Source organism: Massilia sp. DD77, from assembly GCF_036961685.1.
Lineage (GTDB): Bacteria > Pseudomonadota > Gammaproteobacteria > Burkholderiales > Burkholderiaceae_D > Telluria.
This window is the reverse complement of sequence record NZ_JBAMDH010000015.1, coordinates 57,672-113,316: the sequence shown is the minus strand read 5'-3', so window position 1 is coordinate 113,316 and position 55,645 is coordinate 57,672. Positions and strand designations below refer to the sequence as shown.

Below are 55,645 nucleotides of genomic sequence, written 5' to 3'. Positions count from 1 at the left end.
AGGCCGTGTCGAGGTCGAAAGCGACACCACCCCCGGCCTGGCCTGGGACGGTCCGATGGGCGTCCTGATCAACCGCGGTTCGGCCTCGGCGTCCGAGATCTTCGCGGCCGCGATCCAGGACTACGGCCGCGGCCTGGTGATCGGCGAGCCGAGCTTCGGCAAGGGCACCGTCCAGACCCTGATCGACCTGGACCGCTTCTCGCAGAGCGAGAAGGTGCGCTACGGCGAGCTCAAGATGACGATCGCGCAATTCTTCCGCATCAATGGCGGCACCACCCAGCTGCGCGGCGTGACCCCGGACATCAAGCTGCCGGTGCTGTCCGACCTGGAGAACTTCGGCGAGTCCTCGTACGACAACGCGCTGCCCTGGGTGGCGATCAAGCCGGCCGCCTACCTGCCGGCGGGTGACCTGAAGGAGCTGATCGGCCCGCTGCAGAAGCGCCACGAGGCACGCATCGCCAAGGACAAGGAGTTCCAGTTCCTGCAGGAAGACATTTCCGAAGTGCTGAAGCTGCGCAAGGAAAACGCGATCTCGCTGAACGAGGCCGTGCGCCGCAAGGAGCGCGACGCCCAGGATACCCGCGCCAAGCTGCGTGAAGCGCGCCTGGCCGGCGCCACCGGCACCGCGAGCGACGAACCGGCCCGTGCTCCGGGCGGCAAGGAAGCCCGCGGCAAGGTGCCGGAGGCAACCAAGCCGGCCAAGTCGGTGGTGGCCCTGCGCGGCCAGCCGCGCCAGGACGACGGCCTGCAGGCCGACGAACGCAATCTCCAGGCCGAGCTGGCGGCCGAGAAGGCGGCCAAGGATGCCAAGGACGTGCTGCTGCAGGAGGCGGCCAACATCCTGGCCGACGAGGTTGGCATGCTGAAGACCGATACCCGCATGGCGTCGCGCGCCATGCCCTACATGGCTTCGACGCGCGGCAACTGATCCCGGCCGGCGCGCCGCCACAGTTCAAAAACAACGGCCGCGTCCCTCGGGACGCGGCCGTTTTTCATTCGTACGGGTGCTTTAGAGACGCGTTGGTTCCCCTGCGGATGTGTAACTCACGCATATTATTTCTATAACGAAATTTCCTGAGAGGGATATATGTGCGACAAGCATTTTTATATCTCCGTATGTTAAATCCCTAACAGACGCTCCCACCTCTATCGGCTAAAGAACGTCCGTGATCAATAGTGGGTATTGCTCAGAATTAATGTTCTTTTGTAGAGCGATAGCAAAACATAGACCAGTTTCTCATGTGCCGTTATGAGCAGTAGCTTTATGCTTTCTTCTAGCTCTACAGAGCACATTCGCACTACAACTCAACAGTAAAGCGCTGCGCACAATTTATTCCTTGCAAAGATTGATCTTTTTTTATTTATGCTACGATGACTTCATAGTTGCAATAAAAATAACCGATCAACCTCAAAGGAGTTAATGCCATGTCAATCCGCCGCCTTGTTGTAGCTGCACTGCTTGCCAGCGCGGGTGTTGCCCACGCGGAAGTCGTTGCGACCCCCAGCTTCCTGACCAATTGGACTGCCGGCAATGGAACCGATGTGATCGCTTCCGGCGCCCTGGGTAGCAACGTCAACCTGATCGGCGGCATTTCGCACACCAGCGGCGGAGCAAGCGCCAGCCTGGAAGATGTGCTGTTCGGCAAGGCCAGCGCCAACCTGGCCAGCGGCACTCAACTGCGCTACGAGAACGGCGTGCAGGGCAGCTACCTGGTCGGCACTGACAACGCTGCGCTCGCGGCCCGCCTAGGCAATAGCAAGTCGGTGGTTAATACCAACGACGGCGTGACCATCATCGGCGGCAACGCGCCGGTCCAGGGCGGTGTCGGCGGCGATGTGGGCGGCGGCGCGTCCGGCAGCACCCCGCCGGCTGGCGGCGGCATGCCGGGCCTCGGCAATGGCAACGGCAACGGCAACGGCAGCGCGCCGGGTGTCGGCCCCATCCCGGGTGCCGGCGCTGGCCAGGACACCAGCCCGGGCCAGGGTTCGGACATCGGCCAGGGCGCCGACGAGGTTGGACAACCGGCAGAGGTGCCTGAACCGTCGACCGTGGCGCTGATGTTGGCGGGTATCGCCGGCGTCTTCTCGCTGGCCGGCCGCCGCAAGCAGTAAGGACTGCTGGAGCGCAGGCGCCGCCCTGCGTTCCGGATAGTGCGCCCAGTGCGCAATCCCCTTGGCGGCAATCTTTATTCATGTACAATTCTTGTGAACGATCGTGCTTTTCGGGCGACGATAACAAGGAGACGACATGGATCTGCATTACACGGACGAGGACCTGGCCTTTCGCGACCAGGTCCGCGCCTTCCTCGATTCCCATCTGCCGAAGGACCTGCAGGAGAAGGTGCGCCAGCATCGCCGCCTGAGCAAGGACGACTACGTCCGCTGGCACAAGATCCTGGCCGCCCAGGGCTGGGTTGCCCCCGGCTGGCCGAAGGAATACGGCGGTCCCGGATGGACTCCCGTGCAGCGCCATCTGTTCGACGAAGAGTGCGCGCTGGCGGGCACGCCGCCCATCCTGCCCTTCGGCGTCAACATGGTCGCTCCCGTGATCATGGCTTTCGGCAGCCAGGCGCAGAAAGACCACTACCTGCCACGCATCCTGTCCTGCGAGGACTGGTGGTGCCAGGGTTATTCCGAGCCTGGCGCCGGGTCCGACCTGGCCTCGCTCAAGACCACCGCCGTGCGCGACGGCGACCACTATATCGTCAACGGCCAGAAGACCTGGACCACCCTGGCCCAGCACGCCGACATGATTTTCTGCCTGGTGCGTACCGATCCGGGCGTGCGCAAGCAGGAAGGCATCTCCTTCCTCCTGATCGACATGCATGCGCCCGGCGTCACGGTGCGTCCGATCATCATGCTCGACGAGGACCACGAGGTGAACGAAGTCTTCTTCGACAATGTGCGGGTGCCGGTGGCCAACCTGGTGGGCCAGGAGAACCGTGGCTGGACCTATGCCAAGTACCTGCTCGGTCACGAACGGACCGGCATTGCCGCCGTCGGCCGTTCCAAGCGCGAGCTGGCCTTCGTCAAGCGCCTGGCCGCGCGCGAGCAAAAGAACGGCCGCCCGCTGATCGAGGATCCGCTGTTCGCGGCCAAGGTGGCCGGGGTGGAGATCGAGCTGATGGCGCTGGAAATGACGGTGCTGCGCGTGCTGGCGCGCGCGGAACAGGCGCCGGGGCCGGAGGCCTCGGTGCTGAAGGTGAAGGGAACCGACATCCAGCAGGCCCTGACCGAGCTGATGCTGGAGGCGGCGGGCCCCATGGCCCTGCCTTTCGACCCGGACTACCTCGAGGGCGAGCGCGCGCACAGCATCGCGGGCGACGACGCGGCCGCGCCGCTGGCGCCGTACTACTTCAACTACCGCAAGACCTCGATCTACGGCGGGTCGAACGAAATCCAACGCAACATCATCACCCAGATGATCCTGGGGCTGTAAGGGGACACGATGCACTTCGATTTCAAGGAAGAACAGCTCCAGTTCGCGGATGCGCTGCGGCGCTGGGTGGAGCGCGGCTACGGCTTCGAGACGCGCCGCGCCATCGTGCGCTCCGCCAGCGGCGTCGACGACGGCGCCTGGGCCACCCTGGCCGAGCTCGGGATGACGGCGCTGCCGGTGCCCGAGGAGCATGGCGGCTTCGGCGGCGATGCGGTGGACATGTTCGTGGTGATGCAGGAGCTGGGCCGCGGCCTGGTGGTCGAGCCCTACCTGGCCACCGTGCTGGGCGCCGAGTTCCTGCGCCTGGGCGGCGTGCACGGCGAACTGCTTGCCGAGGTGGCAGCCGGCGAACTGAAACTGGCCTGCGCGCTGGGCGAACGCCAGTCGCGCCACGACCTGAACGATATCGCCACCCGCGCGGAACGCAGCACCGGCGGGGCGGACGGCGGCTGGCGCCTGGACGGCGAAAAGAAGGCGGTCCTGCACGGCGCCGCGGCGGGCGTGCTGGTGGTCTCGGCGCGCAGCGGCGGCGGCCAGCGCGACGCGGCGGGCATCAGCCTGTTCGCGGTCCCGGCCGACACGCCCGGTGTGAGCATCACCGGCTACCGTACGCTGGACGGCATGCGCGCGGCCGATGTGCGCTTCGAGGGTGCGGTGGTGCCGGAGTCCGCCCTGATCGGCTCGGCGGGCGAGGGCGGGGCCATCCTGGAGGCGGCGGCCGACTATGGCGCCGGCCTGCTGTGCGCGGAGGCGCTGGGTGCGATGCAGGCCTTGTTCGACTCCACCCTCGACTATCTCAAGACGCGCCAGCAGTTCGGCGTGCCGATCGCGAAGTTCCAGGCCCTGCAGCACCGTATGGCCGACATGTATATCCACCTGGAGCAGGCGCGTTCGATGGCGCTGCTGGCGGCTGTGCGCCTGGCCGAAGGCAAGCCCGCCGAGCGCCGCCGCACGGTGTCGGCCGCCAAGTACCGCGTGGGCCAGGCGGCACGCTTCATCGGCCAGCAGGCGATCCAGCTCCACGGCGGCATGGGGGTGACGGACGAGCTCCCGGCATCGCACTACTTCAAGCGCCTGGCCATGATCGAGCTGACCCTGGGCGACAGCGACCACCACCTGGCGCGTTTCGCGGCGCTGCCGGGGTTCACCGGGGAAGCCGCATGAGCGCGCAATGGTATTTCGAGGACTTTTACCCGGGCCAGGAGATCGACCTGGGGGAGCGCATCGTCACCGAGGAGGAGATCGTCGCCTTTGCGCGCGATTTCGATCCCCAGCCTTTCCATGTCGACCATGAGGCCGGGGCGGCCTCGATCTACGGCAGTGTCATCGCCAGCGGCTGGCACACCTGCTCCATGATGATGCGCATGGTGGTCGACGGCATGATGCGCGCCGCCTCGAGCTTGGGTTCGCCGGGGCTGGAAAAGGTGCGCTGGATCCGTCCGCTGCGCCCCGGCGACACGCTGCGCGTGCGCTATGTCACGCAGCAGGTGAAGGCATCCGCCTCCAGGCCGGACCGCGGCGTGGTGTGGTCGACCTGGATCGCCACCAACCAGCACGGCGAGGAAGTCTGCACCGTCGAGGGGATGGGCATGTTCGGCCGGCGGCCGCGGGAAGGCGCTCATGGCTAGGGCGCTCCGCTTCGACGAACTGCCCGGGCTGGCCGGCCAGGAAGTCGCCGTATCAAGCTGGTTCGAGGTGGGACAGGCCCGTATCGATGCCTTTGCCGAGGCAACCGACGACCGCCAGTGGATCCACGTCGACCCCGAGCGCTGCCGGCGCGAGTCGCCGTTCGGCGCTCCGGTGGCCCACGGTTTCCTGACCCTGTCGCTGCTGCCTGCGATGCTCGAGAGCGCGCTCGTCATCGGCGGCATGCGCATGGGCCTCAACTATGGCCTGAACAAGGTGCGTTTTCCGGCGCCGCTGCCGGCCGGCAGCCGGGTGCGGGCGCGCTGGACCCTGGCCCAGGCCGAGCCGATCGAGGGTGGCCTGCAGCTGCGCTGGGATGCGCTGGTCGAGTCGGAAGCCGGCGGCCGGCCCGTGTGCGCGGCCGAATTTCTCGTGCGCTGCTACGCCTGAACGCCTGACAAGCCCCTCATTGCTGCGCTGTATCGTCTTGCCGTACAGGCGTACTGTCTTCGACGATACGCCTTGCCCTGAGGGGCTTGTTGGGCGCTTCGAGACAGATGTCAGTCCTGCACGGCCACCCGATACTGGTTACGGCCGTCGCCCTTGGCCTCATAGAGCTGGGCGTCGGCCGCGGCCAGCAGCGCGGCGGCGGCCTGGCCTTCGCCCGGAACCTGGGTCGCCAGGCCCATGCTGACCGTCAGGCGCGGCGCCGTGGGCGATGCCGCGTGCGGCAGGTCGAGCTGGGCCAGTTCCTTTTGCAGGCGGCGCGCCACGCATTCGGCGCCGGCCGGGTCGAGCTGGGGCAGCAGGATGGCGAATTCCTCGCCGCCATAGCGCGTCACCAGGTCGTGGGTGCGGCCCGCGGCGCGACGCAGCCCCGCCGCCACCTGCACCAGGCAGGCATCGCCGGCCTGGTGGCCGTAATGGTCGTTATAGAGCTTGAAGTGATCGACGTCGACCAGGATCAGCGACACCGGCAGGCCGGCGCGCGCGCAGCGCCGCCATTCCGCCTCCAGGCGCTCATCGAAAGCGCGCCGGTTGGCCACCCCGGTCAGCGGATCGGTCAGGGTCAGGGCGCGCAGGGCGTCGGCCTGGCGCTTGACGGTCAGCTGGGTACGCACCCGGGCCCGCACCACGGCGGCGTTCACCGGCTTGGTGATGAAGTCGACCGCGCCGGCGCCCAGGGCCCGGGTCTCGTCCTCGGGGCTGGTGAGGGCGGTGACGAACATGACCGGGATGTCGCTGGTGTCGGACGCGGCGCGCAGGGCGGCGCACACGGCGTAGCCATCCATGCCCGGCATGACGGCGTCGAGCAGGATCAGGTCCGGGTGCTGGCTGCGCGCCAGTTCCAGGGCGCGCGGGCCGTCGAGCGCGAACAGCACTTCCTGCTCGTCCTGCAGGGCCCCGTGCAGGATCTGGATGTTCTCCATGGCGTCGTCGACGATCAGGATGCGCCCGTTCAAGGCCATTTCGGTCCAGCTCATAACGGCGCCTTCCGCTGCAGCAGTTCGCGCACCTGGGTGGCCGCCTCGCCGAAGCGCAGGGTGCCGACGGCGTCGGCCAGGCGGGCGGCGGCATCCTGGCCGGCGTGCGCGGCCAGCGCCGGATGCAGCGCATCGAACTGGGTGAGAGCCTTCATGTTGTTATTCTCCAGGAGTTGCAGCAGGCGCGCCAGCGAATCCTGCAGGGCCGGGCCGTCGCCCGCGAGCGGCGCCGCGAGAAGGCGCTGGCGCTCGGGGTCGTCGAGTTCGCGGGCGCCGGCAGCCGCGACCTCCAGCGCGGCGCCCAGCTCCGCCAGGCGCAGCACCACGGTCGGCTGGTCCTCGTTGCGCAGCGCCAGTTCCAGGTCATGGGCGGTGCGCGCGACGTCGACCGCGCCCAGGTTGGCGGCCACGCCGCGCAGGCGGTGGGTGACGCCCTGGGCCGCATGGCGGTCGCCGGCGTCCGCCAGCATCCGCAGTTCGGCCAGGGTGGCGGCGCGGCTGTCGATGAAGCGCGCGAACACGGCGGCGAAGCGCTCGAAGCTGCCGCCGAAGCGGGGCAGGGTAGCTTGCAGGTCGATGCCGGGCAGGTGCATCGGCACCGGGCTGGGCGCCTCCCCCTGGGCGGCGGGCGTCGCGGCCGTGCCGGCCCCATCCTGGGCGGCGGACGGGCGCGGCGCGATGCGCTCGAGGGTGGCCACCAGCTCGTCGACATCGATCGGCTTCGGCAAATGGGCCTGCATCCCGGCCTGCAGCGAGCGTTCACGGTCTTCGTCCATGGCGTTGGCCGTCATCGCCACGATGGGAGTCGAGAGGCCGGCCTGGCGGATCGCCGCCGCCGCTTCGTAGCCGTTCATGACCGGCATCTGCACGTCCATCAGGATCACGTCGTAGTCGGCGCGCTCGCCCAGCATGCTGACCGCCACCCGGCCGTTGCCGGCGATGTCGACGCTGGCGCCGGCGTGGGTGAGGATGAAACCGGCCACTTCCTGGTTGATCGGGTTGTCTTCCACCAGCAGCACGCGCAAGCCCTGCAGGCGCGCGACCAGGGGCGCGCCATGTCCCGCCGGGGCGGTGGCCGTCGCCGAAGCTGCCCCGAGCAGACGGTCGGCCGCTTCGCGCAAGCCACCCAGGGTGAAGGGTTTGCCGAGCACGGCGCCCAGCTGCAGCTCGCCGGCCAGCTCGGACAGGCGCTCGGCCTCGGGGTCGGCCACCAGCAGGCAGGTGGGCGGCAAGGCCAGTTGTTCGGCGCGCGCGGCCGCCAGCACGGCGACGCCGTCCATGTCCGGCATCGCGCCGTCCACGAAGGCCAGGTCGTAGCTGTGCCCCGCGCGCAGGCGCGCCAGGGCCGCCTGGCCGCCGGCGGCGCCGTCCACCTTCCAGCCGAAGGCGGCGCAAGCCGACGCCAGGGCCGCGCGGGCGCTGTCGTTGTCGTCCGCGACCAGCACCCGCAAGGGGCGGCCCGCTCCCTGCGGCAGGGGCCGCTCGTCCTCCACCACCAGGAAGGGCAGGGTGAAGTGGAAGTCGGCGCCGGCGCCGGCGGCGCTGGCCACCCCCAGGCGGCCGCCGGCCAGCTCGACCAGGCGGCGCGCGATCGCCAGGCCCAGGCCGGCCCCGCCGTACTTGCGGCTGGTCGAGCTGTCGCCCTGCGAGAAAGCATCGAACATGCGCGCCTGCTGCTCCGGCGCGATGCCGATGCCGGTGTCGCGCACCGAAAAGCCCAGCTCCACCTGCGCATGCTCGCGCCGCACCACGCGGATGGCGAGCACGATCTCGCCGCGCTCGGTGAACTTGACCGCGTTGCCCACCAGGTTGAGCAGCACCTGCTCGAGCCGCATCGGGTCGCCCAGCAGGGTGGACGGGACCTCCGGCGCCACGGCGAACACCGGCTCCACGCCCTTGGCCCAGGCATTGGGGGCGGTCAGCACGGCGATGCTGGACAGCAGGCCGTCGACGGCGAAGGGCGTGCGCTCAAGCACCAGCTGGCCGGATTCGATGCGCGAGAAATTGAGCAGGTCGCTGAGCATGCCCAGCAGCGAGCGGGCCGCGGTCTGCATGCGCGACACGTAGCCGCGTTCGCGCCGTCCCAGCTGGCCTTCCTCGAGCAGGCGCGCCAGGCCGACGATGGCGTTCATCGGCGTGCGCAGCTCGTGGCTCATGTTGGCCAGGAACTCGCCCTTGGCGCGGCTGGCGGCCTCGGCCTGGTGCAGGGCCTCGACCAGCTGCGACTGGGTCTGCTTGAGGTCGGTCACGTCGGCGTGCAGCATGTAGAAGCCGCGCACTGCGCCGTGCTCGTCGATGTCGGGAATGAAGTTGCTGAGGGCATGGATCGAGGCGCCGCCCGGCCGTGAGAGGGTGCGTTCGAAGGTCTGGGGCGCGCCCGCCAGGACGCCTTCGAAGAAGGGGCTTAGCTGGGCCAGCTGTTCGGCCGGCAGCAGTTCGGCCGCGGTGCGCCCGAGCGCGTCGTCCTCGCTGCGCCCCAGCCAGTCGAGATAGGGGCGGTTGGCGAAGCGGCAGCGCCGTCCGGCGTCCCAGTAGCCCACCAGGGCCGGCAGGTTGTCGGTCACGGTGCGCAGGAAGCGTTCGCGCTGGGCCAGCTGCTCGCTGGCGGCGCGCAGCGCGTTCTCGGAGGCCACGCGCGCGCTGATGTCGCGGATCGTGGCGGCCATCATGCCGTCGCCGCCGATGTCGACCCGGCTGAGGAGCACATCGGCATGGAACACGGTCCCGTCCACGCGCTGGTGCAGCCACTCGAACTGGCAGCGCCCGGTGTCGATGGCGCGCCGCATGTAGTCCATGGCCACCTCCGCGCTGGGACGGCCATCCAGCTGGACCGGCGGCGAGGTGCTGACCGGCGACTCGTTGAGCAGCTCCGCCGGGCTGGAAAAACCGAACAGCGCCGCCGCCGCCGGGTTGGCGCTGACGAAGCCGGCGCCGAAGGCGAGCAGCACCTGGGCGTCGCTGGACCCCTCGAACAGCACCCGGAACATCTCCTCGTTGTCGCGGTTGCGCTGTTCCTGGCGCTTGCGCTCGGTGATGTCGAGGACCACCGCGTTGACGCCCATCAGCTGGTGCTCGGGACCCCATACCGGGTAGTAGCTCGAGATCCAGTGACGCGGCTGGCCCGGCGTGGAGGGCACTTCGCCGGTGTCCTCGACTTCCAGCAGCGGCCGGCCCGTTGCCAGCACCTGGCGGTAGCCCGACTCGAAGGTATTGCCGACGGGGCCCAAAAGCTCCGGCAGGGTGCGCCCGATGTGCGCACGCGCAGGTTGGGCGTTGATCTCGGCCAGGTAGTCGTTGATCATCACCACGCGCATGCCGGTATCCATGAAGCACAGGCCGACCGGGGCCGAGGCATACACGATCTCGAGCTGGGCCTTGGAGCGTTCCAGCTCGGCGGTGCGTTCGGCAACCAGGGTTTCCAGGCGGGTGCGGTAGGCCTGCAGTTCGGCGTCGACCCGGCGCAGCGCGCGCGCCACCTTGTCGACTTCCTTGATCTCGGGCGGGGGCAGGGCCAGCGGTTCGCCGCGGCCCAGGCTTTCGGCGGGGCCGGCCAGGGCCTGCACCGCACGCGCGATGGCGCCGCCCAGGGCCCGTGCGAGTCCCAGGCTGATGACAAGCAGGACGCAGATGGCGATCACCGTCGTGGCCAGGGAGTGGCCCAGCAGCTCGCGCGCGGCATTCGGCGGATAGCGGATCGTCACCACCCAGCCATGCTTGGGCGAGCGGGCATAGGCGGCGAAGCCGGCCTCGTTGCCGGCGCCCAGCAGGATGATGCCGCGGTCCTGCCTGGCGACTTCGGCCGCCAGCGCCGGGGCCATGGGCGAGCCCACGTGCGCGCTGGGGTCGCTGCTGCGCGACACCATCAGCAGGCGCTTGTCGTAGATTTCGGCCACCCAGCCGTCCGGCAGGTGCTGGCTCTCGAGCAGGTCGGTCAGGCGGCGCGGGCGCAGCAGTACCGACAGCACATAGCGCACCTTGCCCTCGATCCAGACCGGCACATCGACCGAGAGCGCATAGGGCTGGTCGCCCTCGGCTTCGTGCAGCCCGGAGGCGATGGTGTCGCCGGTGGCGAACACGCGCCGGATGTCGTCCGGATTGCCCAGCGGCGGCAGCGGCGCGCCGTAGGCGAAGCGGGTGTGCAGCAGGGGCAGGGCGTCCGGGCCGCTGAGCATGAAGCCCTGGGCCGGGAATTCGGGGCGCAGCAGCTGGCGCGCCCCGGCGTGGAAGGCTTGCAGCTCGCCGCTGGCCAGCATGGCCGAATTGGCCAGCACCCGGGCCGCGGTTTCTCCGCCGTCGAGGTCGCGGTCGACCGCCGCGGCCAGCACCTCGGCCACGGTCTGCGCATCCTCGGACACGTGTGAGCGCTCGCGCACCGCGGCGTCGCGCGCCAGGGCGATGTAGCCGATCAGGATCGGCAGCGCGCAGGCCAGGACCAGGGTGTAGAGCTTGGAACGGATCGTCGGCAGCGATGGGCGGTTGAACGGCAACGGGCCTCCCTCTGGCAATGCGGCGCGGGGCGCCGCGATGCCCCATGGTAGCTGAGCTCAGTCACCATGCATAGCGGCGTCCCGGCTCGCGTGCGCCCCCTCCGCTGCCGCTCCGCTGCCACTCCGCTTGCCGCTTAGCCGTGGCGCCCAAGTTCCAGCTTGGCAATAGCGTTGCGGTGTACCTCGTCCGGCCCGTCGGCCAGGCGCAGCGTGCGGTTGGCCGCCCACTGGTAAGCTAGCGGGAATTCCTCCGACACCCCGGCCGCGCCATGGGCCTGGATCGCCCAGTCCAGCACGTCCTGGGCCACGGTGGGCGCAAGCACCTTGATCATGGCGATTTCCATTTGCGCCACCTTGTTGCCCACCGTGTCCATCATATAGGCCGCCTTCAGGGTCAGCAGGCGCGCGGTGTCGATGCGGATGCGGCTTTCGGCGATGCGTTCGCGCCATACGCCCTGGTCGGACAGCTTGCGGCCGAAGGCGACGCGGCTCTCCAGGCGCCGGCACATCAGCTCCAGGGCGCGCTCGGCGACGCCGATGGCGCGCATGCAGTGGTGAATGCGGCCGGGGCCCAGGCGGCCCTGGGCGATCTCGAAGCCGCGCCCCTCGCCCAGCAGCAGGTTCGTGGCCGGCACGCGCACGTTCTCGAACAGGATCTCGCAATGGCCGTGGGGCGCGTCGTCGTAGCCGAACACCGGCAGCGGACGGACCACGGTGATGCCGGGCGTATCGGCGGGGACCACGATCATCGACTGCTGGCGGTGGCGCTCGGCGCCGGGATCGGTCTTGCCCATCACGATATAGACCCGGCAACGCGGGTCCCCGGCGCCCGAGATCCACCATTTGCGCCCGTTGATCACGTAGTCGTCGCCGTCGCGGGCGATGCGGGTGGCGATGTTGGTCGCGTCCGAGGACGCCACCTCGGGCTCGGTCATGGCGAAGGCCGAGCGGAGCTCGCCGCGCAGCAGGGGCTCGAGCCAGGCTTCCTTGAGCTCCTCGCCCGCGTAGCGCTCCAGGGTTTCCATGTTGCCGGTGTCGGGCGCGGAACAGTTGAAGACCTCGGGCGCCCAGGGCACCCGGCCCATGATCTCGCACAGGGGCGCATAGTCCAGGTTCGACAGGCCTTCGGGCGCGCGGCTGGACCGGGGCAGGAACAAGTTCCACAAGCCGGCCTGGCGCGCCAGCGGCTTGAGGCGCTCGATCAGCTGTACCGGCTGCCAGCGGTTGCCGGCTGCGCCATTGCGGGCGACTTCCTCGGCGAAAGCGCGTTCGTTCGGATAAATGTGCTCGTCCATGAAGGCGAGCAGGCGGGTGCGCAGTTCCTCGCAGCGGCTTGAGTAGGCAAAATCCATGGGGTCTCCGTTCGTCGTTCTCTATGCCGCGCCGCGCGAGGCGAAGCGCCAGGCCATCTCGGCCATCGGCCGCGCGGCCTTGCCGTTTTCCAGGGCCGCGCTGCTGGACGCGGTGCCGTCGACATAGCGCTTCATGATGCCCTGCATGATGCCGGCCAGCCGGAACATGTTGTAGGCCAGGTAGAAGTCGAAATCCTCCTCGCGGATGGTCTTGCCGGTGCGTTCGCAGTAGCGCGCCACGTAGTCCTGCAGCGAGGGGATGCCGAGGGCGGGCAGGTCCAGCCCGGCGATGCCGCGGAACTGGCCGGGCGGGATGTGCCAGCTCATGCAGTGGTAGGAAAAATCGGCCAGCGGATGCCCCAGGGTCGACAGTTCCCAGTCCAGCACCGCCAGGATGCGCGGCTCGCTCGGGTGGAAGATCAGGTTGTCGAGGCGGTAGTCGCCATGCACGATGCTGGTGTCGTCGCCCGGCGGGATGTGGGCCGGCAGCCAGTCGATGAGGCGGTCCATGGCCTCGATCGGCTCGGTGATCGAGGCCTGGTATTGCCTGGTCCAGCGTTCGATCTGGCGCGCGAAGTAGTTGCCCGGCTTGCCATAGTCGTGCAGGCCTATGGCGGCGTAGTCGATGGTATGGAGGCGCGCAATCACGCGGTTCTGCTCGTCGTAGATGGCGGCGCGCTCTCCAGGCGTCATGCCGGGCAGGGACTGGTCCCACAGCACCCGGCCTTCGATGTGTTCCATCACGAAGAAGGCGCGCCCGATCACCGCTTCGTCGGTACATAGCGCATATTGGCGCGGGGCGGGGAAGCCGGCGCCGTGCAGGGCCTTCATCACGCGGAATTCGCGCTCGATCGCGTGCGCCGAGGGCAGCAGCTTGGCTGCCGGGCCGGGCTTGGTGCGCAGCACATAGCGCTTGCCGCCAGCTGCGCGCAGCAGGAAGGTCGGGTTGGACTGGCCGCCCTTGAACTGCTCGGCGTCCAAGGGACCGCCGGGGTAGTCCTCGACGTGCGTGCGCATCCAGGCGTCGAGCGCGCCGGTATCGAAGCGCTGGCGCTCCGAGACCGGTTTGGTTCCCATCATGTCTTCGAACATCGTGTCTCCAGGTCGTGGAAGGTTCGTCCGCAAAAGGCACGGACGTTCTATTTTCAGGCGCAAGAAGTCCAGCAAATAAGTCAGCGCCCCTTGCGGTACTGCTCGAACAACTGTTCCATCGTGGTGGTGCGGGCGCCCGGCTGCAGCGGTGCGGGCGGTACGTGGTTGACGAAGCGGATCACCCAGTCGTGCGGGTCTGCGCCGACGTCGAGGGCATTGATGCAGCCGGCCGCCTGGGCCAGGCCGCCCAGGAACAGGCGCTGGCCGGTCAGGGCCAGCGACAGGATGGCGCAGTTCACGCCGCCGTGCAACACCAGGAGGGCGGTGTCCCAGTCGCTCGCGGCGCGCAGCTTGGCGACGGCCGGGTGGACCCGGTCCATCATCTCGCCCACCGACTCGCCGCCCAGGAAGCGCTGCTCCTCGTCGACCAGGCCTTCGAAGGCGCCGGTGAAGGCGCGCCGCAGCGCATCGGCCGGGATATCGGCAAGGCGTCCGCCGCGGATTTCGTGCAGTTCGGGCCACACTTCGATCTCGAGCGGCTGGCCGGTCGCGGCCAGCACCCGCTGCGCCGTCTGGACCGTCCGCGGCAGCCCGGACACGATCACCCGGTCGAAGCGCACCCCGGCGTCGAAGAAGGCATGGCCGGCAGCGTCGGCCTGGGCGATGCCGGCCTCGTTCAGGTCCACGGTTTCCGGCAGAAAGGGTTTGCCGCTGTCATCGAAATAAGTGACGCTGCCATGGCGCATCAGGTAGATGCGGCGGCGCTCGCCCGCCAGCTTGTCGTGCATCGAAACTCCCGTCGTGAGTGAAAAGGACACGGATGTTGGCCATCTTACACCGCCTATATGGATGAGCGAGGCGTATTCGAGACAGAATATGGATGCAATCGTGATGCCACCCGTCAATTTGCGTTCTTTCTGGAATAAAATTGTGCCCGCGAAACACAACACTCAAGGGATGGTATGGCGAGGCCAGAAAAAGTGCGACTTGGCGAAGTGCTGATGCAGCAAAAGCTGTTGAGCGAAGAACAGCTCAACCAGGCGCTGGCCGACCAGAAGCGCACCGGCCGCAAGCTGGGCCGCGTGTTCGTCGAAAGCGGCTACGTGACCGAGGAACAGATCTCGGGCGCACTCGCACGCCAGCTGAACATCCCTTATATCAATCTCAAGTTCTACAACATCAACGACGAGCTGGTGCGCCTGCTTCCGGAAACGGCCGCGCGCCGCTTCCGCGCCCTGGTGCTGGAAGACCGCCGCGAGACGATGCTGGTCGGCGTGTCCGACCCGACCGACCTGTTCGCCTATGACGAGATCGCGCGCCTGCTGAAAAAGGGCGTGGAGCTGGCCGTGGTCAATGAGACCGAGATCCTGGCCGCGATCGACCGCATCTATCGCCGCACCGGCGAGATCACCGGCCTGGCGCGCGAGGTCGAGGCCGACCTGGGCGACACCTCGATCGACTTCGGCGCCCTGGCCGCCAACCCGGGCCTGGAAGAAGCGCCCATTGTCAAGCTGCTGCAGTCGGTGTTCGACGACGCGGTGCAGGTGCGGGCTTCGGACATCCACATCGAGCCCCAGGACGGGCGCCTGGCGATCCGCTTCCGTATCGACGGCGTGCTGCACCTGCAGACCGAGGCCGACCTCAAGGTGGCCACCCCGCTGGCGCTGCGCCTCAAGCTGATGGCCGATCTCGACATCTCGGAAAAGCGCCTGCCGCAGGACGGCCGCTTCGCGGTCAAGGTGCGCAACCAGCGCGTCGACGTCCGTATCTCGACCATGCCGACCCAGTACGGCGAATCGGTGGTCATGCGTCTGCTGAACCAGGGCGGCACCACCCTGCGCCTGGATGCGATCGGCATGCCTTCGCGCATCGTCGAGCGCTTCCGCAACATCGTGGCGCGTCCCAACGGCCTGGTGCTGGTCACCGGCCCCACGGGTAGCGGCAAGACCACCACCCTGTACAGCGCGCTGTCCGAGCTGAACTCGGTGGAGAAGAAGCTGATCACGGTCGAGGACCCGGTCGAATACCGCATGAAGGGCATCAACCAGGTGCAGGTCAACGACAAGATCGAACTGACGTTCGCGCGCGTGCTGCGCTCCGCGCTGCGCCAGGATCCGGACATCGTCCTGGTCGGCGAGATGCGCGACCAGGAAACCGCCCAGATCGGCCTGCGCGCCGCCATGACCGGTCACCTGGTGCTGTCGACCCTGCACACCAACGACGCCGCCTCGACGCCGCTGCGCCTGATGGACATGGGCGTGCCGCGCTACATGGTGGGCGGCTCGCTGCAGGCCGTGCTGGCCCAGCGCCTGGTGCGCGTGATCTGCGAAAGCTGCACCACCGAATACCAGCCGGAGGCGAGCGAGGTCAACTGGCTGCGTTCCGAACTGGGCGAACGCGCCGCCAGTACCCGTTTCTTCCATGGCAAGGGCTGCTCGCATTGCAACGGCACCGGCTACCGCGGCCGTACCGGCGTCTACGAGCTGCTCGAGATGACCCGGGCCGTGACCGAGGCGGTGAACCACCCCGACCCTTCGCACTTCCTGAAAGTGGCCCACGCCGAGATGGGGGGGCAGACCCTGCGCCGCCATGCCGTGGCGCTGGCCGTGGCCGGCCGCAGCACCATCGCCGAGGCGATGCGCGTCAGTAACCAGCAGGACGACTGATGCCGTTCTTCGCGTACAAGGGCCGCGACGCGCGCGGCGAGCTGGCCCAGGGCATCCTGGAAGGCGCCGACAGCTCGGCCGTGGCCGACCTGCTGTTCGCCAACGGCATGACGCCGATCGAGATCACGCCCTCGAAGAAGGGTCCGGGCGAGGCCGCCGGCGGCGCCGCCGGCCTGCTGGCCCGCTTCACCGAGAAGAAAGTCACCTCGATGGACGTGCAGCTGTTCAGCCGCCAGATCTACACCCTGCTCAAGTCGGGCGTGCCGATCATGCGCGGCCTGGCCGGCCTGCAGGAATCGGCGATCAACAAATCCTTCGCCAAGGTCATCAAGGACCTGCGCGAATCGCTCGACGCCGGCCGCGAACTGTCGGCGGCCATGATGCGCCACCCGGAATGCTTCACGCCCTTCTACCTGTCGATGGTGAAGGTGGGCGAGATGACCGGGCGCCTGGAAGAAGTCTTCCTGCGCCTGTTCGACCACCTGGAATTCGACCGCGACATGCGCGAACGGGTCAAGACCGCGATGCGTTATCCGACCTTCGTCGTGATCGCGATGGTGATCGCGATGACGGTGGTGAACGTGTTCGTGATTCCGCAGTTCGCCGCGGTCTTCAAGTCCTTCGGCGCCGAGCTGCCGCTGATGACCCGCATCCTGCTGAACACCTCCGAATTCACCGTCGCCTACTGGCCGGCGCTGGCCGTCCTGGCGGCGGGCGGCATCTTCGGCTTCCGCGCCTGGACCAAAACGCCGTCTGGACGCCTCAAATGGGACCAGAAGAAACTGCGCATCCCGATCGCCGGCAAGATCATCCATAAGGCCACCATGGCCCGTTTCGCGCGCAGCTTCGCGCTGTCGATGCGCAGCGGGGTGCCGATCGTGCAAGCCCTGACCGTGGTGTCGCAGACCGCCGACAACGCCTATTTGAGTTCGCGCATCGAGCAGATGCGCGACGGCGTCGAGCGCGGCGAAAGCATCCTGCGCACCTCGGTGGCGGCCAACGTGTTCACGCCCATCGTGCTGCAGATGATCGCCGTGGGCGAGGAATCCGGCTCGCTGGACGACCTGATGGACGAGATCGCGCAGATGTACGAGCGCGAGGTCGATTACGAACTCAAGACCCTGTCGAGTCAGATCGAGCCGATCCTGATCACCTTCCTGGGCATCATGGTGCTGGTCCTGGCGCTAGGTATCTTCATGCCGATCTGGGACCTGGGCCAGGCGGCGTTGCACGGCAAATGAGGGAGCGGCAGGGCGGGGCGAGCCGGTTCGAATTCGCGGTCTGCATGCTGCTGGTGGCGCTGCTGGCGGGCGGCCTGCTGCTCAAGCTGCTGGAGGTGCGCGAGGAATCGGAGCGCGCCGTCGCCCACCATGTGGCGGGGGCGCTCAGGACGGCGCTAGCGGCGCGCGTGGCGGGCATGGAGGAGGGCGCCGGGCTGGCTGCGCTGGCCGGCGAAAACCCGATGCACTGGCTGAGCCGCTTGCCACCGAACTACCTGGGCGAATACTATTCGCCGGACCTGTCGGGCTTGCGCAAGGGAAGCTGGTACTTCGATCGCACTGATAAGAGCGTCAACTATTTGTTTGGCCGCGACACTTTTTCTCGTGGGACATCAAAATTGCTGAAGTTCAAGGTAGAATTCATGCGTTCACCCCGCTTGCATCGCAATAGCGGTCAGGAGGGGAATGCGCAAGGGCTGGCGCTCCGGGAAGTCGATGGGCCGGGTCTTGATCAGATTACACAGCTAACCAAGTAACACCACCGCGGCCTCGTTGTCGCATCCACTTCACACGGAGAGTACTGAATGAACAAGAGCTTCAACAAAGGCGCGCAAGGCGGTTTCACGCTGATCGAACTGATCGTCGTGATCGTCATCCTCGGCATCCTGGCTGCGACCGCGTTGCCGAAGTTCGCCAACCTGAGCGGCGACGCTCGCAAGGCGAGCCTGCAGGCCGCACGCGGCTCGATGACCTCGGCTGCAGCGATGGCGCACGGTAAGTTTCTGATCGATAGCAGCACCAATAGCATCGAGGGCGTCACCGTCGGTTTCTCTAATGGCTACCCGACCGCCGCCACGATCGGCGATATCTCGGGTTTGATATCGAATGACTATCTGGCTGTACCGGTTGGCACCACGGCTATGAAGTTCCATCCGGTCGGTCTGACCGACGACCAGAAGGTCAAGTGCTACGTGCAGTACACCCAAGCCGCCGCTGGCAACGCGCCGACCTACAGCCAGGACTTCGCGACCTGCGCGTAAGCCAGTTGATCTGACAGGTAGTCCTCCGGGCACGGTCGCATCGCGGCCGTGCCTTTTGATTTTGAAGGAAGCGTCATGCATATGCGTCGTCTTCGGCACCACCAGGGTTTCACGCTGATCGAACTGATCGTCGTGATCGTCGTCCTCGGCATCCTCGCAGCCACGGCCTTGCCGAAGTTCGCGAAGCTGAGCGGCGATGCCCAGGTGGCCAAGCTGAAGGCGGCGCGCGGCGCGCTCGGTTCCTCGGCGGCCATGATCCACGCCCAGTGGCTGCTCAAGCCCGGCGCCACCCTCACTGTCGAAGGGCAGGCGGTGGGCATCGTCAACGGCTATCCGGACGCCACCGTGGCCTTCGCCGCAGCAGCCGGCCTGGACGAAAACGATTACCGCATCGAAGTGAACAAGGACGAGCTGGTGATTTCTCCCGCCGGCATGAAGGACACCGACCCTTCCGCCGCGACCTGCTTCATCGCCTACGCGGCGCCGACCGGCGCCAACCGTCCTCCGGTCTTCACCCAGGCCGCCAACCCGCTCGTCTGCGGTTAAGCCTCGCGAGACCAGGATGGGCGCGATTCCATTCCCTGCAAAGCGGCTGCACCGGTCCGGCTTCACGATGGTCGAGCTGATCGTCGTGCTGGTCCTGATCGGCATCCTGGGCGCCATCGGCGCCGCCCGCTATTTCAACCGTAACAGCTTCGACGCCGCCTTCTTCGCCGAGCAGACCCGCGCCATGCTGCGCTATGCGCAAAAGACCGCGATCGCCCGCAACACGCCCGTGTTCGTCGAACTGGGCGACAACCGCATCGGCCTGTGCCACGTGGCGCCGAACGGCAACTGCCCGGCAGCGAGCCGGGTGGAGTTTCCCTCCGGACGCAGCACGGGCGAAGGCACGGATACCTACTGCCAGTCGTCGACCTGGTATTGCCTGGGCCGTCCGAAAGGCGTCAGCTATTCGTATTCCGTCGTCATGACCCAGTTCTCCTTTGACGCCCTGGGCCGCCCGCTGGCTGTTGCAGGGGAGTTCCCGGGCCTGGCGATCACGGTCGGCGGCGACGGCCAGACCCGTACCGTGTCGGTGACCCCGGAGACCGGCTATGTCCAGTAAGATGGGGCGCCAGCGCGGCCTGACCCTGATCGAGATGATCCTGTTCATCGTGATCGTCGGCATCGCGCTCGCCGCCGTGGTCGGGGTGCTCAACTATACGACGCGCAACAGCGCCGAGCCGCTGCGCCGGAAACAGGCGCTGATGATCGCGGAAGGCCTGCTGGAAGAAGTGCGGCTGGCCCGCTTCACCTGGTGCGATCCCAGCTCCGACGACCCGAACCCGGAAACGGTCACCAGCAGCGCCAACTGCCTGGTGCCCGAGAACTGGGGCTCGGAAAGCGGCACCCGGCCCTTCGACAACGTCAACGATTACGTCCCCGCCGCCAACCAGGCGACCGCCGCCTTCAACGTCAATGGCGTGCTGTCGGACGCCAATGGCGCGCCGCTGGGCGTGCAAGGCTATGCGGCGACCGTGACGATCACGCCGCAGGCGATGAACGGTGTCGGCGCGCCCGGCGCCGCCGCCGATACCGACCTGCTGCGCATCCGTGTCGAGGTGGCCTACGACGGCCAGCGCCTGGTGCTGGACGGCTACCGCGCGCGCTACGCGCCCCTGGTCCAATGACGGCCGGCCGCATGCTCCGCCGCACGCGCGGCTTCACCCTGGTCGAGGCGGTGCTGGTGATCGTCATCGTCGGCATCCTGGGCGCCATCGTCGCCGTCTTCATCCGCGGGCCGGTCGAGGGCTACCGGGATACCGCCGCGCGCGCCGCCGTGACCGACGAGGCCGACCTGGCGCTGCGCCGCGTGGCGCGCGACCTGCGCATGGCGCTGCCCAACAGCGTGCGCGTGAACCCGAACGGCAACGCCATCGAATTCCTGCTCACCAAGACCGGCGGCCGCTACCTGGCGGCAGAAGACTTCGGCCTGACCGGCACGCCGCTCGACTTCAATAATACGGATCCGAATACGAACCGGGACTTCACGGTCGTCGGCGGCACCAGCGTGGCGATCGAGCCCAATGACTACATCGTCGTGTACAACCTCGGCGAAGGCAGCGCGCCTTCGGACGCCTACCTGGCCCGCAGCGGCAGTACCGACCGCAATATCGAGCAGGTGGAGTCGGTCAGCATGGCGGACCCCAACAACCCCGTCGTCCGGCTGAGGTTCAATACCTTCGCCACCCAGGTGACGCCGATGACGTCGCCGGGCCGCCGCTTCCAGGTGGTCGACTTCCCGGTCAGCTATGTCTGCGAGCGCCAGGGCGACGGCAGCGACGCGCTGGTGCGCTACTGGGACTATCCGATCAACGAATTCCAGCTGACGCCGCCCCAAGGCAATCCGCGCCGCGCCGTGATCGCCGCGCGCGTGGCCAATTGCCTCGGCATGTTCAGCTACGGCAGCGCCGCCTCGCGCCGCAGCGCGCTGGTGGTCATGAACCTGCTCCTGCGGGTGCCGCAGGGCGGCAACGCGACCGTCCGCCTGGTGCACCAGGTCCACGTGGACAACACGCCATGAACCGACACGTCCTTTCCGTACGCCGCCTGGCGCGCAGCGCCGGCGTCGGCCTCGTCACCGCGATCTTCCTGCTGGTCGTCCTGGCCGGCATGGGCGTGGCGGCGGTGAGCCTGTTCAATTCGCAGCAGGCCAGCGCCAGCCTGGACCTGGAGGGGGCGCGCGCCTACCAGGCCGCCCGCGCCGGCATCGAATGGGGCCTGTTCCAGCGCCTGCGTCCCCCCGGCAACTGCGTGGCGACGACCTCGTTCCGCTTGCCGGACAGCGTGCTGGCCAGCTACACGGTGACAGTCAGTTGTACCCTTCTGCCCACCCTGCAGGTGGAAGACGATAACGGCGATCCGCAGCCGCTCCAGCGCTGGCGCATCCGCGCCATCGCCTGCAACCAGCCGGTCAACGGCGCCTGCGAACAGCAACCAACCAGCACCAGTCCGGACTACGTCCGGCGCCAGGTCGAGGTCGAGCTATGAAACGATGCATGTCGATGCTGCGGGCGCTGGCGGCGTTCGCGATCCTCTTGTGGGGCGTGTCCGGGGTCGTGCCCGCGCAAGCGCAGACCGCGCTGCGCCTGTACAAGACTTATTCCGGCAACATCAACTTCACCGGCACGCAGGCCACCCTGCGCAAATGGGCCGAGGGGAATCAGTCCTGCCACGTCAGCTCGCCCAACAAGAAAGAAAAGGCGAAGCTCACCCTGCCGTTCCTGTCGAACGTGGTGTCGGCCCAGCTGTACTGGGCCGGTTCGGGCAGTAGTCCCGACAGGACCGTGACGATGAACGGCTATTCGATCACCGCGAGCTCCACGCGCAGCTATACCGCCAGCGTGGCCAACGGCATTCCGTATTTCAGCAGCGCGGCCGACGTGACCAGTATCGTCAGGGAGTACGGCAGCGGCGACTACAGCTTCAGCGGCCTGAGCGTGTCGAACGGCAGCCTGCATTGCGACCGCAACGCCGTGCTGGGCGGCTTCTCGCTGCTGGTGGTGTACTCGAACGGCAGCGAGTCCTACCGCAACCTGAACATCTACGAGGGATTCCAGCCCCTGTACTACGCCGAACTGCGCTTCACGATGACCAACTTCCGCACGCCGGACAACGTGACCACGACCGAGCGCGGCCGCTTTGGCCACATCGTGTGGGAAGGCGACCAGGGCTTGTCGGCCAATGCCGAGGCGGTCTACTTCACGGGGAACAACACCAGCTCGATCCTGACCAATGGCGCCTATGCGCCCGCGGGCAACCAGTTTAATTCGCAGAGCAGCGTCAACAAAGACGCCGCATCGGTCGGCGTCGACTTCGACACCTACGAGATCGGCCCGTTCACGGCCCGGCAGAACGTCGCCAGCGCCACCTTCCGCGCGACCGAGGACATGATCCTGCTGAGCACGGCCGTCCTGGCCGTGCCGAGCGCGCCGGACGCCGACCTGGCGCTCGAGATGGTGCAGAACGGCCCGCTCAAGGAAAACGCCCCGGCCAGCTACAACTTCACGGTGAACAACAAGGGGCCGTCAGCGGACGATGGGCCGATCACCGTGCGCATTACGCTGCCTTCCAGTCAGACCTACACGTCGGCCACCGGCACCGACTGGAGCTGCACGGTCTTCGGCCAGGTGGTGACCTGCAACTACGCGCAGACGCTCGCCATGAACGAGGTGACGCCGCCGCTGGTGCTGAACACCAAGGTCACCAAGGCGGGCGAGATGACGGTCAGCGCGACGGTGACGGGGTCGATGGACCCGGATACCAGCAACAATACCAAGAGCGTCAAATCGACCACGGTGGTGCCTCAGGCGGCAGGCTACAAATTCACCAGCGTCAAATGCGCGGTCGGAGCGGTGGTGGGATCGAGCGCCTGCCCGCTGTATGACGAGACCACCAACGGGATCGTGGCGGGGAACGTGGCGCCGGTATGGGTGACTGCTGTCTCCGAGGGCAAGGCGCTGGCGGTCAGCACCAGCCAGACCGTCACCGCGCCGCTCCAGTTCGCGCTGGGCTGCTACGGTCCGCAATCCTCGACGGCGCAGGCCAGGTACAGCCACACGGTCGGGACGGCGACCACCACGATCAGCCTGGACAAGTGCAGCTCGGCCACCGGCATGCCGACTTGGCAGTCCCTGACCTTGAGCTATCCGGCCAACACCGCATCGGTCGAGACCAGGTTTTCCTACCTCGATGTCGGCATCCTCAAGCTCTTCCTGAAGGACAGCAAGGGCCTGCTCGACGACGCCGACCTTGTTTCGGTGCCGGCCAAGCTCGAACTGGCAATCGTCCGCAATGATGGCAGCTATGCGAACCCCAAGACCAAGGAGCTGACCGAGGTGGGTTTCGCGATGGCCGGCGAGACGTTTACGATGTCCCTGGTCGCGCGTGCCAGCACCGGCGAGGAGCTCAAGGGCTTCGGCAACGAAGGTGTCGCCCTGCGGCCGAAACCGGTACTCGCCATGGCGGGGACGGGGGCGCTGAAGGACGTGTCGGCGCAAGAGCTGACCAAGCTGGAAGGAAGCTTCCCCGATGCTGGCGCCTTCAAGGGCACGGCGTTCAGCTGGAGCCAGGTCGGCAGCTTCGAACTCACGGCCGCGGTCGCAGCCTACCTTGGCACGAGCCGCGACTACACCACCGACCTGCAGACCGTGGGCCGTTTCTACCCGGCGTATTTCTCGACCATCGTCGACGGCAATTTCGATTGCGTGCCCCGCATGAAATGTCCGGCCGAAGGTTTGGCGGCGATCACGACCGCGACGCATTCGACCCAGGGCTTTGCGGTGCAGGTCAAGGCGCATGATGTCGACGGCGGCGAGCTCTCTTTCTTCAACAGCGTTCGCTTCCCGACCCTGGTGCCGGAAATTAACCTGCAGGCCGTGAGCAAGCCGGGTACCGGTACCGCCATTGTCGCACCCGCGAACGGTGGCCTCACTCTGGGAGGCAGCAACAAACGCTTGACTACCCGAGCGGCCGCCTACGGTCTCGGGACCGCGTTCGACGCGAGAGCCACGCGCAGTAAGGCCGGCTGGCCGCCCCCGGCCGCGATCTACCTGCGCGCGACCGCCGCCGAGAGCCGCGGCGGCAAAGGTGCGCTCACCTTGAGCTCTGTACAGACCGACATCGACCAATCGATCGAAGGCGGCATCATGGTCGTGACCGGCCGGGTCGAGGTCGCCAATGTCTTCGGCTCCGAACGGCTGAGCACCCGCATCCCACTGCAGGCACAGTTCTGGACCGGCACCGCCTGGGCGCCAACCTCGACCTTCACCGACCCGGACGAGCTCAACGTCAGCCAGGTACGCTTTTCCAGCTGCACCCGCTCGCTGAAGGTCGCCGGCATGAGCGGCACCGCCAACTGCATCGCCCTGGACTCGGCCAGCGCCGGCGCCTTGCCGCTCACGGATGGCCGCGCGGTGTACGCGATTGCCCCAGTCGGCGCCAACCGGCAGGGCAGTGTATTGGTCAACCTCGACAGCCCGGCCTGGCTGCCCAGCACCTTCGGACAAGTGAGCTTTGGTCAATACCGCAGTCCGGTCATCTACGTGCGCGAAGTCTATTGATAACGAAATCGGGCAAAAACGGCGCGAAACGCACACGTAGCGGGTAATCCGAGAGATTTAGTGATGGTTTTCGGCACTTCTTGAATATAATCAAGAGGTAGCCGAAACCCTTCACTTTTCGTCGATCGACTCCCGGGCGTGCATGCGTTTTTTTAAGAGAGCAAAGAAAAAAGATGGCTGGTTGAGCATCGCCGTCCAGCGCGACGGGATTGCTGCCGCCAGCGTCAAGCGCATCGCCGAGGGCAAGCCCTTCGTGCGCTTTGCGCAATTCCTTCCGGGCCAGGACACCGCGGCCGTGCTCGAAAAGGCCGCGCGCGAAGGCCAGGCCAACAGCTTCCGCTGCGCCACCGTGCTGGCGGGCGGCGAGTACCAGGTCCTGAGCGTCGAGGCGCCGAACGTGCCCAAGGACGAGATGAAGACCGCCATCCGCTGGCGCCTCAAGGACATCCTCGATTTCCCGGTCGACCAGGCCACCATCGACGTGCTCGACATTCCCGTCGACGCCAATGCCGGCGCGCGCGCCCAGCAGTCGGTGTTCGTGGTCGCGGCGCGCAATACCGTGATCGCCCCGCGCCAGAAACTCTTCCTGGACGCCAAGGTCGATCTGGGCGTGATCGACATTCCCGAAATGGCCCAGCGGAATATCTCGGCCATGCTGGCGCCGGAAGGGCGGGGCGTGGCCATGCTCTCGTTCGGCGAGGACGGCGGTCTGCTGACGGTCACCTACAAAGGCGAGCTCTACCTGTCGCGCCGCTTCGACGTCACCATCGAACAGCTGCTCGAACCCGACCACGAGCGCAAGCACGCCAGCTTCGACCGCATCACGCTCGAGTTGCAGCGTTCGCTCGACCACTTCGAGCGCCAGTATTCCTTCATCAGCGTGGCCAAGCTGGTGCTCGGCCCGTCGGATGTGAGCGGCCTCGAGGAGTACCTGTCGAGCAACCTGTACACCCCGGTCGAAAGCCTGGACCTGGCCAGCTTGCTCGACTTCTCGCGTACCCCCGAGCTGGCCGACAAGTCGGTCCAGCAGCGCTTCTTCCTGGCACTGGGCGCCGCCTTGCGCGAGGAGGTGGCGGCATGAGCCAGCAGATCAATCTGTTCAACCCGGCCTTCCTGCCCCAGAAGAAGGTCCTGACCGCCGGCACCATGGCGATCGCCCTGGCCGTGCTGGTGGCCGGCCTCGGGGGGCTGCTCGCCTATGGTAAGGTACGCACCGAAAGTCTGCGCGCCGAAGCCGAGGCCGGCGCGCTGCGCCTGAAGCAGAAGCAGGAGCGCCTGGCGAGCGTCAACACCGATTTCGCGCCGCGCCAGAAGAGCCGCGAGCTCGACGCCGAGATCCTGGAGGCCGAGGCCCACCTGGCCTCGCTGCGCCACATTTCCGGCATCATCGAGCGCGGCGACCTGGGCGACACCAGGGGCTATGCCGGCTACTTCCGCGCGCTGGCGCGCCAGAGCGTGCCGGGCCTGTGGCTGACCGGCGTGACCGTGGCCGGCGCCGGCAAGGACATCGGCATCAAGGGCCGCACCACCGACCCGGCCAAGGTGCCGGGCTACCTGAACCGTCTGACCGGCGAGCCCCTGATGCAGGGCAAGGCCTTCACCAGCCTGCAGATCCGCCAGGCGGCGCCGGTTAACGCCACGGGTGCGGACGGCAAGCCGTCCACCGTTCCGGCGCCCTATGTGGAGTTCAGCCTGCAATCGGTGGCCGAAGAGGTGCGCCAATGAAGGCTGTACCAATGAAGGCGCGCATCAAGGAACTGGCGGCGAAGATCGACGCGCTGAGCCTGCGCGAACGTGGATTGATGTTCGCCGCCGTCGTGGCTGTTATCGTGTTCCTGGCGCACTCGATGGCGCTCGGCCCCTTGCTGCGCGACCAGGATACCCTGCGCGACCAGATCGCCCAGCAGCGCAACAACATGATGGGCCTGGACGGGGAGATCACCGCCAAGGTACAGGCTTACCAGGTCGATCCGGATGCGCCCGCGCGCAAGCGGCTGGCCGCGATCAAGGAAGAAACCGCCCGCCTGAACGAGGCCCTGCTGGCCATGGAACACGGACTGGTGGCGCCGGAGCGCATGGCGCCGCTGGTCGAGTCCATCCTCAAGGCCAACGGCCGCCTGAAGCTGGTGTCGCTGCGCACCCTGCCTTCCGAGCCGCTGTCGGGCGCGGAAGGGGCGGGCAACGCGCCGCCGCCGGCGCCGCCCACGCCGGCGCCACAGCCCGCGCCGGGTACGCTGGGCGCATTGCAGCCGCCCATGGCGCCTGCGCCCGGAGCGGCAGCAGCAGGGGCCGCCCCGGCAGCCGCGGCGCCCAAGCAAGCCGATCTGCTGTACCGCCATGGTGTCGAAGTCACCGTGCGCGGCAATTATCTCGACATGGTCGATTACATGAGCGCGCTCGAAACCATGCCCACCCGGCTGTTCTGGGGCAAGGCGCAGCTCGACGTGGAGGAGTATCCGGCATCCCGCCTGACCCTCACCCTGTACACCCTGAGCCTGGACCGGAAATGGATGAAGCTGTGAAGAACCTGATCCTGACGACCCTGGCGGGCCTCGCGCTCGCCCACCTGCCTGCCGGTGCGCAGGCCCTGACCGACCCGACCCGCCCGCCGGCAGCCCTCGAAGGCGCACGCGCCGACGGCGCCGGCGACAGTTTGCCGCGCCTGCAGTCGGTGCTGATTTCGCCGCGCGCCGGCGGACGCCACGTGGCCGTGATCGACGGTGAAACCGTGCGGCTGGGCGATTCCTTCCGCGGCGCCCGCGTGGTGCGCATGACCCAGACCGAGGTCGAGCTGGCGCGCGGCGCCGAGCGCCAGGTGCTGCGTCTCGACGTCGCCGCCGCGACCGTCGCCGGCATGACCCGGGCGGTCCAATGAAGCGTGGCACCGCGATGGGCAAGCTGCTGCTCCTGGGCGCCGGCGCCGCCGGCGTGCTGCTGCTGTCCGGCTGCGACACCGCCCCGAAGAACGACGCCCCGGACCTGATCGCGAAGGAGATGGCCAAGGCCGCTGCCAAGCCTGCCGCCGCGCCGGTGGTCGACCAGGCAGTCGCCAATGCGCTGCTGCCGCCGGCCAGCGCGCTGGCCAGCCAGCTGCCCAAGGCCCGTCCGGCGCTGGAAGAGCGCTTCAACGTCTCCTTCAATAACGTTCCGGCCCAGCAGTTCTTCCGCTCGATCGTGGCCGGCACCCGCTACAACATGCTGGTGCATCCGGACGTGAGCGGCAGCATCAGCGCCAACCTCAAGGACGTGACCCTGGCCGAGACGCTGGAAGCGATCCGCGAGATGTACGGCTACGACTACCGCATCGACGGCACCCGCATCACCATCCGCCCGCTGACGATGCAGACCCGGATGTTCCAGGTGAACTACCTGACCGCCAAGCGGCGCGGCATGTCGAACCTGCGCGTGACCTCGACCTCGGTGGCCGATGCCGGCACCAGCGGCAGCGGGTCCGGCGGCAGCGGCGGGCAGGGCGCCGGCAACCAGCCGAACAACAACCAGAATAACAACCGGAACGGCACCAGCAACCAGGTGCAGCTCGACAGCACCGACGTCAACACGGTCTCCGAGAACGACTTCTGGGGCGAGCTGAAGGCGGCCATCGACGCCATCGTCGGCTCGCGCGAAGGCGGGCGCAGCGTGGTGGTCAGCCCGCAGTCGGGCGTGGTCGTGATCCGCGCCATGCCGGACGAGCTGCGCAACGTCGACGCCTACCTGAAGGCCACCCAGCTGTCGGTCGACCGCCAGGTGATCCTGGAAGCGAAGATCATCGAGGTCGAGCTGAACGACCGCTTCCAGAGCGGCATCAACTGGGCCTCGTTCGCCTCGATCAGCAGCTCGCACCCGAACCGCGTGGCGACCGGCATGATCGGCCCGGGCGCCAACCTGGCGCCGCTGCCGCGCGACGGCGGCCAGCCGGCCGTGATCGGCAACGGCCAGGGCCTGTCGGCCAGCACCGGCTTCTCGCTGTCGAACGCCGCCACCGCCGCCGGCTCGCTGTTCGGTTTCGCCTTCCAGACCAATAACTTCGCCGCGCTACTGTCCTTCCTGGAGTCGCAGGGCAACGTGCACGTCCTGTCCAGCCCGCGCGTGGCGGCGATGAACAACCAGAAGGCCGTACTCAAGATCGGCACCGACGAGTTCTTCGTCACCGGCATCACCAACACCATCAACAATACCGAGAACGGCACCATCGTCACCCCGAGCGTGACCGTGCAGCCCTTCTTCTCGGGCGTGGTGCTGGACGTGACGCCCCAGATCGACGACAAGGGCAACATCCTGCTGCACGTGCATCCCTCGGTGAGCCAGGTCAGCACGGTCAACAAGGACGTCGACCTGGGTTCGTCGGGCATCTTCCGCCTGCCGCTCGCGGCGTCCAGCACGTCGGAGCTGGACAGCATCGTGCGCGGCCAGAACGGCCAGGTGGTCGCGATCGGCGGCCTGATGCGCCAGGCGACCATCGGCGACGTCGACCAGCTGCCGGGCGCCGACAAGGTGCCGGTGCTGGGCGCGCTGTTCCGCAACAAGAACCGCGTGACCCAGAAGCGCGAGCTGGTGGTCCTGATCAAGCCGACCATCGTCGAAGGCGCGAACGACTGGAGCGCGGACCTGCTGGACGCGGGCCGCAGGATCGAACAACTCGACCCGCGCACAAGGGAGCGCAAGTAATGTATGCGGCCCACTTCGGCCTGCGCGAGCTGCCCTTCGGGATCACCCCCGACACCAGCTATTTCTTCGGCAGCCCGCGCTCGCAGGAAGCCCTGAATACGCTGCTGGTGGCGGCGCGCACCGGCGAGGGCTTCATCAAGATCACAGGCGAAGTCGGCACCGGCAAGACCCTCCTGTGCCGCAAGTTCATGGCCTCGCTGGGCGAGGGCTTCGTGACCGCCTACATCCCGAATCCCTACCTGGAGCCGCGCACCCTGATGCTGGCCCTGGCCGAGGAGCTCGAGGTGCCGCTGGAGCGCGAGGTCGACCAGCACCGCCTGCTGAAGGCGATCACGCACCGGCTGCTTACCCTGGCCCGCGCCGGCAAGCGCGTGGTCCTGTGCCTGGACGAGGCCCAGGCGATTCCCGTGGAAAGCCTGGAAGCGATCCGCCTGCTGACCAACCTCGAGACCGAGAAGCGCAAGCTGCTGCAGATCGTCCTGTTCGGCCAGCCCGAGCTGAACCAGAAGCTGGAGCTCGAATCGATCCGCCAGCTGGCCCAGCGCATCACCTTCCACTACCACCTCGGCCCGATGAGCCGCGACGACCTCGACTTCTACGTGGCGCACCGCCTGCGGGTGGCGGGCTACACCGGCGCGCGCCTGTTCACCGGCGCCGCGATCAGGCAGCTGTACAAGGCCAGCGGCGGCGTGCCGCGCCTGGTCAATATCATGGCGCACAAGGCGATGATGCTGAGCTTCGGGCAGGGCAGGCAGCAGGTCGCCAGCGCCCACGTGACGACCGCCGCGCGTGATACGATCGGCGTGCGGCGCGACATCCTGGCCTGGCTTGCCGGTGGCGCCGCCGTCGCCGGCGCGTCCGCCGGCGTGGCGTGGATGCTGGGGATGTTCGCACGATGAGCCTGATAAACAAGATGCTGCAGGACCTCGATGCGCGCGGCGGCGAGCCGGGCGCGCCCGGCGTCGCGCCCGGCATCAAGCCGGTCATGGCGCCGGAGCGCCGCCTGCCGTGGTTGCGCGTGGCCGTGATCGGCGGCACCGTCGCGCTGCTGGGCGCCGTCGGCTATGCCGGCTTCGTGGGCTGGCGCATGAAGAACACGGCGGTGGCGGTCGAGGTGCCGGTGACGGAGCAGATGCACGCCGCCACGCAGATGACGGTGACGCCGCTGCCGGGCGACCGCAGCCGCGGCGAGTTCGGCGCCGCCGGCGCCCCGGCGCCGGTAGCCAAAACCGAGCCGGCGCCCGCGCAAGAAGAACCGGCCCCCGCGAAGGCGGAGCCCGCGCCGGCCAAGCCAGCACCCGCCGTGGCCAAGGAAGAACCCGTACCGGCGCCCAGGCAGCCGGTCGCCCGCGCCGAGCCGGCGCCGCAGTCCGTGCCCAAGCCGGCGTCGAAGCCGGTATCGAGGCCGGCGCCGAGCAGGGAGGTGGCGGCGCAGCCCGCGCCGGCCAGGTCGGCGCCTGTCGCCGCCCCGGGCCGCAGCGAGACGACCGCCCAGCGCGCCGAGAACGCCTACCGGCGCGCGCTGGCGAACCTGGAAGACGGCCGCGTGACCGAGGCGATCGCCAACCTGCAGGCGTCCCTGAAGGCCGACCCGCGCCACGAGGCGGCGCGCCAGACCCTGGTGGGGCTGCTGATCGAGGCCAAGCGTCCCGAAGAAGCGATGCGCCAGCTCGGGGCCGCGCTGGCGCTCGACGCGCGCCAGCCGGCGCTGGCGATGCTGATGGCGCGCCTGCAGCTCGAGCGCGGCGACCCGGCGGTGGGCACCTTGATGCGGACCTTGCCTTACGCCGCCGGCAACGGCGACTACCACGCCTTCCTGGCCGGTGTGCTGCAGCGCGAGGAACGCCACCGCGAAGCGGCCGAGCACTACCAGGCGGCGCTGCGGACCGCGTCCCAGAACGGCGTGTGGTGGATGGGCCTGGGCGTGTCGCTGCAGGCCGAGAAGCGCGATGCCGAAGCGGCGGGCGCTTTCCAGCGGGCGCTGGCGACCGGCACGCTGTCGCCCGAGCTGCAGGCGTTTGTCGAGCGCAAGCTCAAGCCCTTGGGCCGTTAGACCGCTGGACCGCCGAGGCGCGTGCGCGCCGCGTCCCAGGCGTGGTCGATGAACAGGCGCACCCGCGAGGGAATCCGGGTGCGCTGCGGGTAGTACATATAGATGCCGGCATTGCAGGTGTCGAGCTGCGGCAGCAGGTGCAGCAGGCGGCCGGCGGCGATCTCCTCGTCGACCAGGTATCCCGCCAGCTGGCCGATGCCAAGTCCTTCGCGCACCGCCGCGACTTCGCTCTCCGTCGTATTGAAACTCGCCACGCAGGGCACGTCCTGGTAGACAGTGCCGCCGTCGCCCTGCAGTTCCCAGGGCACCAGGCGGCCGCTGTTGGCCTGGCGGTAGCCGGTGCAGCGGTGGCCCAGCAGCTCGTCCACATCGCGCGGCGCCCCGAAGCGCGCCACATAGCCCGGCGCGGCGCAGATCTTCAGCACGATGTCCCCGACCCTTCGCGCCACCAGGTTGCGCTCGGGTGGATTGCCGGCACGGAAACCCACGTCGATCTTCGCGGCGACTAGGTCGGTGAACTGGTCGGCCAGGTGCAGGTCGAAGCGGGCGCGCGGATGCTGTTCCTGGAAGCTGCGCAGGATCGGCGCCAGCAGGTGGGTGCCGAGCGAGGTCGGCGCGGCGACCCGGATCAGGCCCTCGACCTCGTCGCGGCTGCCCTTGACCTGGTCGAGCGCTTCGTCCAGCAGGCGCAGGCCGGGATGCGCCAGCTCGTACAGGCGCTGGCCCTCGTCGGTCAGCGCCAGGCTGCGCGTGGTGCGGTGGAACAGGCGGACGCCCACGTGGTCCTCGAGCTGGCGGATCGCCTTGCTGACCGCCTGCGCCGACAAGCCTTCGGCCGCCGCCGCCTGGCTGAAGCTGCCGGCGCGCACCACGCCGATGAAAAGAGAGACGACCCTGGCCTTGTCCATGCGATTTACAACCAAAGAGTGAAAATCAAACAGCTTTCATCTATCTAGTGTAGCAGGTCGGCGGGGCCTAGACTTCCTTTCACCAACCACCCCTTTGAAAGGAAACGATCATGAAAACCTGGTTCATCACTGGCGCCTCCCGTGGTTTCGGCCTGCTCATCGCCAAGGCCGCGCTCGCCGTCGGCGACAAGGTGGTCGCTACCGCCCGCCAGCCGCAAGCCGTCATCGACGCCGTCGGCGCCCACGAGCATCTACTGGCGCTCGCCCTCGACGTCACCGACGAGCATGCCGCGGTGGCGGCGGCCGGGCAAGCCCTGGCGCGCTTCGGCCGTATCGACGTATTAGTCAATAACGCGGGCTACGGCCTCCTGGGCGCGGTCGAGGAGTCCTCGGCGGACGAGGTGCGCCGCATCTACGAGACCAATGTATTCGGCCTCCTGAACGTGACCCGGGCCGTGCTGCCGGCAATGCGGCGCCAGCGCGCCGGCCACGTCATCAATTTCTCGTCGCTGGGCGGTTATTCGGCGTATCACGGCTGGGGCGTGTATGGCTCGACCAAGTTCGCGGTCGAGGGCCTGTCGGAAGCGCTGGCCCAGGAGCTGGAACCGCTGGGCGTGCACGTGACCGTGGTCGAGCCGGGATTCTTCCGCACCGACTTCCTCGATGCCAGCTCGCTGTCTTCGACCGCCGCGCGCATCGGCGACTATGCCGACACGGTCGGCGCCATGCGCGCATTCGCCGACGGCGCCAACCACCGGCAACCGGGCGATCCGCACAAGCTGGCCAGCGCGATCGTGGTGCTGGCCGAGGCGCCCCGGCCGCCGCTGCGGCTGCAGCTGGGCAGCGATACGGTCGAGCGGGTGCGCGCCAAGCACCTGGCGGTCGAGCGCGAGCTGCGCGCCTGGCAGGCGCTGGCCGTGTCGACCGACCTGGCCGAAGCCGCGTGAATCGAGGGCTGGCGCGTCTACAGGCGCGCCAGCCGTTCCAGCGCCAGCCGCAGGGTCTCGTCCTTCTTCGCAAAACAGAAGCGCACGATGCCTGACTCCCGCGGCTGGCTGTAGAAGGCCGACACGGGAATCGCGGCCACCTTCGCCTCGGCCGTCAGCCATTTCGCGAACTCCGCTTCCGGCAACGCCGAGATCGCCTCGTAGCGCACGCACTGGAAGTAGGTGCCGTCGGATGGCAGCAGGCTGAAGCGGGTGCCGGCCAGGCCCTCGCGGAACAGGTCGCGCTTGTGCTGGTAGAAGGCCGGCAGCCCCAGGTAGGGCTGCGGGTCGCGCATGTAGGCCGCGATCCCGTGCTGCATGGGCGTGTTGACGGTGAAGATGTTGTACTGGTGAACCTTGCGGAATTCCGCCGTCAGCGCCGCCGGGGCGGCGACGTAGCCGACCTTCCAGCCGGTCACGTGGTAGGTCTTGCCGAAGCTCGACACCACGAAGGCGCGCTCGGCCAGCACCGGGTGGCGCGACACCGAGGCGTGCGGCTGGCCGTCGTAGACCATGTGCTCGTAGACCTCGTCGGACAGGATCAGGATGTCCGTGCCGCCGACGATGGCGGCCAGGGCATCCAGGTCCGCCTGGCGCAGGATGCTGCCGGTCGGGTTGTGCGGCGTGTTCACCACGATCATGCGGGTGCGCGCGCTGACGGCGGCCGCGACCCGGTCCCAGGGCACGCTGTAGCCGGCGTCGCCGACCTGCATCGCCACCGGCACCACGACGCCGCCGGCCAGCGCGATCGAGGGCGCATAGCTGTCGTAGGCCGGCTCGATGACGATCACCTCGTCGCCCGGGTGGACGCTGCACAGGATCGCCGTCATCAGGCCCTGGGTGGCGCCGGCGGTGACCGTGATCTCCTGGGCGGCGTCGTAGCGGCGGCCGTAGAGCGCCTCGATCTTGGCGGCGATGGCCTCGCGCAGGGCCGGCACGCCGGTCATGAAGGGATACTGGTTGTGGCCCGCGCGCATGGCCTCGTCCACGAAGCCGACCAGCCTGGGGTCGCAATCGAAGTCGGGGAAACCCTGGCCGAGATTGACGGCCTGGTGCTGGGCGGCGAGGGCGGACATCTGGGTGAACACGGTGGTGCCGACCTGCGGCAGGCGGGAAACGATGGCTGGGGTAGTCATGGCGTCATGAAAGAACGGATCCGGCTTATTCTACCGTCGCGCCGGAAGCCTCGCTGGCGACCGAATCAGCGGAAGCGCGGGCCTTGATCCAGGCTTCCGGCAGCATGATCTTGAACATCCCTTCGCGCACCGTCTTGCGCCCGAGCTTGAGCAGGGCCTTGTCCTTGGTGATCAGGACCCCGGCGCCGCTGTCGCGCGCCAGTTCCAGGAATTTCTGGTCGTCGCGGTCGGTGCAGACCGGCAGGCGCACGTGCACGGCGTCCGGCGCCACGACGCGCAGCAGCGTGTCGAAGCGGGCCGCGGCCTGGGCGCGCGTGGCTTCGTCCAGCGGCAGGTGAGGGTAGCGCAGGACGGCCAGGTATTCGTCGCGGCAATCGGCGCGCGTGACGGCCTCGACCTCGCCCGATTCGAGCGCCGCCAGCAAGCCGGCCCAGCGCGGATCGTGGAAGACGAAGAGGTCGAGCAGCACATTGGTGTCGATGACGATGGGTTTCCGGGAAGCAGGTATCATGTCGGCTGTTTATGTGAAGAAGAAGATGTTCGTTCCATGCTGATTGTTCTGTCGCCCGCCAAATCCCTCGACCTCGACACCCCGAGCACCACGCCCCAGCACACCACGCCCGATTTCATCGATAGCGCCGCCGAACTGGTCAAGGTGCTGCGCACGCAATCGCCGGCCGAGATTTCCGCGCTGATGGCCTTGTCGGACACCCTGTCGATGCTGAACGTGAGCCGCTACGCCCACTGGCATCCGGATCACAGCGAAGGCCGCCAGGCGGTCATGGCCTTCAACGGCGATGTGTACACGGGCCTCGACGCGCGCTCGCTGGCGCCGGAAGCATTGGCCTTCACCCAGCGCCACGTGCGTATCCTGTCGGGCCTGTACGGGCTGCTGCGTCCGCTCGACCTGATCCATCCCTATCGGCTGGAGATGGGCACGAAGCTGGCGAATCCGCGCGGCAAGGACTTGTATGCGTTCTGGGGCGAGACGATCACCGACGCCCTGAACCGCCAGCTGCGCGAGACCGGATCGGCGGCGCTGGTCAACCTGGCGTCGGAAGAATACTTCAAGTCGGTCAAGCCGAAGAAGCTGGCCGTGCCGGTTCTCAATCCGGTGTTCGAGGACTGGAAAAACGGCAAGTACAAGATCATCTCGTTCTTCGCCAAGCGCGCGCGCGGCATGATGGCGCGCTATGCGGCGCAGCACGGCATCCTTGATCCGGAGCAGCTCAAGGAATTCGACGTCGACGGCTACGCCTTCGAGCCGGCGGCTTCAAGCGAACGCGAGTGGGTGTTCCGCCGCAAGATCGCACAATGAATGCACACCGGCCCGCCGCAACGGGCCGGCGCGGGCATTATTGCACGGCGTCTTTCGGCGCCGGCTTGGCCGTGGCCTTCGACCAGAACTGCCACCATGGGGCGTCGCCCTTGGCGTTCGGGTTCAGGAAGCGGCTGTTCGGATAGTTCAGCGTGAACACGCGCTGGGTGTCGTCGCGCAGCACCGGCATGCCGAGCTTGTCGTAGGCGCGGATCATCAGGAACAGGGCTTCCTCGCGCGCCGGGGCGTCGCTGTAGTTGGTCACCGCATCCTGGGCGCGGTTCAGGGCTGCCAGGTAGGCGCCGCGGCGATAGTAGTAATTCGCCACGTGCACTTCGTACTGCGCCATCGCGTTGATCAGGTAGTTCATGCGCGAGATCGAGTCCGGCGCATATTTGCTGTTCGGGAACTTGTCGACCAGGGCCTTGAAGGCGGCGAAGGCTTCGCGGGTCGCCTTCGGATCGCGCTCGGTCGGGTCCTGCTCATAGATGAAGCTGAGGAAGCCCAACTGGTCGTTGAAGTTGATCAGGCCGCGCAGGTAGTACATGTAGTCGACCTGGGGATGGTTCGGGTGCAGCTTGATGAAGCGCTCGACGGCGGCCAGCGCCTCGGCCTGGTCCTGCGCCTTGTAGTGGGCGTAGGCGATCTCCATCTGGGCCTGGGAGGCGTAGGTGCCGAAGGGATAGTTGGATTCGAGACGTTCGAACAGCTTGATTGCCGCTTCGTAGTGCCCGCCGGCCATCTCATCGCGCGCCTCAGCGTATAATTTCTCCGCTGACCAGTTTTTGGTTTCATCGGCGCGTTCCGGCAAAATACCGCATGCGGACAGGCCGACGAGGGCGCAAGTAGCGACCAATACAGACAATTTTTTTTGCATAGCTCTAAGCAAGAAGTTTACCGAGGGGAATCCCGAGAAAACGTAGCGAGCGGCAGCAGTGTTGGCTGAGAAGCGCAGCTGTACTTGAGTACAGCGAGCATCGCAGGCCAACAATGCAACGCGCAGCAGTTTTCCCGGGATTCCCGGATTCAACGAACAGCTGATTATAGCTGATGGGACACACGTGATTTTAACTCCTGCGCCGAAATCGGCGGAAATGCCTTTGGACACCGATCTGGACGACGACCTGGAAGGGGGCTTCGAAGCCACTTCCGGTGTCGACCTGTCGCCGATTACCCTGAATTTAACGCCCGAGGCTTGCGGCCAGCGCCTGGACAAGGTCGTCGCCGGCCTGGTGCCGCAATTCTCGCGCAGCCGCCTGCAGCTCTGGTTTGAAGGCGGCCACATCAAGGTGGACGGCAAGCCGGCGCGCGGCAAGGATACCGCCTACGGCGACGAAGTCATCGTCATCGAGCCGCAGGCCGCCCCGGAAGACACCGCCTTCACGCCGGAGGCGATGGACCTGAACATCGTCTATGAAGACGAGGACATCCTGGTGATCAACAAGCCGGCCGGCCTGGTGGTCCATCCGGGCGCCGGCAACTGGACCGGCACCATGCTCAACGGCCTGCTGCACCACTGCCCGCAGCTGGTGGGGGTGCCGCGCGCCGGCATCGTGCACCGCCTCGACAAGGACACGAGCGGCTTGATGGTGGTCGGCAAGACCCTGGCGTCGCAGACCGACCTGGTGCGCCAGCTGCAGGCGCGCACCGTCAAGCGCGAATACTTCGCCCTGGTGTGGGGCACCCCGCGCCTGTCCGGCACGATCGACGCCGGCATGGGCCGCGACCCGCGCGACCGCGTCAAGATGGCGGTGTCGACCAGCCCCTTCGCCAAGCCGGCCATCACCCATTACGAGCGCGTGGCCAGCGGCGAACTCGATCGCCGTCCGGTGAGCCTGGTGCGCTGCAGGCTGGAAACCGGCCGCACCCACCAGATCCGCGTGCACATGCAATCGCTGGGCTTCGCGCTGGTGGGCGACAATGTCTATGGCAAGCGCCACCTGACCCCGGTCTTCCATCGCCAGGCGCTGCAGGCACGGCGCCTCGGCCTGGTGCATCCGGGCACGGGCGAACACTGCGAATGGACCGTGCCGCTGGCCGACGATTTCGCCGAACTGATCGCGCGCGCCGGCATCGAAGAGCCAGGCGACGATGACCTGCCCGCCGCAGGCGACGCCGACGACGGGGACGAGGAGTAAATGGAACGCGGCGCACTGGTATTCCCGGACTGGCCCGACCTGCCGGCCACGGCCGGCGCGCTGGCGACCAGCCGCGACGGCGGGGTCAGCACCGGGCCCTACGATGACGGCAAGGGCGGCGGCGGCCTGAACCTGGGCCTGCACGTGGGCGACGATCCCGACACCGTGCGCGCCAACCGCGCGCGGCTGCAGGAAGTCTTGCCCGGCCGTCCCGCCTGGATCTCGCAGGTGCATGGCGCCGACGTGGTCGATGCCGCCACCGTAGGGCCGGACCAGCCGGTGCGGGTGGGCGACGCCAGTATCGCCACCGCGCCCGGCGTGATGTGCGCGATCCTGACCGCCGACTGCCTGCCGGTACTGTTCGCCGACCTCGACGGCAAAGTGGTGGGTGCCGCCCATGCGGGCTGGCGCGGCTTGGCCGGCGGCGTGCTGGGCGCGACCGTGGCCGCCATGCGCAAGGCCGGGGCAGGGGAGATCACGGCCTGGATGGGCCCGGCGATCGGCGCCACCGCCTTCGAAGTCGGTCCCGACGTGCTCGACGCGTTTACGAAAGCACTGCCGGGGGCGGAGGCGCGCGCGGCGTTCAAGCCCTACCCTGGCCGCGAAGGCAAATACTTGGCCGACATGTTCGCATTGGCGCGCGCCATGCTGGCGAAGGAAGGCGTCACCCGTGTCCATGGCGGCACCCTGTGCACGGCCACCGCCCCGGAACGCTTTTACTCCTATCGCCGCGACGGCGTCACTGGCCGCCAGGCAAGTTTGATCTGGCTCAAATAATACGGCGGCCGGGGCGGCGATACTGCTCAGTTATCGCCATCGGTGGCGGCGCTTTCCTGCGCCGCCCGGGCCTGGAGTTCCCGCTTCGCGCGGCGCCGTTTCGAGCCTGTCAGGTAAAAAAGGATGGACAAAGGCACCACGCAATACGCAAGAAACGTCATAATCCCTCCGGTAACGGTCGGTTCGGTCGCCGCCATGAGTACGACGACGTAAATCCAGGCGACGGCGACGATCCACATGATTTGTTTCCTTTGGCGATGTAATCCCCGATTGTAATCCCCGATTGTAAGCCCCGATTCTAAACAACGGACGACCACATGAACATGCCCGACCCGCAAGCGCTTGCCTCCACCTGGATGTCCCAGTTCACCGATCCTTCCGCATGGCAGAGCTGGATGACCATGCCGGCCCTGACCCCGACGGCAAACGGCCACAACCCGCTGGCCGGCATGATGAAGGATTTCGGCGCCGGCATCGCCCCGGCCAGGCTGGAAGCGCTGCGCGGCGACTATCTCACGAAGGTCGGCCAGCTGTGGCAGGACTTCATGTCCGGCAAGCCTCCGGTCCTGCACGACAAGCGCTTCTCGGGCTCGGCCTGGACCGAGAACCCGATGTCGGCCTTTTCGGCCGCGTCCTACCTGCTCAATTCCGACTTCATGCTGGCCCTGGCCGACGCCGTCGAGGCCGGCCCGCGCGAGCGCCAGAAGATCCGCTTCGCGGTCCAGCAGATGGTCGACGCCATGTCGCCGGCGAACTTTTTCGCCACCAATCCGGAAGCGCAGAAGCACCTGATCGACACCAAGGGCGAGAGCCTGACGAAGGGCCTGACCAACATGCTGGCCGACCTGCAGAAGGGGCGCATCTCGCAGTCCGACGAATCCGCCTTCGAGGTCGGCCGCAATGTCGGCACCACGCCGGGCCAGGTGGTGTACGAGAACGAATTGTTCCAGCTGATCCAGTACACGCCGACCACGCCGACCGTGCACAAGCTGCCGCTGCTGATGATTCCGCCCTGCATCAACAAGTTCTACATCCTCGACCTGCAGCCGGAAAACTCGCTGGTGCGCTACGTGGTGGAGCAGGGCAATACCGTGTTCATGGTGTCCTGGCGTAACCCGGACCGCGGCCTGGCCAACATCAGCTGGGACGACTATGTCGAGAAGGGCGCCATCCGCGCGCTCGAGGTGGTGAACGAGATCTCGGGCCAGGACAAGGCCCATGTGTTCGGCTTCTGCGTGGGCGGCACCATCGCCGCCACCGCGCTGGCGGTGCTCGCCGCGCGCGGGCGCCAGCCGGCCGCCAGCCTGTCGCTGCTGACCACCTTGCTCGACTTCAGCGACACCGGCGTGCTCGAAGTCTTCGTCGACGAGGCCCAGGTGGCCCTGCGCGAACAGACCCTGGGCAGCGGCGGCCTGATGCCGGGCCGCGACCTGGCCACCACCTTCTCGGCCCTGCGTCCGAACGACCTGGTGTGGAATTACGTGCAGCAGAACTATCTGAAGGGCAAGGAGCCGCCGGCCTTCGACCTGCTGTACTGGAACGCCGACAGCACCAACCTGCCGGGTCCGATGTTCTGCTGGTACCTGCGCAACACCTACCTCGAGAACAAGCTGAAGGTGCCGGGCGCGCTGACCGTGTGCGGCGTGCCGGTCGACCTGGGTGCGATCGAGGCCCCGACCTTCATCTACGGCTCCCGGGAAGACCACATCGTGCCCTGGCAGGCCGCCTTCGCCTCGATGAGCCTGCTGAATCCGAAGAATCCGAAAGCCAACCGCTTCGTGCTGGGGGCATCGGGCCACATCGCCGGCGTGATCAACCCGGCCTCGAAGAACAAGCGCAGCTACTGGGTCAACGACAAGGGCGGGCGCGGCCGTGGCAAGAACGCGGCGGTCACTGACGAAACCTGGATGGCGGGCGCCGAGGAGCACAAGGGCAGCTGGTGGCCGGAATGGGCCAAATTCCTGGCGCAGCACGGCGGCGAGGACATCCCCGCGCCGGCCAGTGCGGGCAACAGCCGCTATACGCCGCTGGAGCCGGCCCCGGGCCGCTACGTCAAGGCGCGCGCGGATTGATGTAGCCAGGACAGGGCGCGTTGACAAAAAATCAGCGTCAGTGATAATTCTAATAATTGCTGCACCTGCGCGGATTGCGTGGTAAGGTGTGCCCTGTCCGTCCCCCCTGAGCAATACCCCAGCTTCACCGGGCGGCGGACCAGGGTTTTTTGGTAACCAATCAAAATGCGCCGGGCCTATGCTGCGGCGCAACCTATGGAACTTGCGATGAGTAGTGCAAAGAAGAGTGCTGAACGCCTGATCAAGAAATACCCGAACCGTCGTCTGTACGACACCCAGACCAGCTCCTACATCACCCTGACGGACGTCAAGCAGCTGGTCCTGGAAGCCGACGAGTTCACCGTGGTCGACGCCAAGACGAACGAAGACCTGACCCGCAGCATTCTCTTGCAGATCATCCTGGAAGAGGAAGCCAACGGCATTCCCATGTTCTCGAGTTCCGTGCTGGCCCAGATCATCCGCTACTACGGCCACGCCATGCAGGGCATGATGGGCTCCTACCTGGAAAAGAACGTCCAGGCCTTCACCGACATCCAGAACAAGTTCACCAGCGGCGCCGCCGGCGCCCTGGAAGGCAAGCCCTTCAGCCCGGAAATGTGGACCCAGTTCATGAACGTCCAGGGCCCGATGATGCAGGGCATGATGAACAACTACATCGACCAGAGCAAGAACCTGTTCATGCAAATGCAGGAGCAGATGCAGAGCCAGAGCAAGGCCATGTTCGGCGCCTTCCCCTTCCCGGGCATGCCGGTCGACAAGAAGTAATTTTTTCAAGACTTTCCTGCCACACTGCGTCCCCAGCGGTCCCCTTTTGGGGCCGCGGACCGGCCTCCGGGTTCGACCGGCAGGCCCGCTTCAGGTACAATCGCGGATTGCCCAGATCCTTTGCCGTCCGCCCATGCCTGAACTTCGCCGCAATTCCCTCCCTGCCAACACCGAAAACGCCGCCGTCGCGGTTGCCGAACCTGCGCTGGTGATCCCGTCGCCGGCGCCCGGCATCGCCGCGCCCAAGGTCGGTTTCGTGTCGCTCGGCTGCCCGAAGGCGCTGGTCGACTCCGAGCAGATCCTGACCCAGCTGCGCGCCGAAGGCTACGAGACCGCCAAGTCCTACGACGGCGCCGACCTGGTGATCGTCAACACCTGCGGTTTCATCGACGCCGCGGTGCAGGAATCGCTGGATGCGATCGGCGAGGCGCTTGCCGAGAACGGCAAGGTGATCGTCACCGGCTGCCTGGGCGCCAAGAAGGATGCCGCGGGCGACGACATCATCACCAAGGTGCACCCCAAGGTGCTGGCCGTGACCGGCCCGCATGCGGTGGCCGAGGTGATGGAGTCGGTCCACCTGCACCTGCCCAAGCCCCACGATCCCTTCATCGACCTGGTGCCGAACCACGGTGTCAAGCTGACCCCGAAGCACTACGCCTACCTGAAGATCTCGGAAGGCTGCAACCACCGCTGCAGCTTCTGCATCATTCCGTCGATGCGCGGCGACCTGGTTTCGCGCCCGATCCACGAAGTGCTGGTCGAGGCCGAGAACCTGTTCAAGGCCGGCGTCAAGGAACTGTTGGTGATCTCGCAGGACACCAGCGCCTACGGCGTGGACGTCAAGTTCCGGACGGGCTTCTGGAACGGCCGTCCGATCAAGACCCACATGACCCAGCTGACCGAAGCGCTGGGCCAGCTGGCGCGCCAGTACGACGCCTGGGTGCGCATGCACTACGTCTACCCGTACCCGCACGTCGACCAGGTCATCCCCCTGATGAGCGACGGCCACGTGCTGCCTTACCTGGACATCCCGATGCAGCACGCCCACCCGGACGTGCTCAAGCGCATGAAGCGCCCGGCCAGCGGCGAAAAGAACCTGGACCGCATCCAGGCCTGGCGCAAGATGAACCCGGACCTGACCATCCGCTCGACCTTCATCGCCGGCTTCCCGGGCGAGACCGAGGCCGAGTTCGACTACCTGCTGGACTTCCTGAAGGAAGCGCAGATCGACCGCCTGGGCTGCTTCGCCTATTCGCCGGTCGAAGGCGCGACCGCCAACGAACTGGCCAATCCGGTGCCGCAGGAAGTGCGCGAGGAGCGCCGCGCGCGCGTCATGCTGCTGCAGGAGGAAATCTCGCTCAAGCGCCTGCAGGCCAAGGTCGGCAAGACCATGCGCGTGCTGGTGGACGAGATCGGCCCGCGCGAGGCGCTGGGCCGTTCCTCCGCGGACGCGCCGGAAATCGACGGCGTGGTGCACATCAAGCGTTCGCTGGTGCCGGGCAAGCCGAAGCTGGCGGTTGGCCAGTTCGCCGAGGTGCTGATCACCAAGGCCGACGCCCACGATCTTTGGGCGACCGTGGTCTGATGCCGGCCGGGAGCAGGGTATGACGGAGAAAGAAAAGCAGAAGTCGGTCCAGACCACCCTGATCCACAGCGACTATGTCGCACCGGAAGGCTTCGCGGCCTTCCCGCCGGGGATCCACCACGCGTCCACGGTGCTGTTCCCGAACGTGGCCGCGATGCGATCCGGCCAGTGGAAGGACAAGAACGCCTATACCTACGGCCTGCACGGGACACCGACCACCTTCACCCTGGAAGCGCGCCTGGCCGGGATCGAAGGCGGCGCGCATTGCCTGCTCGCGCCGTCCGGCCTGTCCGCGATCGCGATGGTCGACTTCGCCCTGCTCAAGAGCGGCGACGATGTGCTGCTTCCGGATAACGTCTACAACCCGAACCGCGAACTGGGCCGCTGGCTGAGCCAGGACTTCGGCGTGAGCACGCGCTTCTATGATCCGATGATCGGCGCCGGCATCGCCGAACTGATCCAGCCGAACACGAAGCTGGTCTGGGCCGAGGCGCCCGGTTCGGTATCGATGGAAGTGCCCGACCTGCCCGCCATCTGCACGGCGGCGCACGAAAAAGGCGCACTGGTCGCGCTGGACAACACCTGGGCCGCCGGCCTGGCGCTGCGCGGCTTCGACGCCGGCGCCGACATCGTCATGCATGCGCTCACCAAGTACCAGTCGGGCGGGGCGGACCTCTTGATGGGCGCCGTGATCACGCGCGAGCGCGCATTGAACGAGCGCCTGGCCCAGGCCCACATGCGCCTGGGGCTGGGCGTGGGCGCCGACGATGCCTACCTGGTGATGCGCGGCCTGCCGACCATGAAGCTGCGCTTCGACGCCCACGACGGCAATGCGCGCACGGTGGCGCAATGGCTCAAGGAGCGTCCGGAAATCGGCAAGGTGCTGCACCCGGCCTTCGAGGATTGCCCCGGCCATGCGCACTGGAAGCGCGACTTCCGCGGCGCCGGCGGCCTGTTCTCGGTGCTGTTCGATCCGCGCTATACCGAGGAGCAGACCGACCGCTTCGTCGACAGCCTGAAGCTGTTCGGCCTTGGCTACAGCTGGGGCGGCCCGAACAGCCTGGTGATGCCTTACCGGATCCAGGGCATGCGCCGCCAGTGGATGGAAGAGGGCATCCTGGTGCGCTTCAACATCGGCCTGGAAGACACGGCCGACCTGATCGCGGACCTCGAGCAGGCCCTCGCCAGGCTCTGACGCGGGTCCTGCCCGCAGGCCCGCTCCCGATCGCGGCTCAGACCGGCATCGGCTTGTTGCTGTTGAGGTCGAGGAAGCCGCGGATGATGCGGTAGGCCATCCACAGCCAGGCCACGCCCCAGATCAGCATGGCGAGCGGGATGAGGATCAGGGTCACCCACAGCACCCCGCCCAGTATCATCCACGCCAGGTACCACCAGAACGAACGGATCATCCAGGTGTGGTGCGAGTACACGATCGTGCCCTGGGTGTCCGGGCGCTTCACGTAGTTGACGATCAACACCAGGATCGACAGCGTACCGACCGAGAAGAAGAAGGTCAGCGCATGCACCACATACAGGATGCGCGCGAACTGCTTGGCGTTCTCGGCGCCTTGTTCATAGACGAGTTCCTGGGACATGGCGTCCTCCACGGTGAGTTCAATTGATCGAATGATAACCCAAACCGGACCGGCCGCGGCCCGGGTCTAGCTGCGCGTCTGCGCCTCGACCCAGGCGACCAGGCGGCCCGCGTCCATGGCGCCCGCCTGGCGCGCGATCTCGCGCCCGCCCTTGAACAGCGCCAGGGTCGGGATGCTGCGGATGCCGAAGCGCGCCGCCAGGTCCTGGGAGCGTTCGGTATCGACCTTCAGCAGGCGCACGTTCGGTTCCAGGCGCTGCGCGGCCTGGGCGAAATGTGGCGCCATCATCTTGCAGGGGCCGCACCATTCGGCCCAGAAATCCACCAGCACGGGAATGTCGTTGCGCGCGACGTGCTTGTCGAAGCGTGCGCTGTCGACGTCGAGCGGGCGCGCGCCGAAGACCGGCTTGGCGCACTTGCCGCAGGTGGGCGCATCCTGCAGCCGCGCCCGGGGCATGCGGTTCACCGCATCGCAGTGCGGACAGACGACGTGGAGCGGGTCACTCATCGGTTTCTCCTTGAACGGTGTGAGTGAAGATATTGTAAGGCGATCTAGAAATTGAGCGTGCCGTCGATGCAGGTCACGGACTGGCCGCCGACGCGGATCCGCTCCCCGGACATCGACAGCCTGAGCACACCGGCGCGGCCTGCCTTCGCGCCCTGGCTGACCAGGAAGTCGCCCTGGTAGTGGTCCGCTTGCCCGGTATGGCGCAGGTAGGCCGCCATGGCCCCGTTGCCGCTGCCGCACACCGGATCCTCGGGCACGCCGTGCGCGGGAGCGAAGGCGCGCGTCTCGATGCGCGCGGGGCTTCCGTCCGGGTGCGGGCCGAAGATCACGACGCCGGTGTGGCGGCCGCGACGGTCCTGGATCGCCATGCGCGCCAGGTCTGGGCGGCAATCGAGCACCGCCTGCGCGTCCGGCAGCTGCGCGATCACCCAGCGTGCGCCCACGTCGGCCAGGAAGGGGCGGGCGGCGTGGGCGAGCGGAACGCCGAGGATCGCCTCCAGCTCGGCGGCGTCGCTCGGCGACAGGGCCGTGAGGCTTGCCTGCGGCAGGTCGAAGGCGATCCAGCGCGCGCCCTCGCTCGCATCCTGCACCTGCAGGCGGACCAGGCCGGCGCCGCACTCCTGGACCAGCACGCCATCCCGCGGTGCGACCATGCCTGCCTCCAGCAAGGCGTGTGCGCTGCCGATGGTGGGGTGGCCGGCGAAGGGCAGCTCGCCGCCGGGTGTGAAGATGCGCAGCCGGTAGTCGGCGCCCGGTGTCGCCGGCGGCAGGACGAAGGTGGTTTCCGACAGGTTCATCCAGTGCGCGACCTGCTGCATGCGCGCGGCGGAGAGCCCACCGGCGTCGAGCACGACGGCGACCGGATTGCCGCGGAAGGGCGTGGAAGTAAACACGTCGACGGTCTTGATGGCTGCGCGCATGGTGTGGAGTTCACTGTTGAAGGAACAGCCAGTTTACGCATCGGCAAGGCCCGGTCCAGACACAGTGGCGCCTTGCACGGCCGACCAGTATTGGCGTTCGACAGTCCAAGTGTACTGGCCGCGCCATCCATGCGCCGCCATTGTCGAGCATTCCGTAGAATCGGCATCGACAAGACTTCCGATCGACCGATGACGCACAAAGCACCCGGCAGCCTGCTGGCAGGTTGCGCCGGCTGGAACCTCTGGAAAGAGCACGCCGCCCCCTTCCCCGAGAAAGGCAGCCACCTCGAACGCTATGCGGCCGTATTCCCGGCCGTCGAGATCAACTCGTCCTTCTACCGCCCGCACAAGCCCGAGACATATGCACGCTGGGCCGATTCCGTGCCGGATGCCTTCCGCTTCGCGGTCAAGGTGCCGCGCGATATCACGCACGATGCGCGCCTGTTCGAGGCCGGTCCCCAGCTCGAGAAATTCGCGCGCGAGGCCGGGCGGCTGGGTGGCAAGCTCGGCTGTTTGCTGGTGCAGCTGCCGCCGAAGTTCGGTTTTACCGACGAGCCGGCGCGCACCTTCTTCGGCCAGCTGAACGATCTGTTCGGCTGCATGGTCGCATTCGAGGCGCGCCATCCGAGCTGGTTCTCGGAGCCGGCCACCGAACTGCTGCGCGAACGCGGCGTCACGCGCGTGATCGCCGATCCGCCGGCGGGCCAACCCGGTCCGCACGTGCCCACCAGCGACGAGAACGTCTACGTGCGCCTGCACGGCGCGCCGCGCATTTACTACTCGCGCTATCCGCGCGAGACCATCGCTGACGTGCGCGCCGATCTCGACGCGCACATCGCAAAAGGCCGCACCTGCTGGTGCATCTTCGACAACACTGCCGCAGGCGAATCGGTGCCGAATGCCCTTGAATTGATGCACGGATAGTTTATGCAGGCATTCCATGAAAGTGCCATACTGAGTCCATGGTTACCGCGATTTTTAGTTTCCACGAAGAGCTGAATGATTTCCTGCCGCGCGAGCGGCGCGGCCGCACCTTTGCCTCGCAATGCGCGCAATCGGCCACCACCAAACACATGATCGAAGCGCTGGGCGTGCCGCACACCGAGGTCGAGGCGGTGCTGGTCAACGGCCAGGAATGCGGCTTCGACCGCGTGCTGAAGGACGGCGACCGGGTTTCGGTCTATCCCCGTTTCGAAGTACTGGAAGTGGCGCACGACCTGGCGCCGGAATACCGTTCGCCGCTGGAGCGCCTGCGCGAGCGGCCGCCGGCGCGCATGCGCTTCGTGGCCGACGCCCACCTCGGCGGGCTGGCGCGGCTGTTGCGCATGGCCGGATTCGACACCCTGTACGACAACCATTACCACGACGACGACGTCGAGGACATCGCCCAGGACGAGGACCGGATCGTGCTCACGCGCGACCGCGAACTGCTCAAGCGCCGTTCGATCACGCACGGCTGCTACATCCATTCCCTGGATCCGCCTGAACAGCTGCGCGAACTGTTCGAGCGGCTCGACCTGGCGCAAGGAGCACGGCCGTTCTCGCTCTGCCTGCACTGCAACGTGCCGCTGCACGCGGTGGCCAAGGCCGATGTCGAGGAGCGCCTGCCGGCTTCGGTGCGCGAACAGCACGACGAGTTCACCACCTGCGACGACTGCCGGCGCGTGTACTGGAAGGGCTCGCACCACAAGCGGATGCAGGCGCTGCTCGCGGCCGTGTCCCGGCCCGGCGCGGATGCACTGGAGCGCTTCGCCGATGTAGAATCGCCTGAGGAAAACGACCACCATCCTTGAGCGTGACCGAGCCCGCTTCGCCTTCATCGCCTTTGCCTTTCCCCGTCCGCGTGGAATGCCCGCCGGGCGCCTGCGTGTGCGGGCGCGATCGCCTGCTGGGCGACCCGCAAGCGGACCCGCGACCGCTCGCCCTCACGCGCCAGCAGGAACAGAAGCTGCTCGAACGCATCGAGCGAGTCGAGAGCTACCAGGACCTGCAGCACGTGCAGGGGCTGATCCGCAAGAACATCGGCGCCGAGCTGCGCATCGAGCCCGGCCCCAACGAGGTGCGCACCGTGCGCGGCATCGTGATCGTGCTCGAGGAGCGGCCGGGACTGTGCAAGAAGGTGCGCCAATCGGTGCCGGCGGCGGTGCGCCGCCTGCTGGGCGAGCGGCCCGAGATCGCCTGGGCCATCCTCGACGCCCACGACCTCTTCGGTTCCACCTGAACGGCTCAGCACGCCAGTACAAGGCGAGCTCGGCCTGACTCTTATACAATCATGCCGGGGCGGCAAGGGCCGCCGTGAACATGGAGAACAGCATGTCGGGCTACAGCATCAACATCGAAGAGAAGACGCTCGCCGGGAACAATTTCCGCGAGGTCTTGTACACCACCCAGCGCAGCCAGCTGGTCATCATGACCCTGCAGGCGGGCGAGGAGATCGGCGTCGAGCGCCATGAAGGCCACGACCAGTTCATCCGGGTGGAGGCGGGCGAGGGCGTGGCGCTGCTGGACGGCGAAGAGCACAAGCTGGAAGACGGCGTCGCCGTCGTGATCCCGGCCGGCACGGAGCACAATGTCATCAATACCTCGAAGACCGAGCCGATGCGCCTGTACACCTTGTACACCCCGCCCGAGCACCCGGACGGCATCGTTCACGCCAGCAAGGCGGAAGCGGACGAATACGAACGCAGCCACGGCCACTGAGCGGCCGCCTGGATGCAAGAAAGCCGGCTGCGAGCCGGCTTTTTCTTTGTGCCGGCCTCAGCGCCAGCGGTAAGGGAAGCGCGTGCCGATGTGGCCGCCCCAGCCGCGGTGATGACCCCAGCCGCGGCCGAAGTTGAAGCCGAGGCCGATCGAGACCGGCGGATAGTAATAGCGCGGCTGTTCCACGTACACCGGTTGCGGGGCATAGACCGGAGCCGGCGCATAGACCGGCGAGACGGTGGTCGGGGTCGAATAGGTCACCACCGGGCCGCTGGTGGTGGCCGATGCCTGGCCGCTGGCGGCGGCGCGGGCCCCGGTGCCGACCGGGACCGGCGTCACCGAGACCACATGCCACTGGCTGGGATCGGTCGGCGTTGCGTAAGTACGGCTCGCGTAATTCGGTTGGCTGGCGCAACCTGCCAGCGTGGCAAGCGACGCGATGATGATGGCAAGCTTTTTCATGGCGGTCCTCCTGATCCCGCCATGATAAGAGCGCTCGCGCCGGGATGCCGCCGGCATTACGCTTTGTTACACCTGCGCTCCCAGCAGCGCGGCCAGGGCAAGTACGGCCGGCAGGGTCTGGATCAGCAGGATGCGCCGCTGGACGGTGACCGCGCCCCAGACCCCGGCCACCGCCACGCAGGCCAGGCCGAACACGGCGAAGGCGCGCGCCGTGCCTGGATCGGGATGCAGGAAGGCCACCAGCAGGGCGGCGGCCAGGAAACCGTTGTAGCAGCCCTGGTTCGACATCGCCGGCGCCAGCACCTCGGCCTGCTGCTCGCTCAGCCGGAAGACCTTGCGGCCGCGGCTGCGGAACAGCACGGTCTCGAGCAGGAAGATGTAGACGTGGATGATGAGGACCAGCCCCATCAGGATGTTCGCCGCAAGCGCCATGTTTGCCTCCCTCAGTTAATTTCCGCATTGTACGGCCTTGTCTGCGAGGCAAGTGAATATTGGTGAGACTTGGTGCCCGGCGCCTCCCTATACTGGCAGCTCATCCACGAGGAGAGTCCATGAAACGTCCCTTGTCCGCAGCGCTGCTGGCCGCCGGCCTGTGGTTTTCCGCAGTCCCTCCCGCTCTGGCGCAGACCCAGGCCGAGCACCGCCAGCAGATCGAGCAGATCGTCGAGACCTTCCGCAAGGCCATCATCGACAAGGACAAGGACAGCTTCATGAAGCTGTTCCTGCGCGAGGACATCACCTGGTCCGCGGTCTTTACCGACGCCAGCGTCGACCGTTTCCATGCGCGCAGCAAGGCCGCCGGGCGGCCGCGGCCCCCGAAGCTCTTCAGCAGCAACCCGCGCAGCTTCATCGAGGACATCGCCAAGGACCCGAAGCGGCTCGAGGAAACCTTCTCCAACGTGCGCATCGATACCGACGGCGAAATCGCCCACGTCTGGTTCGACTACGCCTTCATGGAGGACAAGTACAAGCAGAACTGGGGCAAGGAAGGCTGGCAGCTGCTGCGCACCGATGCCGGCTGGAAGATCGCCGCCGTGGTGTGGTCGATGGAGGCCAACCCGGAGCCGCCCCCGGCGTCAAAGGCCGGAGGCTGAGCCGGAAGGCTGGCGGATTCACTCCGCGGCCAGCGCCCCCAGCTGCGCGAGGGGCACGCTGGCCGCCATTGCCTGGTATCCGGCGTCGTTGGGATGCAGGTGGTCGCCGTAGTCGTAGCTGCTGCGCAGCCGTTCCGGCGCCTGCGGATCGCGCAGGACCAGGTCGAAATCGGTCAGCAGGTCGAAGGCGCCCGAGCTGCGCAGCCAGGCATTGATGTCCTGGCGCGCCGCCTCGCGCCGCGGGTTGAAGTAGACGTTGCCGCCGAAGGGCGGCAGGGTCGCGCCCATGACCGCGATCCCGCGCGCGTGGGCGCGCTCGACCAGCTGGCGGTAGCCGCCGGCCATGTCCTCGAGCGGCACGGGGCTGGATGCGGGACTGAACAGGATGTCGTTCATGCCGATCAGCACGGCCAGGGCGCGCACGCCCGCCGTGGCCAGCACGTCGCGGTCGAAGCGTTCGAGCAGGTCGCGCCCGGCCAGCGGCATGCTGGCGTCGTCGAGCAGCAGGCGGTTGCCGCTGAGGCCCCGGTTCACCACGGCGAAGGGACCCCTGCCGCTCAGCTCGGCCTGGAAGCGGCGCGCCAGCCAGTCCGGCCAGCGCCGGTTGGTGTTGGTGGTGCTGCCGATGCCGTCGGTCAGCGAGTCGCCCGCGGCGACGATGACGGGCGCGGCACGGTCGGAATCGACCTCGGCCAGGAAAGGCCAGGAGCCGAGGGTGCGCTGGACCGGCAGGCTGGTCGAGGCGGTGTGGTTTCCGCTGCTTGACAGGTAGTTGGCCTGGTAGGCATTGGTGTGGATGGTGCTGACCGTCACCGGCCCGGGCAGGTAGAGGCTGACGGCAAGGTCCGCGAAGGGTCCGACCGACAGGTCGACCGGATCGGACAGGGCTGGCGTACCGGCCGGGATGGTGATGGTGGGGCGCCCCCCGAAGCTGAGCGCGCGGCTGGTGCCGGCGTACACGGTGGCGGCGCTGGAGCGCAGGGCGATGCTGGCGGCGCCGATGCGCAGCGGCGCGCTGCCCATCTCGTTGGACAAACGGATGCGCAGGCGGCCCGCGCCGATACCGGTGCGCACGACCAGGCGCAGGGTCTGGCCGTTGAGTGTGAGGGCGCTGCCTGAAGGCGGAGGGCCGGAGGGCGCGCAGCCCCAGCTGGCATACCACTGGCCGCGCCCGCTCTGGGCCAGCGCCGGCGACGCCGGGAACGCCAGCGCGCCGGCCAGTGCGGGAAGGCCGGCGAGGACGCGGCGGCGGCCCCGGCTGGCAGCATCATTGGAAAGGGAAGCGCGGCTTGCCTGGCTTGTCATGGCGGGCTCCTGTCGGTGGACGAGCGGCCACGGCACGGCCGCAGCTTTACCCTAATCCACGCAGGCCACGCCTCCAACCGGAGCGGCGACGGGACTTGATCTGGCTCGTCCCCCCTCTTCCCCAGCTTTCAAGGCCCTGGTTTAGGCCAGTACGTTCAACAGGCCGTCCAGGCCGCTGAAGTTGAGCGCCACGCTCGCCTGCGCGCGCACCACCGGCTTGGCGCGGAAAGCCACCGACAGTCCGGCGATGCCCATCATGCGCAGGTCGTTGGCGCCGTCGCCCATGACGATGGCCTGGAGCGGAGCGATGCCGAGTTCCGCGCAGACGCGCTCGACGGTGCGCTTTTTCTCTTCCGCATCGACAATGCCGCCGCTCACGCGGCCGGTCAGCTTGCCGTTCGCGACCTCGAGCACGTTGGCGTGCGCGTAATCGAGTCCGAGCCGCGCCTTGAGGCGTTCGGTGAAGAAGGTAAAGCCGCCCGAGACCAGCAGGGTCCTGAGCCCGGCCACCCGCACCGCGCGCAGCATGGCTTCGCCGCCCATCGAGATGCGCAGTCGCTCCTCGTAGACACGCTCCAGGGCACTCGCTTCCAGGCCTTCGAGCAAGGCCACGCGGCGCGTCAGGCTGGCGGCGAAATCGAGCTCGCCGCGCATCGCCGCCTCGGTGATCTCGGCCACCTGGGGCTTGAGGCCCTGCATGTCCGCGATCTCGTCGATGCATTCGATGGTGATCAGGGTCGAGTCCATGTCCATGGCCACCAGGCGGAAGTCGCGCAGCGAGCGTCCGGCTTCGATGAAGGTGGCGTCCACGCCGGCCTCGAAGGCGGCCTGCTCGACCCGGGTCTTCAGTTCGGCGGTGAAGGGGACGTCCTCGCAGCGCAGGGCGTGCGCATCGATGGCGACGGATCGGACGCCGCCGGCCAGGCGGGCCAGGTTGGCGAGCGTGTCGGGAGAGGCCTGCGGCCCCTGGAGCACCAGGTTCATGTTCATGGATTTAAGCGAGCAGCTGTTTGATGGTTTGTTTGACCTGGTTCACGCGCGCCTGCAGGTCGGGCATGCCGGCCGTGATGCGCAGCTTGTCCTGGCCGGCCAGCTTGATGTGGCGGTTCTTCTGGATCAGGGTAATGATCTTGATCGGGTCGATCGGCGGCTTTTCCATGAACTGCATGTTCACGGCCTCGCCGTGGGCGTCGATCTTGACGATGCCCACGGTCTTGGCGGCGATGCGCAGGCGGTGGGTTTCGATGAGCGCGCGCACTGGGTCCGGCAACTTGCCGAAGCGGTCGATCAATTCCTCCTGCATGTCGTCGATGCGGTTCTGGGTCTCGCAGTTGGCCAGGCGCTTGTAGATCGACAGGCGCTCGTGCACGTCGCCGCAGTAGTCGGCCGGCAGCAGGGCGGGCACGTGCAGGTTGATCTCGGTGGTCGAGGCGAGCGGCGCGGCCAGGTCGGGTTCCTTGCCGGCCTTGAGCGAGCGCACCGCCTCGTTCAGCATGTCCGAGTACAGCTGGAAGCCCACTTCGAGCATCTCGCCGGACTGGTTTTCGCCCAGCACCTCGCCGGCCCCGCGAATCTCCAGGTCGTGCATGGCCAGGTAGAAGCCGCTGCCCAGTTCTTCCATGGCCTGGATCGCATCCAGGCGGCGCTGCGCCTGCTTGGTCAGGCTCATTACGTCGTTGACCAGCAGGTAGGCATAGGCCTGGTGGTGCGAGCGGCCGACGCGGCCGCGCAGCTGGTGCAGCTGGGCCAGGCCGAACTTGTCGGCGCGGTGCATGATGATCGTGTTCGCTGTCGGCACGTCGATGCCGGTCTCGATGATGGTCGTGCACAGGAGGATGTTGAAGCGCTGCGCGACGAAGTCGCGCATCACCTTTTCGAGGTCGCGCTCGTGCATCTGGCCGTGGGCCACGCCGATGCGCGCCTCGGGCAGCAGTTCTTCCAGCATCGCGCGGCGGTTCTCGATGGTCTCGACCTCGTTGTGCAGGAAGTAGATCTGGCCGCCGCGCTTCAGCTCGCGCAGGCAGGCTTCGCGGATGACGGAACCGTCCTCGCTGCGTACGAAGGTCTTGATCGCCAGGCGCTTCTGGGGCGCGGTGGCGATGATCGAGAAGTCGCGCAGGCCTTCCAGGGCCATGCCCAGGGTGCGCGGGATCGGGGTCGCGGTCAGGGTCAGCACGTCGACCTCGGCGCGCAAGGCCTTCAGGGCTTCCTTCTGGCGCACGCCAAAGCGATGCTCCTCGTCGATGATCACCAGGCCGAGGCGCTCGAACTTGACGTCCGGCGAGAGCAGCTTGTGGGTGCCGATCACGATGTCGACGGTGCCGTCGGCCATGCCCTTGATGGCGTTGTTGACTTCCTTGCCGGTGCGGAAGCGCGACAGCTCGGCGATCTTCACGGGCCAGTCGGCGAAGCGGTCGGCGAAGGTCTGGGCGTGCTGCTCGGCCAGCAGGGTGGTCGGGGCCAGGATCGCCACCTGCTTGCCGCCCATGACGGCGATGAAGGCCGCGCGCAGGGCCACCTCGGTCTTGCCGAAGCCGACGTCGCCGCACACCAGGCGGTCCATCGGGCGGCCCGAGGTCATGTCCTTGATGACGTTGTGGATGGCCTCGGCCTGGTCAGGCGTCTCGTCGAAGCCGAAGCTGGTGGCGAAGTTCTCGTAGTCGACGCTGGAATATTCGAAGGAGTGGCCCTGGCGCGCGGCGCGGCGCGCGTACAGGTTGAGCAGCTCGGCCGCGGTGTCGCGCACCTGCTCGGCGGCCTTGCGCTTGGCCTTTTCCCACTGGCCGGAGCCGAGGGCGTGCAGGGGCGCATCCTCGGGCGAGCTGCCGGAGTAGCGCGAGATCACGTGCAGCTGCGACACCGGCACATACAGCTTCGAATCCTTGGCGTACTCCAGGTGCAGGAACTCGGTTTCTCCTTCGCCCAAGTCCATGCTCATCAGGCCCATGTAGCGGCCGATGCCGTGGTTGATGTGGACCACCGGGTCGCCGATCTTGAGCTCGGACAGGTCGCGCACCATGGATTCGACCTGGCTGGTCGCTTCCTGCTTCTTCTTGCCGGCGCGCCGGCCCGAGCCCGCATACAGCTCGGTCTCGGTGACGAACACCAGGTGGCCGCTGCCCTCGTCGAGCAGCTCGAAGCCGGCCTGCAGCGGCGCCACGCCGAGCGCCAGACGCGCACCCGTCGCCCGGAAGCCGTCGAAGCCTTCGACCGCGGCGAGGTCCAGCTTGTATTCGGCGAAGTACTGCTGCAGGGTCTCGCGGCGGCCGGCCGAATCGGCGCAGATCATCACGCGCGCGTCCTTGCGCCCTAGGAATGCGCGCAAATTTGTCAGCGGATCGTCCAGGCGCCGGTTGACGGCGATGTCGGGGATCGGCGCGCTCAGTTCCGAGGCCGGCGCGTTCGGGTCGCGCGCGATGGCCCAGCGTCCGTGCGGCTTGGCGCAGCTGAAGAACTGCTCGGCGCCCAGGAACAGCTCGCGCGGTTCCAGCAGCGGGCGTTCGCGGTCGCTCTTCAGGAAGCGGTAGCGCGACTCGGTATCGAGCCAGAAGCGCTGGATGGCGGCGTCGATGTCGCCCACCAGGGCCAGCGGCGTGTCCTCGGGCAGGTAGTCGAACAGGGTCGCGGTCTCGTCGAAGAACAGCGGCAGGTAGTATTCGATGCCGCTGGGAGCGATGCCGTTGCCGATGTCGCGGTAGAGCGGCGAGCGGGTCGGGTCGCCCTCGAAGCGCTCGCGCCAGCGGCCGCGGAACGCGGTCCTCGACGTTTCGTCCATCGGGAATTCGCGGCCCGGAAGCAGGCGCACTTCCTTCACCGGGTACAGCGAGCGCTGGGTGTCGGCGTCGAAGGTACGGATGGTCTCGATCTCGTCGCCGAACAGGTCCAGGCGGTAAGGCAGGGCCGAGCCCATCGGGAACAGGTCGATCAGGCCGCCGCGCACCGAATACTCGCCCGGCGACATCACCTGCGACACGTGGGTGTAGCCGGCCAGGGTCAGCTGGGCCTTGAGCTTGGCTTCGTCCAGGTGCTCGCCCTGGCGGAAGAAGAAGGTGTAGGCGGCCAGGAAGGAGGGCGGGGCCAGGCGCACCAGGGCGGTCGTTGCCGGCACCACCAGCACGTCGCACTGGCCGTTGCGGATCTCGTGCAGGG

At 67.4% G+C, this 55,645-nt stretch carries 54 protein-coding genes (2 of these 54 only partly in view); 36 read left to right on the top strand and 18 right to left on the bottom strand.

What is annotated here, in order from left to right:
* The 6 genes from V7778_RS10985 to V7778_RS10960 form a co-directional block, all read left to right on the top strand.
* On the top strand, positions 1-928 hold the end of the coding sequence (locus V7778_RS10985) for a carboxy terminal-processing peptidase (RefSeq protein WP_335555102.1). The gene continues 1,346 nt to the left of window position 1, outside the view; only the last 928 of its 2,274 coding nucleotides appear in the window; its start codon lies off the left edge, out of view; it ends in the stop codon at positions 926-928.
* Between the two features lie 497 nt (positions 929-1,425).
* Positions 1,426-2,112 carry a PEP-CTERM sorting domain-containing protein gene (locus V7778_RS10980; RefSeq protein WP_335555100.1) on the top strand — a complete coding sequence of 229 codons (687 nt, stop codon included), beginning with the start codon at positions 1,426-1,428 and terminating at the stop codon, positions 2,110-2,112.
* Positions 2,113-2,248: 136 nt separating this feature from the next.
* Positions 2,249-3,439, top strand: coding sequence for an acyl-CoA dehydrogenase family protein (locus V7778_RS10975; RefSeq protein WP_335555098.1), 1,191 nt, complete (start codon positions 2,249-2,251; stop codon positions 3,437-3,439).
* A gap of 9 nt (positions 3,440-3,448) precedes the next feature.
* Complete coding sequence (locus V7778_RS10970; RefSeq protein ID WP_335555096.1) at positions 3,449-4,603, top strand: acyl-CoA dehydrogenase family protein; 1,155 nt, start codon at positions 3,449-3,451, stop codon at positions 4,601-4,603.
* Entirely contained in the window at positions 4,600-5,067 is a 468-nt protein-coding gene (locus V7778_RS10965) for a MaoC family dehydratase (protein ID WP_335555094.1), read from the top strand. Before V7778_RS10970 ends, V7778_RS10965 begins: the two co-directional genes overlap by 4 nt.
* Positions 5,060-5,515 (top strand): MaoC family dehydratase, encoded by a 456-nt coding sequence (locus V7778_RS10960; RefSeq protein WP_335555091.1) that lies wholly within the window; start codon positions 5,060-5,062, stop codon positions 5,513-5,515. Before V7778_RS10965 ends, V7778_RS10960 begins: the two co-directional genes overlap by 8 nt.
* Before the next feature lie 110 nt (positions 5,516-5,625).
* Here V7778_RS10960 and V7778_RS10955 read toward each other — a convergent pair whose 3' ends face one another.
* From V7778_RS10955 to V7778_RS10935, 5 genes are all read right to left on the bottom strand, one after another.
* Positions 5,626-6,549, bottom strand: a complete 924-nt coding sequence (locus tag V7778_RS10955) for a diguanylate cyclase domain-containing protein (protein ID WP_335555090.1) — start codon at positions 6,547-6,549, stop codon at positions 5,626-5,628.
* Positions 6,546-11,036 carry a response regulator gene (locus V7778_RS10950; protein ID WP_335555088.1) on the bottom strand — a complete coding sequence of 1,497 codons (4,491 nt, stop codon included), beginning with the start codon at positions 11,034-11,036 and terminating at the stop codon, positions 6,546-6,548. The genes V7778_RS10955 and V7778_RS10950 overlap by 4 nt, the downstream gene beginning before the upstream one ends.
* A 134-nt stretch (positions 11,037-11,170) precedes the next feature.
* Positions 11,171-12,388 (bottom strand): acyl-CoA dehydrogenase family protein, encoded by a 1,218-nt coding sequence (locus V7778_RS10945; protein ID WP_335555086.1) that lies wholly within the window; start codon positions 12,386-12,388, stop codon positions 11,171-11,173.
* Positions 12,389-12,409: 21 nt separating this feature from the next.
* Positions 12,410-13,480: a phosphotransferase gene (locus V7778_RS10940; RefSeq protein WP_335555084.1), complete on the bottom strand. Its 1,071-nt coding sequence runs from the start codon at positions 13,478-13,480 to the stop codon at positions 12,410-12,412.
* Between the two features lie 80 nt (positions 13,481-13,560).
* Positions 13,561-14,268: a histidine phosphatase family protein gene (locus V7778_RS10935; protein ID WP_335555082.1), complete on the bottom strand. Its 708-nt coding sequence runs from the start codon at positions 14,266-14,268 to the stop codon at positions 13,561-13,563.
* A 174-nt stretch (positions 14,269-14,442) separates the two neighbouring features.
* On the opposite strand from V7778_RS10935, the gene V7778_RS10930 reads away from it, so the two are divergent.
* The 17 genes from V7778_RS10930 to V7778_RS10850 all read left to right on the top strand — a co-directional run bounded on the left by V7778_RS10930 (position 14,443) and on the right by V7778_RS10850 (position 31,228).
* A complete protein-coding gene (locus V7778_RS10930; protein ID WP_335555080.1) occupies positions 14,443-16,146 on the top strand; it encodes a GspE/PulE family protein in 1,704 nt (567 codons plus the stop codon).
* Positions 16,146-17,387, top strand: a complete 1,242-nt coding sequence (locus V7778_RS10925) for a type II secretion system F family protein (protein ID WP_335555078.1) — start codon at positions 16,146-16,148, stop codon at positions 17,385-17,387. Before V7778_RS10930 ends, V7778_RS10925 begins: the two co-directional genes overlap by 1 nt.
* Before the next feature lie 44 nt (positions 17,388-17,431).
* Positions 17,432-17,902, top strand: a complete 471-nt coding sequence (locus tag V7778_RS10920; protein WP_335555076.1) for a hypothetical protein — start codon at positions 17,432-17,434, stop codon at positions 17,900-17,902.
* Between the two features lie 48 nt (positions 17,903-17,950).
* Positions 17,951-18,406 carry a type II secretion system protein gene (locus V7778_RS10915; protein WP_335555074.1) on the top strand — a complete coding sequence of 152 codons (456 nt, stop codon included), beginning with the start codon at positions 17,951-17,953 and terminating at the stop codon, positions 18,404-18,406.
* A 75-nt stretch (positions 18,407-18,481) separates the two neighbouring features.
* Positions 18,482-18,952, top strand: a complete 471-nt coding sequence (locus V7778_RS10910; protein WP_335555072.1) for a type II secretion system protein — start codon at positions 18,482-18,484, stop codon at positions 18,950-18,952.
* Positions 18,953-18,968: 16 nt separating this feature from the next.
* On the top strand, positions 18,969-19,511 hold the full coding sequence (locus V7778_RS10905) for a pilus assembly FimT family protein (protein WP_335555070.1): 543 nt from the start codon (positions 18,969-18,971) through the stop codon (positions 19,509-19,511).
* Entirely contained in the window at positions 19,501-20,076 is a 576-nt protein-coding gene (locus V7778_RS10900; RefSeq protein ID WP_335555068.1) for a type II secretion system protein, read from the top strand. Before V7778_RS10905 ends, V7778_RS10900 begins: the two co-directional genes overlap by 11 nt.
* An 11-nt stretch (positions 20,077-20,087) precedes the next feature.
* The gene (locus V7778_RS10895; protein ID WP_335555067.1) at positions 20,088-20,969 is read left to right on the top strand and encodes a type II secretion system protein; all 882 of its coding nucleotides are present in this window, start codon (positions 20,088-20,090) and stop codon (positions 20,967-20,969) included.
* Complete coding sequence (locus V7778_RS10890) at positions 20,966-21,436, top strand: agglutinin biogenesis protein MshP (protein ID WP_335555065.1); 471 nt, start codon at positions 20,966-20,968, stop codon at positions 21,434-21,436. The genes V7778_RS10895 and V7778_RS10890 overlap by 4 nt, the downstream gene beginning before the upstream one ends.
* 8 nt (positions 21,437-21,444) lie before the next feature.
* A complete protein-coding gene (locus V7778_RS10885) occupies positions 21,445-24,507 on the top strand; it encodes a DUF6701 domain-containing protein (RefSeq protein WP_335555063.1) in 3,063 nt (1,020 codons plus the stop codon).
* A gap of 142 nt (positions 24,508-24,649) precedes the next feature.
* A complete protein-coding gene (locus tag V7778_RS10880; RefSeq protein ID WP_442920717.1) occupies positions 24,650-25,588 on the top strand; it encodes an agglutinin biogenesis protein MshI in 939 nt (312 codons plus the stop codon).
* Complete coding sequence (locus V7778_RS10875) at positions 25,585-26,232, top strand: hypothetical protein (protein ID WP_335555059.1); 648 nt, start codon at positions 25,585-25,587, stop codon at positions 26,230-26,232. The genes V7778_RS10880 and V7778_RS10875 overlap by 4 nt, the downstream gene beginning before the upstream one ends.
* Positions 26,229-27,029 (top strand): hypothetical protein, encoded by an 801-nt coding sequence (locus V7778_RS10870; RefSeq protein WP_335555057.1) that lies wholly within the window; start codon positions 26,229-26,231, stop codon positions 27,027-27,029. The genes V7778_RS10875 and V7778_RS10870 overlap by 4 nt, the downstream gene beginning before the upstream one ends.
* Positions 27,014-27,382, top strand: a complete 369-nt coding sequence (locus V7778_RS10865) for a hypothetical protein (protein ID WP_335555055.1) — start codon at positions 27,014-27,016, stop codon at positions 27,380-27,382. The genes V7778_RS10870 and V7778_RS10865 overlap by 16 nt, the downstream gene beginning before the upstream one ends.
* Positions 27,379-29,175, top strand: coding sequence for a pilus (MSHA type) biogenesis protein MshL (gene mshL / locus V7778_RS10860; protein WP_442920716.1), 1,797 nt, complete (start codon positions 27,379-27,381; stop codon positions 29,173-29,175). Before V7778_RS10865 ends, mshL begins: the two co-directional genes overlap by 4 nt.
* On the top strand, positions 29,175-30,074 hold the full coding sequence (locus V7778_RS10855) for an ExeA family protein (protein ID WP_335555054.1): 900 nt from the start codon (positions 29,175-29,177) through the stop codon (positions 30,072-30,074). Before mshL ends, V7778_RS10855 begins: the two co-directional genes overlap by 1 nt.
* Positions 30,071-31,228, top strand: a complete 1,158-nt coding sequence (locus tag V7778_RS10850) for a tetratricopeptide repeat protein (RefSeq protein ID WP_335555052.1) — start codon at positions 30,071-30,073, stop codon at positions 31,226-31,228. The genes V7778_RS10855 and V7778_RS10850 overlap by 4 nt, the downstream gene beginning before the upstream one ends.
* Here V7778_RS10850 and V7778_RS10845 read toward each other — a convergent pair.
* On the bottom strand, positions 31,225-32,136 hold the full coding sequence (locus V7778_RS10845; RefSeq protein WP_335555050.1) for a LysR family transcriptional regulator: 912 nt from the start codon (positions 32,134-32,136) through the stop codon (positions 31,225-31,227). The genes V7778_RS10850 and V7778_RS10845 overlap by 4 nt on opposite strands.
* 110 nt (positions 32,137-32,246) lie before the next feature.
* Between V7778_RS10845 and V7778_RS10840 the strand changes: the two genes are divergently transcribed.
* Positions 32,247-33,083: an oxidoreductase gene (locus V7778_RS10840; RefSeq protein ID WP_335555048.1), complete on the top strand. Its 837-nt coding sequence runs from the start codon at positions 32,247-32,249 to the stop codon at positions 33,081-33,083.
* A 17-nt stretch (positions 33,084-33,100) separates the two neighbouring features.
* On the opposite strand, the gene V7778_RS10835 is transcribed toward V7778_RS10840, so the two are convergent.
* Together V7778_RS10835 and V7778_RS10830 are read right to left on the bottom strand one after the other, a co-directional pair.
* The gene (locus tag V7778_RS10835; protein WP_335555046.1) at positions 33,101-34,258 is read right to left on the bottom strand and encodes a pyridoxal phosphate-dependent aminotransferase; all 1,158 of its coding nucleotides are present in this window, start codon (positions 34,256-34,258) and stop codon (positions 33,101-33,103) included.
* Between the two features lie 25 nt (positions 34,259-34,283).
* Positions 34,284-34,769: a putative toxin-antitoxin system toxin component, PIN family gene (locus V7778_RS10830; RefSeq protein WP_335555044.1), complete on the bottom strand. Its 486-nt coding sequence runs from the start codon at positions 34,767-34,769 to the stop codon at positions 34,284-34,286.
* A gap of 36 nt (positions 34,770-34,805) precedes the next feature.
* Here V7778_RS10830 and yaaA point away from each other — a divergent pair, with 36 nt between their 5' ends.
* Positions 34,806-35,576, top strand: a complete 771-nt coding sequence (gene yaaA, locus V7778_RS10825; protein ID WP_335555042.1) for a peroxide stress protein YaaA — start codon at positions 34,806-34,808, stop codon at positions 35,574-35,576.
* Between the two features lie 37 nt (positions 35,577-35,613).
* Here the strand turns inward: yaaA and V7778_RS10820 are convergent, their stop codons facing one another.
* Complete coding sequence (locus V7778_RS10820) at positions 35,614-36,453, bottom strand: outer membrane protein assembly factor BamD (protein ID WP_335555040.1); 840 nt, start codon at positions 36,451-36,453, stop codon at positions 35,614-35,616.
* 217 nt (positions 36,454-36,670) lie between these two features.
* Between V7778_RS10820 and V7778_RS10815 the strand changes: the two genes are divergently transcribed.
* Positions 36,671-37,714, top strand: a complete 1,044-nt coding sequence (locus V7778_RS10815) for an RluA family pseudouridine synthase (RefSeq protein ID WP_335555039.1) — start codon at positions 36,671-36,673, stop codon at positions 37,712-37,714.
* A complete protein-coding gene (gene pgeF / locus V7778_RS10810; RefSeq protein WP_335555037.1) occupies positions 37,715-38,491 on the top strand; it encodes a peptidoglycan editing factor PgeF in 777 nt (258 codons plus the stop codon).
* A 26-nt stretch (positions 38,492-38,517) separates the two neighbouring features.
* Here the strand turns inward: pgeF and V7778_RS10805 are convergent, their stop codons facing one another.
* Positions 38,518-38,730: a hypothetical protein gene (locus V7778_RS10805; RefSeq protein ID WP_335555035.1), complete on the bottom strand. Its 213-nt coding sequence runs from the start codon at positions 38,728-38,730 to the stop codon at positions 38,518-38,520.
* A gap of 78 nt (positions 38,731-38,808) precedes the next feature.
* Between V7778_RS10805 and phaC the strand changes: the two genes are divergently transcribed.
* From phaC to V7778_RS10785, 4 genes are all read left to right on the top strand, one after another.
* Positions 38,809-40,563, top strand: coding sequence for a class I poly(R)-hydroxyalkanoic acid synthase (phaC, locus tag V7778_RS10800; protein WP_335555033.1), 1,755 nt, complete (start codon positions 38,809-38,811; stop codon positions 40,561-40,563).
* 207 nt (positions 40,564-40,770) lie between these two features.
* Complete coding sequence (gene phaR / locus V7778_RS10795; protein ID WP_211519777.1) at positions 40,771-41,328, top strand: polyhydroxyalkanoate synthesis repressor PhaR; 558 nt, start codon at positions 40,771-40,773, stop codon at positions 41,326-41,328.
* Between the two features lie 133 nt (positions 41,329-41,461).
* Entirely contained in the window at positions 41,462-42,913 is a 1,452-nt protein-coding gene (gene rimO / locus V7778_RS10790) for a 30S ribosomal protein S12 methylthiotransferase RimO (RefSeq protein ID WP_335555031.1), read from the top strand.
* A gap of 19 nt (positions 42,914-42,932) precedes the next feature.
* Positions 42,933-44,108 (top strand): cystathionine beta-lyase, encoded by a 1,176-nt coding sequence (locus tag V7778_RS10785; protein ID WP_335555029.1) that lies wholly within the window; start codon positions 42,933-42,935, stop codon positions 44,106-44,108.
* 37 nt (positions 44,109-44,145) lie between these two features.
* Here V7778_RS10785 and V7778_RS10780 read toward each other — a convergent pair whose 3' ends face one another.
* The 3 genes from V7778_RS10780 to V7778_RS10770 all read right to left on the bottom strand — a co-directional run bounded on the left by V7778_RS10780 (position 44,146) and on the right by V7778_RS10770 (position 45,935).
* Positions 44,146-44,508 (bottom strand): DUF4870 family protein, encoded by a 363-nt coding sequence (locus V7778_RS10780; protein WP_335555028.1) that lies wholly within the window; start codon positions 44,506-44,508, stop codon positions 44,146-44,148.
* Positions 44,509-44,574: 66 nt separating this feature from the next.
* The gene (trxC, locus tag V7778_RS10775; RefSeq protein ID WP_335555025.1) at positions 44,575-45,015 is read right to left on the bottom strand and encodes a thioredoxin TrxC; all 441 of its coding nucleotides are present in this window, start codon (positions 45,013-45,015) and stop codon (positions 44,575-44,577) included.
* Positions 45,016-45,059: 44 nt separating this feature from the next.
* Positions 45,060-45,935: a PhzF family phenazine biosynthesis protein gene (locus V7778_RS10770; protein ID WP_335555023.1), complete on the bottom strand. Its 876-nt coding sequence runs from the start codon at positions 45,933-45,935 to the stop codon at positions 45,060-45,062.
* Between the two features lie 189 nt (positions 45,936-46,124).
* On the opposite strand from V7778_RS10770, the gene V7778_RS10765 reads away from it, so the two are divergent.
* The 4 genes from V7778_RS10765 (at position 46,125) to V7778_RS10750 (ending at position 48,635) form a co-directional block, all read left to right on the top strand.
* A complete protein-coding gene (locus V7778_RS10765) occupies positions 46,125-46,859 on the top strand; it encodes a DUF72 domain-containing protein (RefSeq protein ID WP_335555021.1) in 735 nt (244 codons plus the stop codon).
* A 38-nt stretch (positions 46,860-46,897) separates the two neighbouring features.
* Positions 46,898-47,728, top strand: coding sequence for a Mut7-C RNAse domain-containing protein (locus V7778_RS10760; protein WP_335555020.1), 831 nt, complete (start codon positions 46,898-46,900; stop codon positions 47,726-47,728).
* Entirely contained in the window at positions 47,725-48,156 is a 432-nt protein-coding gene (locus V7778_RS10755) for a hypothetical protein (protein WP_335555018.1), read from the top strand. Before V7778_RS10760 ends, V7778_RS10755 begins: the two co-directional genes overlap by 4 nt.
* A 92-nt stretch (positions 48,157-48,248) precedes the next feature.
* Positions 48,249-48,635 carry a cupin domain-containing protein gene (locus tag V7778_RS10750; RefSeq protein ID WP_335555015.1) on the top strand — a complete coding sequence of 129 codons (387 nt, stop codon included), beginning with the start codon at positions 48,249-48,251 and terminating at the stop codon, positions 48,633-48,635.
* A 57-nt stretch (positions 48,636-48,692) separates the two neighbouring features.
* On the opposite strand, the gene V7778_RS10745 is transcribed toward V7778_RS10750, so the two are convergent.
* Positions 48,693-49,097, bottom strand: coding sequence for a hypothetical protein (locus tag V7778_RS10745; protein WP_335555013.1), 405 nt, complete (start codon positions 49,095-49,097; stop codon positions 48,693-48,695).
* Positions 49,098-49,163: 66 nt separating this feature from the next.
* Positions 49,164-49,529, bottom strand: coding sequence for a DUF1304 domain-containing protein (locus V7778_RS10740; protein ID WP_335555012.1), 366 nt, complete (start codon positions 49,527-49,529; stop codon positions 49,164-49,166).
* A 119-nt stretch (positions 49,530-49,648) separates the two neighbouring features.
* Here V7778_RS10740 and V7778_RS10735 point away from each other — a divergent pair, with 119 nt between their 5' ends.
* Complete coding sequence (locus V7778_RS10735) at positions 49,649-50,191, top strand: hypothetical protein (RefSeq protein ID WP_335555010.1); 543 nt, start codon at positions 49,649-49,651, stop codon at positions 50,189-50,191.
* A gap of 18 nt (positions 50,192-50,209) precedes the next feature.
* Here V7778_RS10735 and V7778_RS10730 read toward each other — a convergent pair whose 3' ends face one another.
* From V7778_RS10730 to mfd, 3 genes are all read right to left on the bottom strand, one after another.
* Positions 50,210-51,496 (bottom strand): SGNH/GDSL hydrolase family protein, encoded by a 1,287-nt coding sequence (locus V7778_RS10730; protein WP_335555007.1) that lies wholly within the window; start codon positions 51,494-51,496, stop codon positions 50,210-50,212.
* Between the two features lie 141 nt (positions 51,497-51,637).
* Complete coding sequence (gene serB, locus V7778_RS10725; protein WP_335555002.1) at positions 51,638-52,486, bottom strand: phosphoserine phosphatase SerB; 849 nt, start codon at positions 52,484-52,486, stop codon at positions 51,638-51,640.
* Between the two features lie 4 nt (positions 52,487-52,490).
* Positions 52,491-55,645: the 3' portion of a transcription-repair coupling factor gene (gene mfd, locus V7778_RS10720; RefSeq protein ID WP_335555000.1), read on the bottom strand. The gene runs 292 nt beyond the window's last position; 3,155 of the gene's 3,447 nt are visible here — the last part of the coding sequence; its start codon lies off the right edge, out of view; its stop codon occupies positions 52,491-52,493.

Excerpts from the sequence above, each read along its gene's own strand:
- V7778_RS10890 (WP_335555065.1), top strand. The coding sequence starts at position 20,966 with ATGAACCGACACGTCCTTTCCGTACGCCGCCTGGCGCGCAGCGCCGGC.
- V7778_RS10780 (WP_335555028.1), bottom strand. The coding sequence starts at position 44,508 with ATGTCCCAGGAACTCGTCTATGAACAAGGCGCCGAGAACGCCAAGCAG.
- V7778_RS10785 (WP_335555029.1), top strand. The coding sequence starts at position 42,933 with ATGACGGAGAAAGAAAAGCAGAAGTCGGTCCAGACCACCCTGATCCAC.
- serB (WP_335555002.1), bottom strand. The coding sequence starts at position 52,486 with ATGAACATGAACCTGGTGCTCCAGGGGCCGCAGGCCTCTCCCGACACG.
- V7778_RS10760 (WP_335555020.1), top strand. The coding sequence starts at position 46,898 with ATGGTTACCGCGATTTTTAGTTTCCACGAAGAGCTGAATGATTTCCTG.
- V7778_RS10975 (WP_335555098.1), top strand. The coding sequence starts at position 2,249 with ATGGATCTGCATTACACGGACGAGGACCTGGCCTTTCGCGACCAGGTC.
- V7778_RS10835 (WP_335555046.1), bottom strand. The coding sequence starts at position 34,258 with ATGACTACCCCAGCCATCGTTTCCCGCCTGCCGCAGGTCGGCACCACC.
- V7778_RS10930 (WP_335555080.1), top strand. The coding sequence starts at position 14,443 with ATGGCGAGGCCAGAAAAAGTGCGACTTGGCGAAGTGCTGATGCAGCAA.
- V7778_RS10880 (WP_442920717.1), top strand. The coding sequence starts at position 24,650 with ATGCGTTTTTTTAAGAGAGCAAAGAAAAAAGATGGCTGGTTGAGCATC.
- V7778_RS10940 (WP_335555084.1), bottom strand. The coding sequence starts at position 13,480 with ATGTTCGAAGACATGATGGGAACCAAACCGGTCTCGGAGCGCCAGCGC.
- V7778_RS10945 (WP_335555086.1), bottom strand. The coding sequence starts at position 12,388 with ATGGATTTTGCCTACTCAAGCCGCTGCGAGGAACTGCGCACCCGCCTG.
- V7778_RS10925 (WP_335555078.1), top strand. The coding sequence starts at position 16,146 with ATGCCGTTCTTCGCGTACAAGGGCCGCGACGCGCGCGGCGAGCTGGCC.
- mshL (WP_442920716.1), top strand. The coding sequence starts at position 27,379 with ATGAAGCGTGGCACCGCGATGGGCAAGCTGCTGCTCCTGGGCGCCGGC.
- V7778_RS10905 (WP_335555070.1), top strand. The coding sequence starts at position 18,969 with ATGGGCGCGATTCCATTCCCTGCAAAGCGGCTGCACCGGTCCGGCTTC.
- V7778_RS10900 (WP_335555068.1), top strand. The coding sequence starts at position 19,501 with ATGTCCAGTAAGATGGGGCGCCAGCGCGGCCTGACCCTGATCGAGATG.
- V7778_RS10920 (WP_335555076.1), top strand. The coding sequence starts at position 17,432 with ATGCTGCTGGTGGCGCTGCTGGCGGGCGGCCTGCTGCTCAAGCTGCTG.
- V7778_RS10805 (WP_335555035.1), bottom strand. The coding sequence starts at position 38,730 with ATGTGGATCGTCGCCGTCGCCTGGATTTACGTCGTCGTACTCATGGCG.
- V7778_RS10845 (WP_335555050.1), bottom strand. The coding sequence starts at position 32,136 with ATGGACAAGGCCAGGGTCGTCTCTCTTTTCATCGGCGTGGTGCGCGCC.
- V7778_RS10960 (WP_335555091.1), top strand. The coding sequence starts at position 5,060 with ATGGCTAGGGCGCTCCGCTTCGACGAACTGCCCGGGCTGGCCGGCCAG.
- V7778_RS10865 (WP_335555055.1), top strand. The coding sequence starts at position 27,014 with ATGGATGAAGCTGTGAAGAACCTGATCCTGACGACCCTGGCGGGCCTC.
- V7778_RS10915 (WP_335555074.1), top strand. The coding sequence starts at position 17,951 with ATGAACAAGAGCTTCAACAAAGGCGCGCAAGGCGGTTTCACGCTGATC.
- V7778_RS10735 (WP_335555010.1), top strand. The coding sequence starts at position 49,649 with ATGAAACGTCCCTTGTCCGCAGCGCTGCTGGCCGCCGGCCTGTGGTTT.
- V7778_RS10910 (WP_335555072.1), top strand. The coding sequence starts at position 18,482 with ATGCATATGCGTCGTCTTCGGCACCACCAGGGTTTCACGCTGATCGAA.
- phaR (WP_211519777.1), top strand. The coding sequence starts at position 40,771 with ATGAGTAGTGCAAAGAAGAGTGCTGAACGCCTGATCAAGAAATACCCG.
- V7778_RS10955 (WP_335555090.1), bottom strand. The coding sequence starts at position 6,549 with ATGAGCTGGACCGAAATGGCCTTGAACGGGCGCATCCTGATCGTCGAC.
- V7778_RS10820 (WP_335555040.1), bottom strand. The coding sequence starts at position 36,453 with ATGCAAAAAAAATTGTCTGTATTGGTCGCTACTTGCGCCCTCGTCGGC.
- V7778_RS10980 (WP_335555100.1), top strand. The coding sequence starts at position 1,426 with ATGTCAATCCGCCGCCTTGTTGTAGCTGCACTGCTTGCCAGCGCGGGT.
- V7778_RS10875 (WP_335555059.1), top strand. The coding sequence starts at position 25,585 with ATGAGCCAGCAGATCAATCTGTTCAACCCGGCCTTCCTGCCCCAGAAG.
- V7778_RS10870 (WP_335555057.1), top strand. The coding sequence starts at position 26,229 with ATGAAGGCTGTACCAATGAAGGCGCGCATCAAGGAACTGGCGGCGAAG.
- V7778_RS10770 (WP_335555023.1), bottom strand. The coding sequence starts at position 45,935 with ATGCGCGCAGCCATCAAGACCGTCGACGTGTTTACTTCCACGCCCTTC.
- V7778_RS10740 (WP_335555012.1), bottom strand. The coding sequence starts at position 49,529 with ATGGCGCTTGCGGCGAACATCCTGATGGGGCTGGTCCTCATCATCCAC.
- V7778_RS10885 (WP_335555063.1), top strand. The coding sequence starts at position 21,445 with ATGTCGATGCTGCGGGCGCTGGCGGCGTTCGCGATCCTCTTGTGGGGC.
- V7778_RS10730 (WP_335555007.1), bottom strand. The coding sequence starts at position 51,496 with ATGACAAGCCAGGCAAGCCGCGCTTCCCTTTCCAATGATGCTGCCAGC.
- pgeF (WP_335555037.1), top strand. The coding sequence starts at position 37,715 with ATGGAACGCGGCGCACTGGTATTCCCGGACTGGCCCGACCTGCCGGCC.
- V7778_RS10830 (WP_335555044.1), bottom strand. The coding sequence starts at position 34,769 with ATGATACCTGCTTCCCGGAAACCCATCGTCATCGACACCAATGTGCTG.
- V7778_RS10935 (WP_335555082.1), bottom strand. The coding sequence starts at position 14,268 with ATGCACGACAAGCTGGCGGGCGAGCGCCGCCGCATCTACCTGATGCGC.
- V7778_RS10970 (WP_335555096.1), top strand. The coding sequence starts at position 3,449 with ATGCACTTCGATTTCAAGGAAGAACAGCTCCAGTTCGCGGATGCGCTG.
- V7778_RS10895 (WP_335555067.1), top strand. The coding sequence starts at position 20,088 with ATGCTCCGCCGCACGCGCGGCTTCACCCTGGTCGAGGCGGTGCTGGTG.
- trxC (WP_335555025.1), bottom strand. The coding sequence starts at position 45,015 with ATGAGTGACCCGCTCCACGTCGTCTGTCCGCACTGCGATGCGGTGAAC.
- V7778_RS10815 (WP_335555039.1), top strand. The coding sequence starts at position 36,671 with ATGCCTTTGGACACCGATCTGGACGACGACCTGGAAGGGGGCTTCGAA.
- V7778_RS10850 (WP_335555052.1), top strand. The coding sequence starts at position 30,071 with ATGAGCCTGATAAACAAGATGCTGCAGGACCTCGATGCGCGCGGCGGC.
- V7778_RS10750 (WP_335555015.1), top strand. The coding sequence starts at position 48,249 with ATGTCGGGCTACAGCATCAACATCGAAGAGAAGACGCTCGCCGGGAAC.
- V7778_RS10965 (WP_335555094.1), top strand. The coding sequence starts at position 4,600 with ATGAGCGCGCAATGGTATTTCGAGGACTTTTACCCGGGCCAGGAGATC.
- phaC (WP_335555033.1), top strand. The coding sequence starts at position 38,809 with ATGAACATGCCCGACCCGCAAGCGCTTGCCTCCACCTGGATGTCCCAG.
- yaaA (WP_335555042.1), top strand. The coding sequence starts at position 34,806 with ATGCTGATTGTTCTGTCGCCCGCCAAATCCCTCGACCTCGACACCCCG.
- rimO (WP_335555031.1), top strand. The coding sequence starts at position 41,462 with ATGCCTGAACTTCGCCGCAATTCCCTCCCTGCCAACACCGAAAACGCC.
- V7778_RS10745 (WP_335555013.1), bottom strand. The coding sequence starts at position 49,097 with ATGAAAAAGCTTGCCATCATCATCGCGTCGCTTGCCACGCTGGCAGGT.
- V7778_RS10855 (WP_335555054.1), top strand. The coding sequence starts at position 29,175 with ATGTATGCGGCCCACTTCGGCCTGCGCGAGCTGCCCTTCGGGATCACC.
- V7778_RS10765 (WP_335555021.1), top strand. The coding sequence starts at position 46,125 with ATGACGCACAAAGCACCCGGCAGCCTGCTGGCAGGTTGCGCCGGCTGG.
- V7778_RS10840 (WP_335555048.1), top strand. The coding sequence starts at position 32,247 with ATGAAAACCTGGTTCATCACTGGCGCCTCCCGTGGTTTCGGCCTGCTC.